The sequence below is a fragment of the Paenibacillus sp. FSL F4-0243 genome, assembly GCF_037963295.1.
In the GTDB taxonomy this organism is placed as follows: Bacteria; Bacillota; Bacilli; order Paenibacillales; family Paenibacillaceae; genus Paenibacillus_AQ.
Genome location: NZ_CP150151.1, coordinates 2,707,310 through 2,764,499, shown reverse-complemented (window position 1 = coordinate 2,764,499; position 57,190 = coordinate 2,707,310). Strand labels below are relative to the sequence as shown.

Below are 57,190 nucleotides of genomic sequence, written 5' to 3'. Positions count from 1 at the left end.
CCGGAATTACGTACAAGCTCGCTCCTTCTCTTACGCTCGAGATCATACATACGCCGCATATTCCTGGCAAAGATAGCTATTCCCTTCTAATAAATAATGAGATTTTCTACAGCGCGGATATGACTTTTCAGCCGGATCTACTTATAAGCCTTGTCCGTGAACGCGGCATCCGAATGATTCTGCATGACTGTCAGCTTGGTGGATCAGGTGTTGTTCACACCACACTGGAGGAGTTAATGTCTTTACCTGAAGATGTTCGACGTATCATCAAGCTCATGCATTATAGCGATGAACAACCTCAATTCGTCGGGCTTACTGGAGAGATGGAGTTTATTGAGCAGCATGTAATTTATAAACTCTGATTTGATTAAAAAAAGACCGTACATTGACGTCTGATGACGTATGTACGGTCTTTGCCTTTAGAACTATGAGAAACTCGGAAGATTATCCAAATTGTTGGTTGGATCCCCATCCGCGTCGCCGCGAATATAAGTTCCTCCGTCTTTACCTTTAAAAGCATTCACTCCGGCAATATTTCCGGCCTGTACTTCTTGAAGCGCTTGGTCATACGCCAGGACACGTCCTGTAGAGGTCTGGAAACTGGTTAAATCTCCGTCTCCATTTTTCTGTACAGCTACGAAACTTTCGCGTTCGTTATTTGGCACTTCAGCTCGCCCCTTGCGCTTGGATTTGCCATCATATGGCACATCCTAGCTTGCTTCATGGAACGGTAAATTATGTGCACTATTTTTAAAGAGTTTTCTGCATCCGTACATGTAGAATACCTGCGTCATAAAAAGGTTCCGTTGAAATCACTTCATATCCTAGCTTCTTGTAGAAATTCTCAGCTTGGCACTGTGCATCAAGAATCGAAGCTTCCAGTCCAAGCTCCCGAGCAAGCTCTTCCATAGCTAGCAACAGAACACGTCCGTATCCTTTGACTCGATAATCTTTCAGTACGGCGATACGCTGCATTTTGGCTGTACCTGCTTTGTAATAAATCAATCTTCCCGTAGCCACAGGTACACCTTCATCTATAATTAGAATATGGTGCACATTCGGACCGATAACATCGTATTCATCAATTTCTTCCTCAGCCGGTACCATTTGTTCCTCTACAAATACTTTAGTACGAATATCCAGCCCCATCTGAAGCTGTTCCTCTGTAGTTACCCGTAAGATTTCTGCCGCCATGTTAGTCCCAAACTCCTCTCTCTATGTATCCAACGATAGTTGTCTATTATATAAAAATTCGACTAGAAAGAAAAGCCTGAGCATGAGAAATCATCTTCTACGCTGCTCTAATCTGCAGAATATACTTCTTCAGGAATTGAACGATTGTATGTGTCTTGCATCACTGGTGACAATGGAGGGTACTGACCTTTTGGCTTTCCATCTAGGTTAGTCATTTCTTTGATTTCCATGACTTTTGTTGGCTTCGCCTCGGAACATCCTCCCAAAACCATCAGTAACAGCAGACAAACGCCGACTTCCCATTTCAAAAATTTAGGCATGGTTTTACTCCTTTCACCGTTCAACTGTGGTTATTCTCATTACAGCTTTGACGGTTCATGAGTTTTATAAACCATTGGATCACTTCATTCCCCGATTCTAGCCCTTATAGATTCACATTTCCAACGACATGGACCATGTACATCATTCCTGCCAGAAAGCCAGCTAATACAAAATAAGCGATACCGTATTTCCAGCGTGAGCTAGCCGGCACATCGTAATACTTATCGTTCTCGTAGACCGAATAGCTAATATCACAATTCATCTTAAGATGAAGCCCATTCTCTAAGGTCACAGGCTCTAGCTGCGAGATACGTACCTTTTCAATGATGCATTGCTGCGGAAGCGCAGCTCTACCAATGTAGTTCAGTTGATCCCATCTCACCCCTACATACTGCTGTCTTTCCAAATCACTGTAAGTAGTAAAAGGTAAATCTCTTCTATGCTCTGGTCCTGGAATCATGTAGCCTGCATCTCTAAGTGGCTCTACTGGAATTAAGAAACTCTTCGTTACAGAATAAAGGCGATTGTTAGTGCGTTTCTTGACATATTTGTTATACAGATCGTAAGCAAATAACGCCCAAATAATAAAGAACAAGATCGAACGCATATAGATGATGATGGCTAAACCACCCACGAGCCCCACAAGCCACAGCCAGCGCGTCACCGCGGTTGCAATACGGCCACCGTCAAGCGGGTGAATCGGCAGCAGATTGATCAAATTAAGTAAAAAACCTATATAAGCCAAGGAATAGAGAAGTGGACTATCCATGTAATAAGCCGCCCCAAAAACGGCTGTAGCCCCAATGGTTCCTAAGATCGGACCTCCAAAAGCAATATAAGCTTCCGTCTGGGCATCCAGCGGTTGTTTTTTCATTGTAATTAAAGCTCCCAAAAACGGTATAAACAGCGGAGCGCTGACTGGAAGCCCGATCCGTTTCGCTGCTATTACATGTCCTAATTCATGGACTAGCAAGAGCAGGACAAAGCCCACGGCAAACCCCCACGGGTAAATCAAAGCATAAGCCCATATTGAAATCATCATTGATATTAACGGCCCGGCAATTTTACCTATTTTCAGAAGAGACAAAATCGCCTTTCCTTTAATCAGGAGCATCGCCGCCCCGCCCCCCAACCATTTCCATGGCGTGGAAGAATTCTTTTTCTGCTCATTTTGCGGCAAGATCTCAAGCTCCTTTTTCTTTCAATTTTTATCTAACTGCTGTACATTACCCTCCATTTTATCATAAGTGCTTAAGGAGTATTTCCATAAAAAAGCACTCGGCTAAGTATACGACGCAACTTTTAGAATCGTTTCAAGGTCAAACAAACAGATAATGGATAATTTTCACTATTATTCAAGGGAAGAAAGTGATTCCGCTCCAATACACAACCACCACCTCACACAAAATAACCCAAATTTTATGGTTACCCTATAGGCTAACGCCGTGAACGTTATAGGCTACGAACCATAGACTGTTATCAGGGTTATTCAATTGAGGAGGTTATTTATGGATACAAATGCAAATTTACATCAACAGGTTAGTTGGAATTGTATGAACAAATACGTTGGTATTACAACGACTGACGGTCAGTCCTTTGATGGCTTTATTGCCCATGTAGATCAAAACTATGTTACTCTTGCGGTTCCTAGCAACGAAATGGTAGAACGTTTAAACGGAATGCCTACACACGAATCGGCGTATAGACAATTTGGATTCCGGCCTGGCTTTTTCCCAAGACGTCGCTTCTTTCCACGACGCATCCCTTTTTTCGGTATAAGCGATATATTTCTACTCCCGTTCTTTATCTGACGTGGCTCATGGGGATGGAGCGGCATCCCCTTTTCTTATTATTTTAAAGACTATGTAAACTATCATCCCTATAGATTGTAAAAAAAGAATTGCCATCCTACTCTATCGTATGGTATTATGAAATTCGTCGCAGGACGGTAGCTCAGCGGGAGAGCACTATCTTGACAGGGTAGGGGTCATGGGTTCGAACCCCATCCGTCCTATATGTGAAAGCCTTGATATTCAAGGCTTTTTTTGTTTTCTATTCACTTATCATTCTATTAAAAACCCCTGTGATACGAATTTGATACGAATCGCGATTACTTTTCGTATCAGTTCATGTGATCCTCTGGGAAAATATCATCGATTCTATCCTCCAACCAATTCCTAAATTCCGCTTTACTGATATATAATTTCCTTCCCACTTTTGCAACATGAAATACGTGGAAGCCTGTTTACAATCCTTTCAATTCTATCGCAGTACTCCCCTTTATCACTTAATTATTTGGAATTATACAAACGAACAGATCATGCTATAATCCCAAAAAGGAGCGATATCAATCAGTTTTGTAATCGTTGTTTTAATTTTTGCGGTGTTGTTTGGAGTATTCAAAAAAAACAAAAAGCAGTAATTCATTGAACTTTTCGGTGCGCGGTATGCGTCTACTTCGTCATAACCTTTGGGAGAGAAGGGACACTCCTACTCCCTTAATGATCTGTATCTTCGTACTGTTCATTACTACTTTTTAATAATGAAACCTATATTTGGGATAAATCGTATTAATTAATAAATATTTTTTTTGAGGATGGTTATTATGAATCAAGAAAACTTAACTTGTAAAGCTTGTGGAAGTACTACCTTTGCTAAAGGTGAAGTAAACGCTGTGGATGCTAGAGTAATGCCCATCGGTAAATCTTTTACTTTTGGCTCCCCGGTTATATATACATTTTGTAAAAAGTGCGGAGAAGTAGCCTCAATTAAAATTACAAAACCCGAGAAATTTTGAGCCTACGTAACGGCCTCTTTTTAGAATTCTCTAATGAGCAGTTTGGGTCTACTGCGACACTGTTCTACTCACACTCAGTCGTAATTCTACTTGATACACCAAGCATTGGGGTTGCATGATAGCAGAAGATAAGTCCAAGAAGAGAAATTTAAAAACCGCGAAAAGCCTTGTATAATCAAGGATCTTCGCGGTTTTTTTGTTTTTTCAAAAGCCTCGTAAGAGCTCGCGGCAAAACCCAAAAAGAAGGCTTTTTTATACGTTGGAAAGAACTCCGATATTTATTTTGAACGCATCAATAAATATAGGAAGTAAGGCACACTCAGCATTGTTACAATAATCCCTGCGGGAATATCCGACTTAAAGCTAACCGTCCGAGCAATCGTATCCGCTACAAGCAGTAATAGCGCACCAATAAGTGCTGAAGTTGGTAGAAGTACTTTGTAGTCGTGACCTACCAACTTGCGCGCCACATGCGGACTAATCAATCCAATAAAGAAGATCGAGCCCCCGAGCGCTACACAGCCAGAAGCAATGCCTACAGCCGCAATCGCCAGACGCAAAAATTTCTTCTTTACAGCGACTCCTAATCCTATCGAAATTTCGTTACCTAGCACTAAGATGTTCAATGTCCTGAAATTGGAAAGAATATATGCGAATAGCAGCAATACCCAAGGTGCCAGCAAGCTGATATAAGACCACTTGTCCCCCCATAAATATCCTGCTTGCCAACGCTGCGCAAACTCATACTTCTGGTCATCAAGCTTTAAAGTTAGGAATAACGACAGCGCACTAAACCCCATATTGATCGCAACACCAGTCAAGACAAGTCGTGTAGAAGAAATCATACGACGTTTTCTATAGGCTAGAATATAGATCAGAGCTGCTGCCAGCAGACCACCTAAGAATGCCATAGACGGCAGTAATAATGTTATAGCGGTGCCTTGAATGCTTACCGTTGAGATAATCAGCAACACCATAAGACCTGAACCTGAGCTAATACCAAGCATGCCGGGATCAGCCAGATCATTGCGCAGCAACGCCTGCATAACTGCACCTGCCAGTGCCATCCCAAATCCAACAAGTATCGCTAATACGATCCGAGGAAGACGAAACTTATAAACAACGAGATTATGTTCCTCTGGACCTTGTCCAAGCAATACTTGAAATACTTCAAGTGGATTGAGGGACACCTTTCCCATATTAAGACTAAGAATAGCTCCTGCAATAAGCAGTATTATGAGAGATAGAATCCATATTGTAGCCTTATGCGATTTAACAACATTCATTTAAAGGCTCTCCTCTCTTTGCTCGCAATTAGCAAGAAGAAAGGAACACCAATCATTGCAAAAATAATGCCCAGTGCTGTCTCTGCCGGACGATTAATCACCCTTCCTGCGATATCCGCTGCAACCATAAGTGCGCCGCCGTAAATGGCTGATGCTGGAATAATATAACGATAATCTACACCTACAAAAAAACGCATAATATGCGGAATAATCAACCCTACAAAGCCGATTGGCCCTACAAGTGCAACAGCTACACCCGCTAGTAAAAGGACCGCAAGCGTAGCTATCATCTTAACGAGAACGATCCGTTGCCCGAAGCCTTTCGCGATCTCTTCCCCCAAGTTTAAAACAGTGATAGAGCGTGCAATGAATAATGATAAAGCCAGCCCACCTAAGAACCAAGGAATAACTAGCTTAATTTCCATCCATGTTGCTCCAGCCACACTTCCCGAAGTCCAATAAGCAAGGGCACGACCAATTCCATAGTTTAATGAGATAAATGACCCCACAGCTCCAAAAAGCATTGTAATTGATATTCCAGCTAGCACCAGTCGTTGAGGTGTCATTCCTGAACGATTCAATGAAGCGGCAAGATACGTTAATCCTGCTCCAAGTCCTGCGCCAATAAAGCTAACCAGCAAGGTTGTTGTCTGCAGTTGCCCTGGAAGAAAAACCAGTGTAACGGCCATTGCAAGAGCTGCTCCTGCATTTACTCCCATTAATCCGGAATCTGCTAAGGGATTTCGCGTATAACCTTGCATAACCGCTCCTGCTACCGCGAGACACATCCCCGCAATAATATCAGCTGCTGTACGCGGAATTCGAAGGGCATGAATAATCTGATGCTCGGTCAGTTCAGAATCAAAATTAAAAATCGCTGTCCATGCCATCTTCAGGCTCATGGAAGCAGAGCCAAAAGAGATAGAAGCCGCTACTGAAAGCAGCAGCAGCAATATCCCTAGGAGTAAAAACAGACCGAAATACGATTTCCCTCTTAAATTAGGGATAACAGCTGTTCTATCATCTAGCTTTCTATTTTTTTTCATACGCTGACACTAGCTTCTCAACTACAAAATCTAGCTGCTTATCAAGAGAGTAGATATCGGAATAATATGAAAAATCAAACCCAATTTCGATCAATCTACCTTCTTTGATTGCTGGAATGCTGTTCCAAATAGGGTTGTCCGACAAATCATCAGCCCCATCCCATACAGAGCGGAACACGAAGTCTCCTATATACTCAGGTAACACTTCTAAGGAAACAAACCCTCCAGTAGCCTTCTCCCTGCCATCAATCTTCTTCTGAAGAATCTCTGGTGCTTTTAGTCCTAAATATTCATAAATGATCTGAGAGCCTCTTCCGTAAAGCTTGCTATCGATCACCGCCATCTCTTTTTTGCCGCCCTCGATAATGGTTACCGTCTTATCTAAAATTCCAAGTTCATCAAGCTTCTGCTTACTTCTCTCCAACTTCTCGTGGAAATTATCTAATAAAGCTTGTGCCTCCTGCTCCTTGCCAAATACCTCGCCAATCTTCATTATACGTTCGTCCGTCGCCATTTTTTCATAAGGAATTGGAATGGTCGGTGCAATATCCTTAAGGATTTCGTAAGTTTCTTCAGAAGCAGCTATGATCAAGTCCGGCTTTACTGCCATAATAGCCTCTGGATTAGGCTCATACCATGAACCAAGATCTTCAATACCTCCCAGCTCTTCTGCAAAGGCCGCTCCTTCAAAGACACTCGAAGTACCTACTGGCTTAATGCCGAGGGCAACAAGATCCCCTTGAAGGTATAACACCACAACCCTCTCTGGATTAGCTGGAACGACAATATCTCCCTTTACCGTAGAGATAGCTCTTGTCTGAGCCTCTTTATTGTTATTGTCAGTTGCAATTGAATTATTGGCTGATGATGATGTAACTTCAGAAGCTTTGGATCCCTTAGAATTCGTGGCAGTAGAACCAACGTTTGCAGATCCGCATGCACTTAAAAGCAAGGTAAAGCTAAGCAGCATCGCTACAATAAAACTTGATGTCTTTGTTATTCGCATAGGTGAAGACCCTCCGGTTATTTTATTATGATAACAATATTGATAATGATTATCATATTCAACAACATTATATCGGGAGGATATGTTCTCGCCAATGGAGAATCTGGCGGTGGTAAATGGACGATTCTCCGATGAGTTCATCTGCCTGCTTTCCTTGCGGAATCGGATGGGAGATTGACCATTATATTTACTAAACATACGACTGAAGTAATATACATCGCTATATCCAACTTCTTCTGCAATATCGCGGAGTGGAGCATCGGTACATCGTAATAGCTCTTCTGCATGTTCAAGCCGGTATCGTATCAAATATTCGATCAAGCTGAACCCCGTCTCCCCTTTAAAACGCGTTGATAAATGACGAGGGCTATAATTAAATTGCTCCGCTATAGATTCTAGTGATAAATTGTGACGATAATGCACCTCAATATAACGGACAACCTGCCCAATGACATCCGGTTGCCTGAGGTTTATTCCATTCTTTGTAAACTGCTTTAATAATTCATGTATAAACTGATAGAACAAGCCTTTAACTTGAATTCTTTCCAATAAGCCTCCTTGTGCCCAGAGTTGCTCCATTGCCATTAGTTGATAGTGCAGTGGCAATGGCTCTAAAGACTCGAAGCCATACTGCATCCGAAATGGATTGCTTCGTTCCAAAAGTCTTGCTAAATCCTTTCTTCCTGGTAAGGAGGCTCTATAAAATAATAAATAGTATTCAAAGATCTTCCCTGCCTCTATGCTTAGTCTCATCCCCTTGCCACCATGCACAATAAAATGACGGTCTGCGTCGTAATCTATACCGTTGAGATTCAAGCTGGCCGCACCCCGCACACAGTAGATAAATCCACATGCAGGTAATATATAGCCTTGCAGCTTGTTCCCAGGCTCCATCACAGTATGTCGAATATCCAGCACTTTAACGGCTGCATAATTCCATGCGGCAATATGATCTTCCAACTTCATCTTGCATTTCACTCCGATCCGTAACACAATCTATTTAAGTTAATTACATCTTAAACATTGATAATGATTATCAATTAGTATTAGGCAGCTCTTCTATTTTGTCAATCGCTGGTTTGTATCGTGCTCACTGATAGCTTCGCATGAACTTCGAAAAGTCAAAAATAACATCGCCATGGATCTATAACCAAACACTAAAACCACTGGTCTAAGGTGCCCCCAACCTTTCCAATAACCTTCTTTAATGACCTCAAATTCGCACAGCTTTGATTTCCATTCTTCTGGAACCGTTTATCTCTCCTTATGGGGTCTCATCCCTATGATTCCTTATCTAAACGTTATTTGAACTAAACAGGAATAATCTCTCAATATTGCATCACCTATAATTTAGCATTAATATAAAATAATGAGACTTACTGAAAATCGTTAATGAGTATCGTTTTGAGGATTATTGCATTTTCGCAAACTCACTAAGGAGTAGGAGTGTTTTTTATATGTTATAGGGGAAAACGAATATTGGGACCAATGACTGAAGCTGATGCTCTACGTGAATGGTTTACTCTTTCCGGTACAGTGAAGGACATTTATATTATTGAGGTTGATGAGAACAATAAAGTAAGGCGCCAGATTGGACCTACAAAGAAGAAAAAGAAATAAGCATAGCCTGCAGCAACCTACTATAACTTGATTGAAAAAGAGATAAAACGTAAAAAAGCCCCACCGACCTTTATAGGTTGATGGGGTATTTTATTAAAATGGAAATTTAGTAAACGAGAATATTAAGAGTACCATCCCAACAATCGAAGATAGAGCAGCCATTTTATCTTTAGTTTTAAAATAGGTAGCTCCTCCATTAAAAATCAGAGCTCCACACATCCCCATCATTGTCCAAGACATGATCGCTTGATCCTGATCGCGGAAAAATAGTATTGCCAGAATGATTGTTGCTGCACTAAATAGAATACCGAACAGCCTTAGTGCTTTCAGCAAAAAATCCCCTCCCGAAATATAATGGGCTAATGAATTTGCAGCTTACTCGATATTACAAGAAAAAATGTAGCCAATGGGCCACAAAGCAAAGAAATTAAAAACCAGTTTAATCCACTCCTATTTTTACCTTGTGCTAACCCAGCATTTATTAATGCTAATGTACCCCATCCAACAAAATACCCATTATCCATCACGCACACGACCTTTCAACATCATTTTATAGGAATACGAATATCCAATATAATGGTTTCATCATAAGCAAATGTTGCAGGGATTTGTTATACATGCTGAGATTTCAACAACTACTTTATTCTTGTGGCGATAAGCTGGATCGTTTCATCAGAGTCTTTTACAAGACATTTCAAAGTAATGCCCAGGACAAGTGAAAATAAAGAGATCATAAAACAAATGACTGTAATCATTGCTCCTCTTAAGTCATTTGTGAAATTATAACGCAAGATTTCTGAGAAGCTGCTAGTAGAAAAGAAAATTATAGTCAAAATAAAAAACAATCCAAAAACACAAAATAAAATGTTTGATATTTTATTAACTCTTTCAAAATAGCTCATGTATTCAACTCCTCTGATCAAGATAATAATCCACCAAGACATAAATGGAACCGGCAATACCAAAAAGGATAATGGCTATACTACTATTCAAATGATATTCCTGTATAAAGCGTTCATCGTATGCCTTGTAAAAGAAAACATATCCCCCGATACCGCTCAGAAGCAATATCATTATGCGGCTAATCAAAGGATTTGCAATCATTCGAACAACCCAAGAGAAAGGAAAAATTATAATTGGGTAAAGAACGGCTGAAAAAAGAAATGCTAAGAAAATAAAAACAAATCCTATATTTTGAAACCCATAGTATTCAGTCGTACTGATCTTATTTCCTTCCCATAGCTCTAATCCAAAAGTGGCCAAGGTGAATAAAATCGTCGAAACAAACCATAACATGATATGCTTTACTACACGCAAAGTAATCCCACCAATTTTATGCTTTATATATCAGCCATTTTATTCATAAGTTCTATTGTTAAATCTGCTTCCAATAATCATTTAGCACTTGGTTCTATTGAAGTTAAAAAAGGTTTTTGCCCTATTCTACTATTATAGGAAACAAAGTACTCCTCATTTATATTAATCAACTTAAATATTCCTTTTGGGATTGTGACTGTAGTTTGATCACCGCTCATATTTTGTACTACTATTTCTCTTTTATCTACTGACACTACATTAACAACAGCAGATGTACTTGCCATCAAAAGGTACCATATTATAAATAAAAAAATGATCAAAGGAAGAAATGAGAAGATTTTACGATTATTCATATCTATCACCTCAGAGTAAGGATCATCTAATGGGCATGGTAGTTACCTCCTATCCATTGCCGAACAATTCTTGTATGTATTTTTCCGATATATATTCTCTAAATTCTTTATCTAATAAGTATATTTCATCTTGTTTTATCCACTGGTAGTTAAAAACAGTTCCACAGTCCTCTCCTTCACCCTCTCCAGTGAATCTCCACTTTTCAGGTAATCTTGTTTCTGGAATCAGAAGGTAGTCATGTCTTTCAACATTTGCATCTATATAATCCTTATAATAATATTGTGTTCCTATTTTCTTTACTAATTTAAATTGTTTAAGTCCACTTTCTTCTTGAATTTCCCTGAATAAGGCTTCTTCTTCTGTTTCCCCGGCATCGACATTACCACCTACTAATCTAAAGGGTACTTCTGGTACATTAAGATAAACTAATAAGGTCTTTTCTCCAACTTCATTGTCTTGCAAAATAAATCCGTATACCTTCTTTCTAATCGGTTTCCCTATCTTCATCGTGTCCCCCTATTTAGCTTCTTATAAACGAAAATAAAAAAGTATTTGATCATTGATCAAATACTTGCTCAGTCGTACGGTGTTATGAATATATGCTCCCTTGTGGTCATCTACGTTTACGCTATTCGAACATCCATAAATTTACTTTATTGTATTCTGAAAACCTAAATTAAACAAGTGTAACTCTTTAATTCCCACCGCTGATCAAAATAGCACTCCGCTTCTGTATAGCACATTACAATCTATTGTGCATTTTATATAGAGAAGCTTAATAGAAAGGGGTGGATCAGAATGGCAACTCGTCAACCTGATTTGGTATTGATCACTTGGAGCAGAAATCCTTTGGTTCGTGGCTCTGCACGTAGGATTATTTCTGTCCGCATCATTGGAAATGCTGAGCCTTGTCGACCTAGCTTAAGACCCAACGGGCTACTTGACACCGCCTTAGCTTGTTTATTAGATAATGACATAGGTTTTAAAGTGGTGTTTCGTAAAAAAACTTCAAGGATTAGCGGCTATTTGCTGTTACAACGCCATTAATATTTTCAGAGGGCAGCTAAGTTGCTGCTCTTTTTTAACGTTGAATAGAACCTGAATCTGATCGAAATTAGGTGAGTCCATGAACTTACAAGATGTAAAGAAGAGCTATGATTTAATCGTAAGCTTAGGTATGTCTTGTGCTCCTGCTATAAATATGCAAAGAAATAACTTGAGAACATTCTCCATGCCTCTCGACTGGATGATTTCTTATTCATTAACTGATGTAAACAGACTTTATAAAAATAGATTTCAGAATTTTATGGAGTTAACAAATCTGCAAATGCTCGAAGAGACACATTTTTTTCTAGAGGATGGAGTGCCCGCTTATCCTAATGGAAACAAGAATACGTTAGTGAAATCGTATTTTATTCAGGATACCTTTTATAACATTATCTCGGTACATGATTTTCCTATCACCTTAGGTAAACATTGGTCTACGACCTATCCATCTTATAAAGCAAAGCTGGATTTACGAATTAAGAGATTTTGGGACAAATTACTAAGCAGTAAAAAAATTCTATTCATTAGATGGTTCGCCACATACGAACAGGCTGTAGAGCTACAAGCGATTTTGTCTGATATATTAAAGCCGAACGAATTCACTGTCCTTATCCTTTATCCCGTTCGTGAATTAACATCAGTACGAGAAATCCATTGGAATATTAATCATATTTGTGTGTTAGAATTTCCTGATGATATGAACGATTATGATAGCTGGGATTATATTTTGAAAGATATACAAATAACGAGCGATTAATTTATCTCTTATTAAAAAATGACCCTCTCATGGGTCATTAATGTGGACGGCTTCGGTCAATCAAATGATTAATCATTTCTTGCGCAGCAAAAACATATGGATTCAGATATAACCTACTGATACCTACAAATATAGCAATAGGGTTACTGACTCCAAAATCGCTTTGGCTCCAAAGTGATTTTGGATTTGTAAGTTCAGGCTCTACAAGATCATACTTTTCCATCAGCCTTTCCTTTGTTCCACTATCCATTACAGCTCCGTTTCCTTTATCCGCGAAGACTGCTCCTGATGAAAAACACGCCATGATCAGAACAAAGGAAAAAATGAGTATTGCTAGTTTCTTTTTACACATAATACAGCTCCTAATTCTTTCTATGGTCTACACTAAACTCTAAACCTTGTACCAACTCAAATATTTCTCGGGTAATCGCAGGAAATCTATGTATTCGACAATCTTGATCAGTTCTAGATCATATTCTATAAAATAATGGGATAAAAAGTATTAAATTCTATAATACACCTTTCTTCATATAAAAACAAAAGCACCCCACAGTTAAAATTAGTAGGGTGCTTTAGAATAATTCGCCGTATTTACAATACCAACATCCCACTAAATATTCTATGGGGTTGGAGTTCCGCCATTGGCATTTAGCGTTTCGCCACTTATATAGCTCGATTCCTGGCTAGCAAGAAATACATATGCCGGAGCCATCTCTGCAGGCTGTCCCGGACGGCCTAGTGGTGTGCTCGCGCCGAACTCCTTCAGCACTTCCTCTGGTTGCCCACCCACCACCTGAAGAGGTGTCCATACGGGACCTGGTGCCACTACATTAACTCGAATGCCCTTATCAGCGACTTGCTGAGCGAGAGATTTACTGAATGTATTGATCGCAGCCTTGGTCGTCGCGTAGTCCAATAGGATCGGCGAAGGGTTATAGGCTTGAATGGAAGAAGTGTTGATGATGGTGCTACCCGGCTGCATATGTTTCACTGCCGCTTTACACAGCCAGAACATGGCATACACATTCGTCTTAAATGTATCGTCAAAATGCTTCGTAGTAAGATCAGCAATATCGGGGACGAATTGCTGTTTGCCCGCTACATTGGCTAAAATATCAATCCCACCCAGTTGCTTGACCGCAGTATCGACGAGCTGTTCACAGTACTCCTCATCCTTAAGATCACCTGGGATGGCGATTGCGGTTCGTCCTGCTTCCTGCACCAGCTTGAGAACCTGCTTTGCATCCTCTTCTTCCTCCGGCATATAGGATAAGACAACATCTGCGCCTTCACGAGCAAAAGCAATCGCAACAGCTCGGCCTATCCCGCTGTCTGCCCCTGTAACAATCGCTTTTCGTCCAGTCAGACGTCCGGTGCCTTGATAGGTATCTTCACCTGTATCAGGCACGGGATTCATCTTCTTCTGAAGCCCCGGCTCTTGTTGCTGCTGTTGAAATTCAGGTCCTGCCTTGGTATACTGAGTGGTAGGATCTTGCATCGTATATTGGTTAGACATCGATCAATTCCTCCTTTATTTTTAGAAAACCATTTTTTATTTAACGAACTCTTTTTTTATGTAAACACAACAGTACACCGCTAAACATACCTCATCGATAGCATAGTCCTGAATATTTCCACAAAAAATACCCCAACTACCTGTTAAGGTAGCTAGGGTATCTGATACTTTAAGTATCATTAATCATTTAATGGCCTTAAATTTCCTCTGACCTGTCTGGAACCGACTCATAACGAGTACGTATTTCACGATTTTTAGCGTAGATGTATAAATCTAAAGCCACTATTCCTCTACGTGCCAATTTTACTAGCAGAACGAAGAAGTAGATTCCCAAGCCAATTGATATCAACCAAATTAAAAAGAACAAAACACCTACTCCCCCTCCGAAAAAAAGACCTGTGTGTTCCATACGATTTATCCGCTCCTTAAGCAATTTTCATTTTTTATCAGTCTATATTGCATAAGCTTAAATAAATATATGGAAACTCACACATGAATCGGGACACCCTCCATACAGTTTCGCGTATACATTACATAAAGGAGTGATAAATCATGGGCTTTTTTATTTTCCTCTTTGTTCTGTTAGCGCTACTTAACATCTTTTTCCCACGATTCGGATGGTACATGAGATACGGATGGATGGTCAAAGGTGACGTTGAGCCAAGTGAGGCTTATTTATTAATGACCCGCGTCAGCAGTATAGTGGCACTTATTGTCCTCTTTTTTATCTGGTCTAGTTTCTGACTTATCCTAACGCTCTTAATACATCCTCAATCTTACGCTGATGCGACAATACGCCGTAATTCATCCAGGCCATGAAATCCACCTCATATACGCTGCCGTTACGTACAGCAGGCAAGTTGCGCCAGAGTTGTGTATCCAGCAGTTCCCGTCCTCCCCCTTCAAGCTGATCAAAGGTAATGAACAAATGATCCGCAGTCAGATTGGCAAGCTCTTCTTTTGTCAGGTTTACCCGATTCTTTCCACGGGTCAACTTCCGAACCAAACTATGGGGTTGCAAGCCCAAATCATGATGAAGCACGCTTCCTGTATACCCCAAATGCTCACATCCATAGAGAGTGATTCCGTAGACTGAGATTCTTAAACAAGCTATGGTCTGACTATGGACGGAACGGGTAAGCAGCTGCTTGGCTTGCTGTGCCTGAAGCTCATAATTGTCGATCACTTCCTGGACACGCTCCGTTCTGCCAAAGACTGCTGCTGCGGAATACAATGTGGCACGCCAATCCTCTTGATGAACAGGCAGCTTGAACAACGGAGCGATCCGGCTGCACTCCTCCAGGTGCCAACGATGAAAGCCATTATCCAGCAAGATCAATTCGGGCGTATACCGGGAGAGCTCCTGCCAATTACGAGTCGAAATATCTACCTCAGGCACATTGTGGAGAGCCAAGTACTCTTGTTTCCCCCACTCGGCGTGACAATATTGCGCCACAGGCGTAATATCCAGAGCCAATAGATAATCTTCCAAAAAAGGAGCAAACACCCTCAACCCATCCTGATGGAAGCTTCTGTATTGGCCTGGAGTAACACCCACCGATCTTTTAAAACGCCGATTAAAATAATACTCATTACTATATCCGACGGATACCGCGATATCATGCATACGGTCATTCGTCAGCAGTAGCTGCTGCTGCGCTCTTTCGATACGAAGCCCGTTCAAATGCTCCAAGGGAACCCTCCCTGTCACCTCTTTAAATGTTTGTGTGTAACGCGCACGTGTAATACCTGCAACTTCAGCCAACTGATCAACGGTTACGGCTTGGTTATAATGCTCCTCCATATAGTGAATGGAACGCTGTATTGCCTCATGATCACCCGTGACCTGAACGAAAGAGGAATTTGCACGCATGATTAGCAGAAGCAGCTCCTGAAAGCGCGTATGGCCTGCGAACCATTCGATCTCATCTGTGCTTCTACGGCTATGGTAGATAGCCTCTAGCAGTAATTTACATTGTGAAAAGGGTCTACAGCTTAACAAACCAGATCGAAGGATGTCCTCTTTAGTCCTTCCTTCTATTTCACTCTGCCTGTTTTCCCCGGTTTCGATGATTTCAAAAGTAAGCCGATAAAAGCTAAGCCCCCGCTCCTCGGCATTGATTTTGCTTAATAACCCTGGTTCGAACAAGAACCCAGTACCTTTTTCCAGTGGAAACTGCCTCAACTCAGCCTCAACATACCCCTGTCCTTCCGATACAATGAGTAGTGTATGATCCTGAAACACCTCACTCTGTCCGCTTCCTGACAGGGATTGGGTTTCTATATTTATCAAGCTATAGAATAGCTTCCTTCTATGGCTGTCTTGCAAATCTTTTGCCATTCTCCCGCCCCCAATTGAGAACCATTTTCATTCACTTCAGTGTAAAACAAAAAATAAGGTCTATCAAGGGTGCTGATAGACCTTATTTTTGCTATTCCTTCAAGGCGGCTGCCATTTATTTCACCATAGCTTCCAGCAGGTCATCAAGCTTCATCGAATTGGCCGTGATGGCACCAGTCTGCCAGTGGGAACGTTCCATTCTATAAACATTCCCGTTCTTCACTGCGGGCAGGCTCTTCCACAGCGGCCCATCAAGAATTTGGATCGCTTCCTGATTACCTTCAGTATCCCAGCCCCCGTTGTCAGGGAATACGATGATATGATCCGCTTCAAGCTGAGGAATAAGTTCTTCGGAAATAATAGATTGATATTCGGTCATTTCTGCAGCCATAGGCACGGGTGTCAGGCCAAATTGAGAATAAATCACACCGATAAAACGGTTTTTAACACCGAACAAAGCAAAGGTCTTATCCGCTACGTTGAGCCGGATCACTGCTACTTTTTCTTGCCCCAGAGCCTGTTGCAGTTTAGCTTTTCCATCTGCCACTTTCTGATCATACTCGGCGAGCACAGCCTCAGCCTTCTCCGGAATACCGAGCGCATCTGCAATCGCTGTAAGCACTTGTCTTGAGTCCTGCAGCGCCGCCTCAGGGAGACGATACGTTGGTGCTATCTTGGAATATTGTTCATACCTCGCCGCATCCGCGCCTCCGTCCGCAATAATCAAGTCAGGGTCTTTCTCCAACAACGCTTCCAAGCTTCCGGTGATATCAAATTCTGGCACATCGAGATTTAAGTAATCCTGTTTGCCCCAGCTTGGATGATACCACTGAACCACCGGGGTAATCCCCAATGCCTTCAAATAATCTTCAAGGTAAATCCCGGCCACCCGTTTAGGGTTGACTGGAATCTCAACATCTCCGAATTCCCCTGTAATCGTCCGAGTTGCAACCTCTTCCGAAGCATTTCCACTTCCTTCGCTCGGTGTGCTGCTAGCTGAGGTTGATTCCTCTGCATTCTCTGTTTTAGCAACATTATCTTTCGTAGTATTGCTATTCGTTCCGCATGCCGCCAGCGCGGTCAATGCCATAATAAGTACTGCTGACCATAAAAACTTCCGACCCCATCTTACCATTATCCCTTCACTCCAGTGCTATATTTTCATTGATTATCATTCTCAATAATCATTATCACAATAGTAGCATGACTTTTATAGCTTTCAATGCACTTTCTCTGCAAAAATCTTATACAAACTATTAACTAGTTTCTTCCCTTCTTCACAAATTTCTTATTATTTACGATTGATTTATACAATGCTTTCGCTTACAATAAACTCATAAACGCGCGTTTATGAAAAGAGGGGAAACATGCGCAGCGAAGATATAGCTAAGTTGGCCGGGGTTTCCCGAAGTACGGTATCCCGCGTGATCAACAATTATTCCAACGTCCCTGAAGAGACCCGGGCCAAAGTGCTGCGGGTGATTGAGCAACATCAGTACGAACCGAACAGCTTTGCAAGGGCTTTAGCCGGTAAGAAGACCGATACGATCGGACTCTTCGCCATCAGTATGAACGAGAAGGAGAATACTACCCGAATTTATCAGAACAATTACTTTGCTCCATTCGTTGATGCCGTAGTCGACACCTCGAATGCCCGCGGATGTTATGTACTGATTCATACAGTTTACTCTCCCGACGATTTCATCAAGGTAAAGCAAGCTTTTCTTCAAAAACGGATTGACGGCGGTATCATTGTCGGCACTCAGAAGGATATTAATATCGTCCGAGAAATGGTAGGGCTTGACTCTCCTCTCGTATTAATTGATTATGATATTTCTGAGATTATGTCGGAGCATCTTGACCGCAATCATCTGGCCATTGTGAACTCCAAAGATTACGAGGGCACCACAGAAGCGATTGAATATTTGATCTCTCTGGGTCATCAAGAGATTGGCATCATCTGTGGGCAAATGAATACGTACTCTGGACGAGAGCGTTATACGGCTTATGAAGATACGCTGAAGAAACATGGCCTGCCTGTAAATGAGAGATTTATTCTGAAAGGTGATTTTCTGAAAGAGACTGCTTACGAAGAGGTTAAGAAGCTCCTTGCTTCTGGTGAACCTTTGCCAACGGCCTTCTTCTCCTCCAACGATGATATGGCTATATCAGCGATGGAAGCGTTCTCCGAGCACGGAATCATTGTCCCTGAAGATCTCTCCATGGTTGGATTTGATGACATTCAGCTAGCATCCCGTATTCAGCCTAAGCTGACCTCTGTACGCTTGCCGATCTATGAAATGTCTAAGGCTGCAGTTGAAAAAGTAATCGAGCTGTGTGATTCACAGCAGCCGACGTTTAGCACGATCAGCTTTCCAGCTCGTTTAGTGGAGAGAGATTCCTGTCAACCGCCGAAGAAATAGCTTAAGATCAATCCTTCGCTGAAGAAATCTACATATTTTTCCGTGAAGCTGCTATTTGATTCGGTATCGAAACTACTGCTTTAATTGTCTTGCTTAAAAGCATTGAAAAAACTCCCTTCCCTCGAGGGAATTTTTTCTGAAACTTATAAACGCGCGTTCACAATCGAAAGGAGACTTTCTCACATGAAATTCGGAACCTTTGACGACACTCGAAAAGAGTATGTAATTAACACACCTAAAACCCCTTACCCTTGGATTAACTATCTTGGTAATGAGCAATTTTTCGGACTTATTTCCAATACAGCTGGTGGCTACACCTTCTATAGGGACGCTCGTCTCAGAAGATTGACCCGTTACCGTTATAACAATATCCCACTGGATACCGGCGGCCGCTACTACTATCTTTATGACGATGGTGATTTCTGGACCCCAGGCTGGATGCCAGTAAAACGTGATCTCGACTTCTATGAATGCCGTCACGGTCTTGGCTACACTTCCATTACTGGCGAACGGAACGGAATTTCTGTGAACCAGCTTGCTTTTGTCCCTATGGGTCATAATGCTGAAGTACATCGTCTTGTAGTGAAGAACACGAGCTCTGCTAAAAAATCCGTGAAACTGTTCTCTTTTGCAGAGTTCTGTCTCTGGAATGCACAAGATGATATGACTAACTTCCAACGCAATCTCAGCACCGGTGAGGTTGAAGTGAAGGATTCCGTTATCTATCACAAAACTGAATATCGTGAGCGCAGAAATCACTATGCTTTCTACTCCGTAAATAAAGAAATCGCTGGTTTCGATACTGATCGTGAAGCTTTCGTAGGGATGTACAACGGTCTGGAAAGCCCACAAGCTGTAGTTGCAGGCGAACCTACTAACTCCGTAGCTAGCGGTTGGTCCCCTATCGGATCACACGCACTTAACATTACGCTTGAACCAGGTGAAGAACAAAGCTTCATCTTTGTACTCGGCTACATCGAGAACCCTGAAGAAGATAAATGGGAATCCTTGAATGTAATCAACAAAAAACCAGCAGAAGCTATGCTCGCACAATTTGCTACAGATGCTCAAGTAGATGCTGCACTCGCTGCACTTGCTGCTCACTGGGATAACCTGCTGTCTAAATATCAAATCCAAAGCGGCGACGAGAAACTGGATCGCATGGTTAACATCTGGAATCCATATCAATGTATGGTTACCTTCAACATGTCCCGTTCTGCTTCCTACTTTGAATCCGGTATTGGCCGTGGTATGGGCTTCCGTGATTCTAACCAAGACTTGCTCGGATTTGTTCATCAAATTCCTGAACGTGCTAAAGAACGTATTCTCGATATTGCGGCTACACAATTTGAAGATGGCAGTGCCTATCACCAATACCAACCGCTCACTAAAAAAGGGAACAACGAAGTCGGCACCGGCTTTAACGATGATCCGCTTTGGTTGATCCTAGGAACGGCTGCTTACATTAAAGAAACTGGTGATACCTCGATTCTTGATGAGCAGGTTCCTTTTGACAGTGATCCGAATAACACCGCTACGCTGTTTGAGCACTTGAAACGTTCCTTCGAGCATGTAACTAACAATCTCGGACCTCACGGCTTGCCGCTGATCGGGCGCGCAGACTGGAATGACTGCTTGAACCTCAACTGCTTCTCTACTGAGCCAGGTGAATCTTTCCAAACTACTGCCAACATCGAAGGTCGCGTTGCGGAATCTGTATTTATCGCGGGTCTGTTCGTCTTCGTTGGACCGGACTATGCTGAAATCTGCCGGATGCGCGAACTTAACGATGTAGCTGTGGATGCTGAAGCTAAGATTGACAACATGAAAGAAATCACATTGACGCACGGCTTCGATGGCGATTGGTTCCTTCGTGCTTATGATCACTATGGCGACAAGATCGGTTCCAAAGAAAATGAAGAAGGTAAAATCTTCATCGAACCACAAGGGATCTGCGTAATGGCCGGTATCGGTGTGGAAAATGGTCAAGCTGAAAAAGCTCTATCATCCGTACAAGAGCATTTGGATACTAAATACGGTATCGTATTGCAACAGCCACCGTATTCCAAGTACTATCTGAACCTGGGTGAAATTTCTACGTACCCTCCGGGCTACAAAGAAAATGCCGGTATTTTCTGCCATAATAACCCTTGGATCATGATCGCTGAAACTGTACTTGGACATGGCGACAGAGCGTTTGAAATTTACGCAAAAATTGCTCCTGCTTACCTGGAGGATATCAGCGAAATTCACCGCACAGAGCCTTATGTCTACTCCCAAATGATCGCAGGTAAAGATGCCGTTCGTCACGGGGAAGCTAAAAACTCCTGGTTGACTGGTACTGCTGCATGGAACTATGTAGCCATCACTCAATCGATCCTTGGCATCCAAGCGGATTTCAATGGTCTGAAGATCGATCCTTGTATTCCTACTGAATGGGATAGCTTTGAAATCACACGTGTCTTCCGTGGAGATACTTATGTGATTCAAATCAAGAACCCGAACCATGTATCCAAAGGTGTAGTTAGTCTTACCCTGGATGGCACAGCTGTCGAAGGTAACATCATTGCTCCAGTTGGAGACGGTGCAGTACACCACGTAGTTGTAGAACTGGGTTAAAAAAATCCGCTCAACCGTTCACTTGAACGATTGGGCGGATCTATAATTAACGCTGGATGACTCCTGAACTCTTCAGGGGTCTTTTTTTTACCCTTCCACAACATCTGCTCTTAAATCACTCGCAACCTCAAGCATTCTCGGGATCACAGCTTCATTATTTCCAGAAACGTAAATATCCCCTTGATAATGCCTAAATGGGATTGTAGTATCACCAAAGCTCCACATAAAGAAATCTCCCTCAATGGACATCGTAGTGGCGCCTGCTACTGTATAAACTGATGTATAGGTGAAATCAGGTTTGGATGCGAAATACTGCTTGCACTCTTCTAAAGATATCGTTTGTGTTGAACCTCCATCATTTTGCATAGCTCGTGTAATTCGATAACGTTTGCTCATTGTGATGCCTCCAATATTTTCTGTAAAATGATCAGCTACCTTGTCCCGATCAAATATAGCATACAATAAAGCGTAAATCCCTGCTATCCTAAACCTTAAATTACTTTGCCTGTCCCATAACTCACATACTACCTTCCGGAATCCATACCTTCATTTCACCACTGCCACGATTGCCCCACAAGTAATAGGGAACAGCTTTGACCTTAACGGCTTGAAGGGATGCTTTCTCTCTGCTGTAAAGTCCACCACTCCAGCTCTCTTGATCAACACGCAGTCCATCTGCCTCGACAACAACAGCGCCACCAAGCAAAGTCTCATCAAAACTCGCCGTGAGTTCACCGTCTTCTTTTAAAGAAATAGAGCTTAAAGGCTCACCATTATCGATACTTTCAAGGCAATACACAAGCGGTCCGCGTTGAATCGTTACTTTTTGAGCATCTGCTCTCAAATTGGGATGAGCGTAAATGCGATGTGCCTCCATTGGGTCATTCACTTCGATTATGTCTCCTGCTCTCCACATTCTCCGAATAACGAGGTATCCCTGCTCGATGTTCTCAGCAGTGTTCAGCGCTTCACCATTGACTCTGAACTCCATTCCTAGACTCCACGATGGAATCCGTAAAGCAATTCCGAACTCCGCTTCCTCTGCCGGATTGATCTTCATCGAGACTGTACCTTTCCATGGATAGTTGCACTCTTGCTGAATCGTAACATCCGTTCCACTCAGCTTAGTGTTCAGATTACTTCCAATATACAAATTCGTATAGAGTGTATCGCCATGAACCGTGTAAATATATTGATTGAGCGAAGTAAGTAGACGCGCGACATTCGGAGGGCAGCAGGCGCAGCCAAACCAGCCTTGACGTTCAGACTTCACATGATGTTTCTCCGGGTTGCAACTGCATGCCTGAGGCCATACTTCCAGTGGGTTCACATAAAAATAGTGCTTGCCATCCTGTGCCATCGAGCCCAGTACATTGTTGTAAAGCGCCCGCTCCATGACATCGGCATAACGTGCATCCGGTGATATTCTCAGCATACGCTGTGCAAAAAAGATCAACCCAATAGAGGCACAAGTCTCTGCGTACACCGAATCGTTAGGCAGATCATAATCGAAGGTGAACGCCTCCCCTCTATGTGTAGAGCCGATCCCGCCTGTAATGTACATTTGCTTGTTCGTAATGTTATTCCACAGTCTCTCGCATGCTTCACGAAGTGATTCATCTCCAGTAATAGCGGCAAGATCAGCCATAGCAGTATACATATAAACCGCACGTACAGCATGGCCTACAGCCACCTTCTGCTCTCTTACTGGAAGATGACTCTGGTAATATTTTAAATCAAGATCCTCCTTCCGACCTGTGAAAAAATTGATCTTCCCCAGATTATCCCATTGTTTCTTTAAGAAATTCGGCTGTTGACCTCGCTCATTAATAAAAAAGCTGCTGAGCTTCAAATATCGTTCCTCACCTGTCAATCGATACAGCTTAACGAGCGCGAGTTCAATCTCCTGATGCCCATCATAGCCCTGCATTTTGCCTTCTTCCGGTCCAAACACAGAATCGATATGATCAACCATTCGGCACATGATGTCGAGCAGTTTTCTTTTGCCAGTAGCTTCATAATAAGAAACGGCAGCTTCTATGAAATGTCCAGCACAGTACAGCTCATGACAATCGTTCAAATTGGTCCAGCGCTTACCCGGTTCTTTTATCGTAAAATAAGTATTTAAGTATCCATCTTCCTGCTGCGCCTCGCCAACGAGGTCAATCACTTCATCCGCTTGACGCTCTAGCTCAGGATCACGTGTAATGCTTAAGGAATAACCAACAGCCTCCAGCCACTTAGCCACATCACTATCTTGAAATACCCAGCCGTAAAACTCGCCAGTCTTCCGGCCCGCAGCAATCTCAAAATTAGCAATGGCATGACTGGGTTCAGCTCCCAGTGCTCTATCGTGCAATGCCTCATATTGATAGGGGATAACAACGTTCTGGACCAGCCTAATGTATCCGCCCCAGAAATCATCTTGAATGGTAACAGTTTGATCTTTTACAACTTCTTGATCCTGTATAATTTTGTTCATCTTCATCTTCCCCTCAGTCTTATTTCATACTCGCTAATAATAATTATAGGGGGTAGAATAGATTAAAAATACGATCAGAAGCAACCCCTTTTTTGTACTATTTCACACTTTAGAAAGGAGGGATAATTACAAAATGGGCCTTTCATTTATACATTTCGCTGCGCCGCCATTTCCTTATTTTCTAGAATGCAATCGCACGGTTTATCAACCCGGGGATCAGCATCCAAATAGAAGCCATATTGGGGTGTTTGATCTACTTATTGTAGAACAAGGCTGTCTATTTATCGGGGAGGACCATAATCAATGGGAGGTTTCGGCGGGACATACACTGCTATTGCTGCCCGATCGCTATCATTACTCCGTTAAGCCATGTGATGAGACCACTTCATTTATATGGATTCATTTTCATACCCTTGCAGATTGGTCTAGCTCTGAGGGTGGACCCGTGTATATCAACCGTGAAACACATTTTCGGCAGTTTCTTACTCATCCGTATACCATTCGAGTGCCACAGTTCGGTCCCCTCCCTGACCCTTTTGAACGGAGTGGACAAGCCGAGATGCTATTACAGCTGTCTACGGGCCGGCGTTCCAGCGCAGTTTGGCAGCAGCAACGGATATTTGAAGAAATACTGCGGATGATGGATCTGGCACAGCATGATACTTCAGAAAGTCACGCGGTGGAAATCGCAGAGCAGACGGAGACTTATATCCGTAATCATTATGCGGAGCCTCTCTCCAATGCCTCACTAGCGGACGCACTGCATTTTCACTATAACTACCTTACTCGCTGCATGAAACGAGTATATGGGCTGACTCCGATGGAGTATTTGACGGATTACCGTTTGGAACAGGCTAAGCTATTGCTGCTTAAGACTGAGCTTTCTATAGCCGGAATCGCAGAACGTACCGGCTTCGAGAGCGCCGCCTACTTCTCGCGTCGATTTGCTCAGCAGATCGGAATCTCTCCGCTTCGCTTTCGTAAGCGTTACTCCCGTTAAAAACACAAGCAGCACGTCTCCGATTATTGGACACGTGCTAATTCCTCCATACAGTAACATTCATACTTTCATTTCTGAATTGTTTACGCTTAGTTACTTGGTGTCTTTTGAGCGTTAGGAACCGGCTATCCCTCACACACTATGTAATATAAGACTTTTTAACCCTGATTCATAATCAGGTTTTTTTGTTCAACTGCAATTTTTTGGAAGTGACAAGCATATTTATAGACATGCCTTTAATGTGGAGATGTTAAATATGCGGCCATTAAGATACCTTATCATTCTTTTAGGAAGCTTACTCGTTGCTACGGGAACTAATTTTTTTCTCGTACCATATAAAATCCTGGATGGGGGAATAATAGGGATAGCCCTCATTATTAATTATTTATCCGACGCTAAAATTGGCGTAGCTATAATTCTCTGCAGCTTTCCTATCTTTCTGCTCGCTTGGTTAAAGGAACGCGATATCTTTTACAACAGTGTACTCGGCCTATTGATCTCATCATTTCTGATCGAGCTTCTCGGTCCTTTCCAATATCACTTTCTATATTATTTTGAGTTTGGTTCCATTTCTAGCGCCATTATTGGCGGTTTTTTGATGGGAACGGGACTTGGGATTATGCTGCGGTTTAAAGCAAGTACGGGGGGCACCGATCTGCTCGCTCAATTTATAAAAAGGTATGTCCCGCTGAACCTTGGATTCATCATTTTTTTGACCGACTTTATGATTATCGGCGCGGGAGGACTCCTGATTTCCAAGGAAACCTTCTTCCACTCCATCCTCACGATTATCTCTGGGGGCGTGGCTACGGGTCTATGCACACTTGAGACGAAATAAATGGAAATAAATAAGAATACACACGATCATACGTTCGTATTATAATAAGGAGAAAAAATATAAGGTATCTCTACCTCACCTGGAGCGTGTGAACCTATGAATAAAGAGCGTGTCATTATGCTATCTGATTGCCAAAGCTTCTATGCCTCTGTGGAAAAAGCCTCTAATCCGCAGTACAGCAATAAGCCGCTGATCGTTGCTGGAGACCCAGCTAGACGGAGCGGTATTGTGCTGGCTGCCTGCCCTATAGCCAAATCCTATGGCATTACTACCGCTGAGACGTTGAAGGAAGCGCTGGCAAAATGCCCCGAAGTCATCGTAGTCAGACCACATATGCAGCAATATATCGATGTCTCCTCTCAAATCACAGATATTCTACGTAAGTTTAGCGACCAGGTAGAGCCCTATTCTATCGATGAACAATTTATTGATGTCAGCGGTAGCCTCAGCTTATTTGGCAGTCCAAGGGAGATCGCTACCGCCATTCAGGATCTAATTCGTAGAAACACAGGTGTGCGTGCGCGCATCGGCATTGGATATTCCAAGGTTACCGCCAAAATGGCTTGCGACCTGTGGGCCAAGAAGAACGCGGATGGTATATTCACCCTCGCTAACGAGGAGCTTCCGAATGTGCTCTGGCCTCTCCCCATTAGCGAGCTGTTCATGGTAGGTCGCCGCATGTCCGCCCATTTCCAAAGCATGGGTATTACGACAATTGGACATTTGGCACAGATGCCGCTAAGCGAGCTGAAATGGCGCATGCGGGAGAAATTTCACAAAAAATGTGATATCGACGCCGAGCTATATTGGCGGATAGCCAATGGCATCGATGACAGCCCCGTGAGCCCAAGCACCTATGAAGTCGCACCCAAGAGTGTCGGGCACCAAATGACGCTTCCAAGGGATTACTATAAGCTGCAAGATATTAAGACCATCATTCTTGAGCTATCTGAGCTTGTATGTAGACGTTGCCGCAAATTGAAAGTACATGGTGCAGTCGTGTCTATCGGCTGCCAAGGTGCCAGCTTTGATGACCCCACAGGCTTCTTAAGACAAACTACAATGAGCGATCCTACAAATGCCACCCTGCTGGTATATGAGGCAGCTCTTTCTCTCTTCAAGCTCCACTGGGACGGTCAGCCTGTGCGTAGAATCCACTTAAGCCTGTCCAATCTATCTGACGAAAGCCAGTACCAGCTAACCCTATTTGAGTCTCGCCCTCGCTATCGTGAACTCGAACGTGCGACCGATGCCCTCAAGAATAAATATGGGGAGACGATCATTGGGCGAGCAGCTTCTTTTACAGATGCCGGGCAGCTTAAGGACAGATCTGGAAAGATCGGCGGACACTATAAATAAAAACTATATTAAAATACACACCATATCGTTTATAATGCTATATTGGGGTTGTTATTTTCACGTAGATGAAGCGACAATCGAAATATGTAAACATAGATAATCACATTCCAGAGGAGGACCGGAGAAGTTGGATAGCACGAGCAACACTAACACTACGTATTATGAAATCGTTGATCTCTGTCTTCTTGCTGGCAAGATCATGCTGCAGAATGGTGCAGAAACATCCAGAGTTGAAGATACGATGACACGAATGGCAGGATCCCTCGGGTTCCCAGGAGCACATAGCTATGTGACGCCAACCGTTATTATGTTCACCACAAATAGAATAGAACCTGTTAAGTTATACAGAATTGCGGAGCGAACAACAGATCTGCAGAAGGTATCGGAGGTCAATGACATTTCTCGGCGTCTAAGCGAACGTCAGATTACAGCCGAGGAAGCTCGTGCAAAATTAGGAGAAGTCGATGAAGCCTCACCTGTCTATCCCGTATGGCTGCAGATCTTAGCAGCCGCCCTTACTGGTGCTTGCTTCACCGTTATGTTTAAAGGCAGTTTGTGGGATGCTCTCCCCGCCTTGCCGATTTCCGGACTGGGCTTCGCTGCGGTCATTTATCTGCATCGTTTAGTGCAGACTAAATTCTTCGCAGAGTTTTCTGCTTCCTTCCTGATCGGACTTCTAGCCTTCTGTTCTGTAAAGCTGGGGATTGGTCAAGAGATGGACAAAATCATTATCGGCTCCGTTATGCCTCTAGTACCCGGACTACTCATTACTAATGCCGTTCGTGATCTGATGGCCGGTCATCTGGTCTCAGGCATATCCAAGGGAGCCGATGCCTTTCTAACTGCATTTGCGATCGGTACAGGTATCGGGCTTGTACTATCACTATTTTAATATCCATGTGAAAGAGGTTAGCCCTTCATGATTTTGCAACTTATAACCAGTTTTATCGCCGCGGCAACCTTCTGTATTCTATTTAATGCGCCTAAGCGCTCACTACTACAATGTGGTTTTGCCGGAATGGTGGGCTGGATGGTGTATGTGCTTCTTAATGTAGAGTTCGGACCTGTTGTAGCTACGTTTGCAGCTAGTGTAATAGTGGGCATCGTCAGCCAATTTTTTGCGCGATCCTTCAAAATGCCGGTTATTATTTTTAGTGTAGGTGGTATTATCCCGCTTGTTCCGGGTGGTCTCGCTTACGATGCTATGCGTAAATTTGTGGAAGAGGACTATACTCTGGCTGTAGAAATCGCTGTTCGGGCATTAATGCTCTCTGGAGCCATTGCAGCTGGACTCGTGCTAAGTGATGTAATTGGACAAATGTTCCGTCGTCGTGCAATCAAATAACAGCATACTTCTTCAAAAAAAAAAAAAGAAATCGCCTGTTGGTACAATGGTGGTCACCCATCCATCTCCCAAGGAGCGATTTCTTTGTTCATCTCTATGCAAATAACGCTTCAGGGAAGACTAAAGGCGCAGCACCCGGATGAATACTATTGATGCTAGTGTTCTTGATCCAGGACAGCCCTACAGTACCCTCACCCGCATGAACAGCCACAGCAGGAATATAGGTCATAATCTCAGTTCGTATGTCAGGCGCCATTGCTTTGATGTCCTCTTCTAGCTTGAGTGCCATCTCTAAATTATTCGAATGCATGATACATACATCACTAACAAGCCCTACATCCTGTTTAAATATCTCCAAAAGCGCTTGTTGCGTCTTCTTCATTGTACGGATTTTCTCCACAACAACGACCTTCCCTTCGTCAAAACGAAGCAGCAAGTTTATACGCAGCAATTGGCTAAGTACAAATTGTGATCCAGAAACACGTCCACTGCGATGAAGCTGTGTCAAGCTTGCAGGAATTAAGTAAAAAGACATATTCTCAATAATATTTTCAATCTTCGCTTTAATTTCCAGTCCAGAAAGACCCTTCTTCTGCCAATGTATACCGCGCATGATCATTTCTCGGATTGGATAAGCGCCAACCTTGGCATCAATTCCAATTACATTGGCCTCCGCTATTTCGGCGCCTTGCATCGAAGCATTGTAAGTGCCACTGAGCTCTGAAGAAAGATGTACAGCAATAATTTCATCGTATTCTTCCTTCAACCGTTCGTATAGCTCAATAAACTCACCGATTGGAGGCTGTGAGCTGCCTACCTTTTCATGCTGGCGCATTTTCTCATAGAAGTCATCGATCGTAATATCTATATTCTCTTTATAACATTCGTTGTTAATAATAATCCGTAACGGAATAATATATACATGATTATTCTTAGCGAACTCCGGATCTATGATACTTGTACTGTCGGTTACCCAGGCAATTGATTTCATGGTCATTTGTCACTTCTCTCTCTCATAAAAAGGAATAGTAGAATGAATGAGGAGACAAGGGCCAAGAATTCCAGACCAGTGAATCACACGCTCATCCTGAATAATCAACTTAAGAATTGAACAGCGGTTAAGTAATCCGCGTATTCGTAAATTATACAGGATAACAAGCGTTAATATAGGCAAAACAGGTCTTTCATGCAAATTTCAATCCATTTAATTCAACATTATTCGACATTTTTTCACATTATATATGACGAATATACCTATCCTAATAGAGCCACTTCATGTTATGAAAAAGCTAAACCACAGCAAAAATATCCCCGTTCCCGGCATCTGTCAGTTTTCCAACTTCAACTCATCCATCTGCTTCTGAATCTGAGCGACATCTACCGTTCTTTTAAAACGAACCTCCGAGCGACTGTAACGATCCTGAGTAATGGAAGTCTGTTCAAGCAAATCGCTAAACAGCATGCGTAGCTGTAGCATTTTGTCCCGTTCCGCTAGCGCATCGGCGATCGATTGATCACTCGGATCAAAATCGTCTGCTCATTCACAGCTCTTTCTAACTCCTGCAAAAGAGCTTCAGGTTGCTCAGCCGGCTCCTCACCCTCTTGAACTTTAACGACTCGCTCCAGCCGCTGCTTTAGCTGCGCGATTTTACGGGTTAGATCACTTCGATTCACTAACGCTTCCGCAAGTTTCAGATCTGGATTCCCCCTAAAATTTTCTGATAGCTAGCGAATAAAGCTCGTGTGAAGAGATGCCGTGGTGTTCAGTACAGCTAATCCTCCCAAATCGATGTCTCTAAATGATCTACGAACTTGCGTAATTTACCGGCTAGCTTGCGGTTAATGGTTCCATCCTGATACATTTGCTGCACCTTATCCCGCTGCTCTTGAATGGCTTTCAGCTTCATTTCAAGTTTTTGATCATCAACAAGCCCATCCTTTGTCCAGCCTTTCCCTTGCTCCAGACGAGAAATTAACTGCTCATAACTGCATGCAACCTTCTCGGCTGCACTTCGGTTGTTCTCGTTCTTACAGACATTAATAGCAGCTATAGCAGCATGGGCCATGGCAATTTTCGCTTCTCTAGCACACTCAGCCTGTTGCAGCATTTGTTGGCTAGCTTCCCCTTCATTCTGACCTGAGAACATTCCCGCAAACAGTCGTCTGATCTCGGTAATCGATATTCTGATTTGTGAATTTAGACTTCTGGCTAGAAAGACCTCACTATGATCCAAGAATTCTCCCAGCTTCTGAGCCACTGAGGCGGGAATCTCATTGTTCTCTAGCAATCGGTTCAGTTCTTTACGTTCAGCTTGCAGACCCACAATCCTCGCTTCAACACCCAGTCGGCGGAAGTTCTCGAGTGCTGGATCATTCGATTGGTCCTCACGGTTTAGACTATAAACCTTTTCTCTAAATTCACTCAAAGCCGGTTGTGCGGATTCCTTACTTTCTTCTGTCATCATACTTTGCAGCATGGTTAAACCGGCAGCAATAACTTTAGACTTGGCCGCCTGCTCGGCTCCTGTCTCACCTGATTCGGCAACTGGCTCTTCTTTACCTGCTAGAATTGGCAAAAAGATACTAGCGATCAGCAGCGACATTAGAATAACACCTGCGGCGATAAAGATGATTAAATCACGCTCAGGAAATGGCGATCCATCCCCAAGAAAAAAGGGAATCGAGAACGCACCGGCTAAGGTAACCGCTCCACGCACTCCTGAAATCGTGAGGATTAATAGTGACTTAACAGATGATTTCTCCATTTTCCGCAGACGAGATCCTACTAAAGAGAACACATACACCCATACAAACCGTAGTACAAACAGCAGCAAAGTAATGGCTAATACATAACCTACAACTATAAGATTATCCACGGCCGTATCACGGTAGATCACTTCAATAACATCTGGAATAGATAAGCCAAGAATAAGAAAGACCAGGCCATTCAATATATAGAGCAGAACAGACCATGTACTAGCGGATACCAGTTGTAGCTTATACTGCGGAGATACGGCACGGTCCTTCTCAACCGCATGAATAATTCCCCCTGCAACCACTGCCAAAATGCCAGATACCCCTATCTCTTCACTGATCAAATAAATAATAAAAGGAGTTAGGATTTGCAGCAGCACATGCACTGTGATATCCTCCATCCCCAGTCTGCGAATAATTACGCTTAGCCGAATCAGAAGAAAAGCCAATAATGCCCCAACGATCAACCCACCTGCAGCTATAATTACAAAGCTAATGGAGGCTTTCGGTAAAGAAAACATACCCGTAACTGCTGCAGCAATGGCAAAGTTAAAGGCAACAAGCCCGGAAGCATCATTCATTAATGATTCGCCCTCTAGAATGCGGTGAATACTCTTAGGAAGATGCACTCTTCCAGCGATTGCGCTGACCGCGACCGCATCTGTAGGTGACAAGATCGCTGCCAGAGCAAATGCAGCTGCTAGCGGGATCGTTGGAATCATCCAGTTGATCGAATATCCAGCAATAAGCACCGTAGCAAAAACCAATCCCAGCGCCAGCATTAATATCGGACCCCGTAAGTTCCATAATTCATTTCTTGGCGTCCGTTTCCCATCATTGAACAAAAGCGGTGCAATAAACAATACGAAAAACAGCTCTGGTTCCAATGTCATATGTATTCCCAAAGGCATTAACACAACCATTACACCCAGACCAATTTGAATTAACGGTATTGGCACAAAGGGAATAAATCGGTTTATGATGTTGGAAATTGCGATAAGGCCCAGTAGGACGAGTACAACTAGAAAAGTCTCCAAACCACATCAACTCCCTTTTTTATTTGGTTATTATATCGTAAAGCTTCGGGTAAGGGAAAAATATAGAAATAGAAGTTCTCAACAATAATGTCCCCTAGAAATCACACAAAAAATACACCAGATATATATTGACAAAAATATTTATTTATGTTATAATAATAAATTACGCTATTGAAATTACATTTTATTTTAAGTATTATATGCATTAGCCTAACGGCATCGCTCTTATCATCAATCATGGAGGGATCTTATGCATATTGCTAGTGGAATAGAAATGTTAGAGATTACAGCACAGGTTATGGGCGGGAGTGATACGATTTACCCCACGTTGCTCTGGGATCAAAATTCTGCTGTACTCGTAGACACTGGATTTCCGGGCCTGCTCCCAAAATTCAAAGAAGCTCTAAAAGAAACCCATGTGCCTTGGGAACAACTGCGCACCGTAATCATCACACATCAAGATCTAGATCACATCGGGAGCTTACCTGATTTACTGTCAGAAGAATGTCTAGAACTGACAGTTCTGGCTCACGAAATCGAGCAGCCTTATATTGAAGGAGAGCGAATGCTCCTTAAACACACCCCCGAAGCTTTAGCTGCGGCAGAAGCCATGATCCCCCCTCATGTACCAGAGGAATGGCGCCGCGCTTTCCTATCCGTGTTATCTCATCCCCCTAAAGGAAGAGTAGATCAAACCATAGTGGATGGGGAAATACTGCCTCTTGCCGGTGGAATTACGATTATCCATACACCAGGACATAGCCCTGGACATCTGAGTCTATACCATCATGATAGCCGTACGCTAATTGCCGCGGATGCTCTTACCGTTCAAGGCGGTGAACTGCACGGCCCCACTCCTTCGGCAACGCCTGACATGAAGCAAGCTTTAATCTCTCTGACAAAGTTCGCCGAGTATGAGATTGAAACGGTCATTTGCTATCATGGCGGAATTTATCGCGGACACGCAAACAAACGGATTGCTGAAATTGCGGAAGCAAGAGAATAGACTGATGCAAGAAAGCAGAGCCCTTATCTGGCTCTGCTTTCTTTTTATATATAGTCCCTACTCGTTATACTCACTTATGATTCCGAAACAACTGTAAACCGTTCACGAATATGCTGCGGCTGTTCAATTTCATCTACAATAGCAATCGCATAATCTTCATAGCTGACATAGCTCTCACCTTTGGAATTCACAAGCAGATGATCTTTGCCTTTCACATAAGAACCCGTTCTTGTCCCAATTGCAAAATTAGCGGATGGACTAACGAAGGTCCAAGACAGCGAGTCTGTACCTTGCAGGATCTCCAGGTTCTTCCCTTGATTCGTAGCCGTTGGCTTGATAAAGTCAGGGAAATCAGGGGTATCTACCACTTTAAGCGTCTTAGCTTCATCTACATATAAACTTCCCGCACCTCCAACTACAATCAATCTTGTATTAGGGGCATCCTTTAATGCTTCAATAAGCACATTTCCGGCATCCACATGCAGATGCTCTTGTCCAAATGGTGCTCCAAAAGCATTCACAACAACATCAAAACCCTTCAAATCTTCAGCGGTAAGTGCAAATACATCCTTTTCGATGACCTTTGCCTTACGATTTGCAACTTTCGATGCATCCCGTACAATGGCTGTAACTTCATGGCCTCTATCTAGCGCTTCCTGAGTGATTCGGCTTCCGGCTTTTCCACTTGCTCCTACAACTGCGATTTTCATATTATTTCCTCCTGTATATGTTTACGATGTTTTTACTTTAGTATTTATATCAAGGAGATCCTGAACGATGCTTCTGTCGATATCGAGATCAAACTTTCTCCCCCAAAAGCATTCTGTACCCGTACTAGTGATCCGGTCATAATCTTCTATCGTTAGTGTTCTTGGATAATCCGGTCCTGTTTCCCAGTCTGTATACCTCTTAATTTCACTCCGTACATTGTTCTTAAACCCACTATTCAAAATAATCGTATGGAAGAAGATTTCATCTCCACATAATGTGTTCTTAAAAAATCTAACATACTCTGGAGAAGTAGAAGTAAACTCCATGATGTATTCCATACATTCACCTGTAATAGACATCCAGTTAGAGCCTTTATACAGCGATTTTGGCAGAACACCCAACCTTCTATGCAAGAATGGAACGTTCATTACTGCTTTAATATACCTCATTCTAATGGCAGCCATACGCCTGGTTCTTGAGATCAGGAATCTAGGATAATAAACCGACACCCGCTCATAACATCCCCACGTTTCAGAAGTATTCGGTAATTGCTGATGCTTCACAAATTCGTTCCCCTGATTCTTCTTAAAGAAATCAAGAATAACTTCGTTGGAAGCTAAGGGCAGATCCTGACCACTTATGATGTGGATATAATTGAATTTCCCATGTTCTTTGATCAGCGCAAAACACTTCAAAACACATTCAATCTGACTGTAATGTCCCCACCTTACATCAATAGGCTCTTTCACAAAATGAATATCGTTACGATGAGTAATATCACCTTCAATACCACTCTTCTGATCGACATGTAGGAAAAACTCGACGGAGTCATTAGTTAAACTATCGATTAGCATATTGATCTGCTCAGGATTTTTGTGACAAAGGATCACATACGCCATTTTGAATGATTCCAACAACCTTCACCCTTCCGCCCATCTTTTTCCAAATATTATAAAATAAATGGACAAAAATGGATAGTTCTATCTATTCAGAAAAAGGTGAATTCGATTGGTGATTAGTTATTTCGTATGACTTTTCACTATAAGTCTGATTCCAATGTTCCATGGATCTTTGAATGTAGGGGCTCCATTCTCTTCAACAACGGTGTAACCCGCCTGCTTAACACGCTCCACTACAGACGTACGCTCCTCTTCATTCGGAAGAAGTAAGGTGAAATAATCAATTCCTACTGCATCAGCAGGTGCCACAGGTGCGCCTTGCCCTGCCCATATATTCAATCCAATGTGGTGATGATACCCACCTGCTGAGATAAACATTGCCGCACTGCCATAATTAGCTACTAGATCAAAACCAAGCAAACCAACGTAGAACTCCTTCGCCTTAGTTAAATTACCCACATGAAAGTGTACATGTCCGATCACCGTTCCAGCTGGCAGCCCGTTCCATTGTAAACCTTCAGAAGCCGCCAACAAACCATCTACATCCACTGGGTCCGTTGTCATCATTACATGCCCTTCCGCATCATACTTCCATGTATCCCTAGGACGATCTCTATAAATTTCGATTCCGTTGTTATCCGGGTCCTGAATATACAGTGCTTCACTCACCAAATGATCTCCCTGACCCACTTCAATTCCCAACGCGATCAAATTGCGTACAACGAGTCCCAAGCTAGGACGATCCGGAACAAGGATAGCAAAATGATACAATCCAGCCACTGAGTTCGGACGAAGAACCTTTGCATTCTCAATCTCCCGCAGAATCAATAACACATTCTGACCGTCAGCAGTCATTTCCACCTCACGGCCAGATTGCCGCAAGACACTTAACCCCACCACGTCCTGATAAAAGGTGAGCGAACGCTCTAAATTACTTACTCTAATTTGTACCAGACCAATCTCTACATCCGGATGAAGTGTTGTTTTAGTTGTCATTATATTTCCTCCCACTATTCCTGTAACTTAATCAGTTACAAATTAACTATCTTTAGTATAGTTACCTTCTATATGTTTGTCAATTACCAACAAAAAAATCATGCTGACTGATTCACAGCCAAACATGATTCATAAGAACACCTCATCCTTAGGAGTGCCATTCCTGTAAATATTCAGATACACTGGATTCAAGAAGTCCAATTAAGTCTTCATCCATATACTTATAATCATCTGATATATTCAAACAAATTATTCTTTTGCCGATTACACCGTCTCTGAATTTATCTTGAATTCTTCGAACATGCTTCTTCTCCATCACAAAAATAACATCCGCCCAGCCCACATGTCCTTCAGAAAGTTTGATTCTGGCATGATCCTCTGTTCCAGCAGATCTCACTTCATGACCATCAATTCCTTGAAATATCTTCTCCGCAGTTAAACTCCGCCAGCGATTCTGGCTGCAGACAAACAGTAGTTTAATAGAGAGCACCTTCCTTATCCGATTAATACCTTATTTCGTTTGTCGGTTTAGATAAACCCTCCTATTTAAGGAGGCATCCGAAACCCATGTTGTTAATAAGTCTTTGTTAAAAAGATATTCATTACCAACTCTGATATAAGGGAACATAGTCCCTTCAAAAATGCCCGATCTACTTAAATTCTCATGCTCCGTTTTAATAATATTCATCACTTGATCTTCAGTCAGATTTAAGTATAAGGCCGTCTCTTTAATATCCATCAAAAGCTTATCTGCCGTCACTATGGATGGAGTCTGGTCTTGATCAACTTCCAACTCTTTATCGCCATTAGTTATTGAACATCCAATAATAAATGAAATCCCTAGAATAAGACTCGCCACGATAATTGAGATTTGATTAGACTTCATTGATCACCTCCACCGTACACTTCATGAAGAGGTCTGTAGCTTGGGTGTTCTTCGATTTGCGTAACGGCAACACCTTGCTCAGAGTCCATCACACGGTAGGCTTTAGATTCTTCTCTTGTCGACATCACCTTATATTCATTATCCTTGTAGATGATGGCACAGTTATTATCCACTGCGATTCCGAGCAAACCTCCGTCTTTTACCATACGCGAAAAATCCTCAACCCGAATATCCTCATTATAATGCGGACAATGAATACCTGGCAGAATCCCCATCGCTTCAAGCTTAATATACTGCCAGTTCCCTTGGTCGTCGAACGCTTCAGAGTCACTATGCCCATATTCAAACCAGCAAATGGAACCTGCACTCAGCCCTGCCAAAATAGTCCCCGAGTTGTACGCTTCTTTTAGAAGAGCATCTACGCCGGTATTTTTCCAAATCTCCAGCATCTTTCGGGTATTACCACCACCAACATAAATCAGATCAGCGGATATAATTAACTCTGCGATTTCTTCATGGGTATAGGTTTGGCTCACAAGCAATAAATGACTTGTTTCACATCCTAGAATCTCGCCGTACACTTTGTTGAACGTATCACAATAACCTGGTGCATCACTACTAACTGTTGGAATAAATAACGCTTTCGGATTAGCTTTCTGGGTTAACTTCACAACTTCACGATCCATTTCAAGCGTTTCTAAATCGATTAGCTCTCCCCCACCGATTACCACGATAGTCCCCATAATCTCCCCTACTTTCACTAGGATCTGTTTTCTCCCTTTCTGTATTCCTCTGCAAGAATGCTGTAAATCTCCAAATCAATGAGCCCTTTACCTGACCATACATGGGCTTGTCTTAACGTCCCCTCTTTCAGAAAGCCACTTTTCAAAAGGACCCGCTTGGACCGCTCATTAAAAGGCATGACTTCAGCTTGGATTCGATTGACCTCTGCCGTCTCAAATAAATATTTTTTCACCATTTCAACGGCCTGAGTTGCAATCCCTTTCCCCCAATAAGACTCCGCCAAAAAATAACCAATCGTGACCATATCCACTTTTTGATTAAAATCCATAGCTTCGATGATACCTAGCAGTATGTACGGATTATTTTTACGGAAAATTCCCCACTTCACTCTTAACCCTTTATTAAAATCACGTTCGAAATGTCCGATCATATTCTTTACTGTATCTTTATTATGTTTCGGAATAATTCCGCAGTACTCAAACACTTGATCATTGCTATAAATTCCAAATACCTCTTCAAGGTTACTAACTTCAATTTTTTTCAGTGTTAGTTGTTCGGTTTCTAAAGTAGGGAATTGCTCAAATACATGACTAAGCTTCAATTCGTTCCCTCCGTTACTTTTTGATGTTGCGAATCAAGGTTACCGCTCGAAAGCTCATCTTCTATCCCCGCGCATTCCCTCTATACTGCGCAGTTCTAAGCTCTCGAATATAGGGCTCTGTAGCTGGCATAACTGCATCTATGGCTTGTTGAATGGCTAACTCAATATCATAAGGAACTCTTACAAATTGTATATTAAAAGATGCTGTTGTCAGGCCTCCATACTCCCCCTCCAAAATCACATAAGATGCCTGAGTGACATCTAGAGGATTCCCCACACTGCCAACATTAAATAAAGTCTTCCCTTCTAAATGTTGTATAAAAGCATTGTGAATGTCCCCATAACCTACGATATCCGCTTGTCGCTGCTCCTGGCAGAGATCAGAACAACCAAACATAGATAACCGCTTCTCATAATCGTCCCAAGGCTGAATCCGTTCATAGTAGCTTCGCGGTGAAGCATGAAATAATCGGATAAACTTACCACTCATCATAAACTCAATCGAGAACGGTAATGTACCTAAATAAGCGAGGCGGTCTTTACCTAACAAATTCCGACTCCACCGGGCCATTTCAAAGTCAACATCCTGATTCATTAAATCATCCCAGTTTCCCATAACACTGATTTCACAATTGTTCTTAATGATATCAACGGCTAGATCTGAATTTGGTCCTTTACCAACAATATCACCTAGGCAAAATATCCTGCTAATTCCACGCTGCTTAATATCCTCTAATACGGCTGTCAAAGCCGGGATATTTCCATGAATATCTGAAATTAATGCGATTTGTTCCACTGTAAATCCTCCGTTCATTTTCCACTTCAGCATATTAGAGTTTCCCTATATGAAGTATTATCTGTTTTTTGCCTTCTAAATACAGATTCTATGATTACGCCCTACTTCCCTTCTTTAAGTCACTACTCTCCTGACCCGAGCCATTCGGAGCCTCTTGATATATTTCCAATAAAAAAAGACCACAATCACGTTAGCACATGTTGTGGTCTTCATTCTACGTTGCGATATGGAGTGGTTATATTTCAGGCATTTCATTCACAATCTGCTCCAAAGTAACCTCCTGAAGGACATTCTCCATCGCCTTTTGCGCGAGCGAGAATACCGGCACAATGGCGCTGGCTATATTTTTGCCGACTGGGCAATCGGGGTTAGGGTGCTCATGAACCGAGAACAACGAATCCTCCTCCACCGCGTTTACTGCCTTGTAAATCTGAAGTAGTGTAATCTCAGCGCTACTACGTGAAAGTGAGGCTCCTGCGACTCCGGGGCGGGCTGTTACCAGTCCTGCTTTTTGCAGCATACTCGTTAGCCGGCGGATAACTACAGGGTTGGTGTTCACACTACCAGCTATCCACTCCGAGGTACTCTTCCCCTCTTTATTACTGTCTATTAACGTTAATATATGAATGGCTACCGCAAATCGGGTGCTGATGTTCACTATAAATCTCTCCTTTTGCCATACTACCGGGCTAGCAACAAGTGCATTAATCAGATGCAACAATAATAGTTACATTTTATGCATTTGTCAAACACTTAAGGAGATGCACTTCAGGATCTTAATTAGTGAATATTATGCTTTTTGAAATTACCACCCTTAACTTCTGCTACATCATATACTACAACAAAAGCGTTAGGGTCAATTTCATGAATGATTTCCTTGATTTTGCTTTCTTCCAGACGGTTAATTACACAGGTAATTTCTTTGAATTGTTCATTGGAGTAACCACCGTATGCATCAGTATAGGTTGCCCCACGTCCCAATCGGTCACGAATCGTTTCCACCATAATTTCCGGTTGAACGGTGATGATTTTGAAAGTTTTAGATCCGCTCAAACCTTCCTCAACGATATGAATCACTTTAGAAGCAATAAAATAAGCAAGTGCGGATAGAATCGCCCCTTGTAGACCAAATGCAGTTGAAACAACAATAAAGACAAACATGTTTAGGAATAAGATTAGATCACTTGTCCCAAAAGGTATTTTTCGTGAAAGCAATACAGCCAACATGTCGATCCCATCTAACGCTCCACCATTACGTAACGCTAAGCCCATACCAAAACCGATAATAATCCCGCCTACAACAGTAATTAATAATGTATCTCCTTCAATAATCGTTGGCACATGGTGCATAAGGCTTGTACCAATGGCTAATGAGGCAATACCGATAATGGAATAAATAGCAAAGCTTTTACCAATTTGCTTATACCCTAACCAAACAAATGGGATGTTAATTATAACAATTAGCAGCCCTAACGGTAATCCAAACAGCTGTGAGCCAACGATACTTAGGCCTGTTACACCACCATCTGAAACGTTGTTAGGTATTAATACGGATTCCAGGCCATATGAAGTTATAAGTGCCCCTATAATAATTAATATGACTTTTGAAAATATCTTCAGCTTATTTGATTTTTGATGCTGTCTTATTCCATGCATTCCATTTCCCCACTTCAAATTAGTTTTTTATATCACTGCAAGTGAAAAACATCCACTGGACAAAAGCCGACAAAAAACAGTCTATAATAAATGTCACCACTTTGGCAAATCAGACGCCGCTAGTATGATATCTATTATTTTACCCATATGACTTAAAATAATCTTATCGTTCCATAAAAAATGAAAAAACCAGACTACGAAAATTCGTAATCTGGTAATCTTCTCTATCACACCTTCATGTATTCGTTATATAATTCCTCAAAAGTATCATATCGTTCAACTTTCCTTCCCACCTTATTATATTCTTCCAGATATTCATCCATGACCTGCAGGAACTGCTCTTTAAATAAATGCAGATGATCTGAATCAAAATACTGCATAATATCAAACTTTTTTGTTCCTCTTGATTCTGTCATTTCATCAAGAAAATTTTGTATGCCCATGGCTGCATAATAAGCATAAGATTTATCATTTAATTCCACACTTGCTATAACCTTATTGCGGCAGTTACACCATAATTCCTCAAAGGTGCCACCAAGATTATCATAGGTTGGGACAGGCTGAATCACAAAATCCTTATACATTTTATTATATAAATCATTGACGCTTTCTAAAAATCTATATGATGCACTTCTGATTTCAACGATAGTCTTCGCATCGATCACAGCCATATATATATTTTCAAAATCATCAGGAACATAACGATACGTAGCTATTTCCTCCAGATATCTCTTAAGTCCCCTTTTAAAATAGGTATTGTTCAAATGTGTTAGAGCATTTACCAAATTGTATACAACTTCGCATGAAGCATACCTCACTGCTCCGATATCTTCAGAAAGTAATGTATTCGTATATTCTTGTTTTGCTATGTCTATATTCTTTTTCGCTCTACTAATACATTCACTCCCTATAGGCTTAGCCAAAGCATCGAGAGCTCTTTGTTTATATAAGTTTAGCTTTTCCAGATATTCGGGTTTCGCACAATATAACAGCTCTAAATCTATCAGACACGAAATCATTGGGCTCTCAAGATTCGCTTGATCTTCTATCCTTGTTTCCCATGGCGTACAATAGATGTCGTATCCAACATCCTCCAGAATAAAACACGAAGATATTCCCCAGCCTTGGGCCGTGTTATTAATTATAATTAGATCAAGATCGCTTTTTTCATGAAAATCTCCGGTACTGAAAGAACCTGTAAGCCCAATGATTGCAATGTCATCAGGAAAATCTCTCTTAGCACGTTCAATAACCATACTAATAAGTCTGTCATTTTTATTTAGAATCTTTTGTCTAATATCAGCATCCATATCCAATTCTCCTCTTACTCCATTTTAATTCCATTGTATATGGATATAGCTCCAGTAAGTATTCCGACTTTATATATATTCAATCTATACCAAGAAAATTTCATCTAAAGGTCTTCCGTCACAAGGATTAAAATCAATCCCTAAAATCTTTGCCATCGTAGGAGCTATATCTACCATTTTGAGATCCCCTATAGGAAAATCACTTTTCACCTTATTCCCTGAGATCACCAAGTTGCATCTATAATCCTCTTTATCGGGAGAGTAGCCATGCGTAGCATATTTAATCCCTTGTTTGTCCAAATCAACAATCGTAGGTTCATCCATGCTCTCATCGAAACAATAGCCTCTTCTAGCTTCAAGCATATATTTAGTAGATGGGCCCACATGAAGTTGATTCAGCCGCTCTCTAGTATACATTTCCTCTATACCTGAAGCGTCATCATCCATATATTCCTGAATAACAGCTAACGCTAATTGTTCAGCTTCTTCATCACCTTCTTTAATATGCAGATAAGCGGATCCGCCCCCACACTGAAAGTACGCTCTCCACTTCATTTCGCCGTTCTCTTCATAGATCAACCCTTTTTCCTGCAAAAGGTTGTTCAAATGCACTTTGTACCGAACATTGAACTGGCCATGGTCACCCAAAACTAAAAAAACCGTGTCATCCTTTATCCCGGCTTCATCCACTGCTTGCATTATATCACCTAATCTCTTATCCATACGTGTGATTACCCGCTTCACTTCACCGCTGTCAGTACCGTAGACATGCTTGGCGTCATCCAGATCAATCAAATGCATCATAAGAAGATTAGGCTTTTTACGCTTAATCGTTTCCATCGCACACTTTGTCGTGAAGTCATCCAGATAAGGCTGTTCAATTCCTTTTCGAAGCCGTCCATATTTCAGCTCCATTTTAATGCAATATAACGGGCTCCCGCTTTTTAACACCTTCAGTGCCTGATTTTCGTTGTTGATGGCTCTGATTTCAGGGATATTATATTGGATTGAGGATTTCCCTGATACCGGCCAGAGGATCCCTGCGGTACTCATGTTATGCTCGCGCGCAGCATCATATATCGTGGGCACCTTTATCGCATTTCTGAACCAGAACCAGCTTTGCTCCTTTTCCTTCACAAACGGCTGAAATGGATTGTTATGGTGGATACCATGCTTATCTGGATATACACCGGTTGCTATCGTAGTGTGTACCACATAAGTGAGCGTGGGATATACACTTTTTAATTGATTACTATGCGCTCCGTTCTTAATCAATTTCGATAGGTTTGGAAGACGGCTGGCCATTTCCCATTGGTCTTCTGAAAAGGCATCGTAAGAGATGACAATCAGATGTTTGGCCATTGCCGTTTGTTCTTTGCTTGACTTCATAGGATAAGTCCCTTCGGTTCATCTTGTTCAAGCTTCTCTTTTGGTAAAGTTATAAATACGAAGAATCCAATAATGAATAGTGGGATAATCGCTAAAATACTAAATTTAGCGTTGCCTGTTAGGGTAGTTGTTAATGACATTACAGCAGGACCCACAATCGCCGCAAACTTGCCAAAGATATTGTAAAAGCCAAAGAATTCATTGGATTTTTCCTTAGGAATAATCTTCGCATAATAAGATCTGCTAAGCGCTTGAATCCCTCCCTGGGCAGATCCAATTAGCGCTCCCAGAATAAATATATGCCACACTGAAGTAATAAAGTAAGCAGCGATACAAGAAATGATATATGTAAAAATCCCCACGATGATCATCGTTCTAGCTGAGTATTTTTTGGCAAGATTACCGTACAGGATAGCACACGGAAATGCGATGATCTGGATAACTAATAAGATCCCCAGTAAAGTAAAGGTATCAAAAGCATCCGCACCCAGTACCGATGTGGCATATGGCACTACCATTTTAATAATCGTATCTACCCCATCAATATAGAGAAAGTAGGCGATCAAGAATACAAATACTACTTTATGCTGTCTGACATTTTTAAACGTGTCTCCCAGTCTTATAAAGCTATTAATGACCGGTTTGGGTTCAGGTTCTATGTAATATCTTTGCTGCACATCCTTGATCATAGGCATGGTCAGCAGTCCCCACCAAAGGGCAGTGATTATAAATCCAATCTGATAGCCGATTGATTTATCCATCCCCATAAACAGAATCAGCAGTAGGCTGATACCGAATGGAATAACGCTGGCGATATATCCAAAAGCAAACCCTTTTGAGGATACTTTATCCATCCTTTCATCCGTGGTTACATCCACCAGAAAAGAATCATAAAAAATATTGGCCCCGGCAAATCCTATGACTGACAAAATATAAAATACAATCAATAACTGCCACTGCCCACTCGCAGGTGCAACGAAAGCCAGCGAAGCAGTAGCTATCACGCCGATCAATGAGAAAAATATGAAGAAGCGTTTTTTCTTATCCTTATAATCTGCCATCGTTCCTAAAATCGGGCTAAGGATGGCCACCAGAATACTCGCTATGGAATTAAAATACCCCAAATCCATGCTGTTGTTAACATTCGAAAACATCCCAAATACAATAGGCAGTAAAGCCGTTGTAACCGCCATCGAATAAGCCGAATTTCCACAGTCATATAAAATCCATGATTTTTCCTCTTTACTTAGTTTCATCTAACAGCCACCTTTTCACCTAGTTCCTTCTGTTATATCACTTAAGCATATGTGGCATGTTAAATGCATGTAAAACTACACTTCATAATTCCACTGGAGAGCTGATCCTCATGTCCTCTCCTGTATTGTCAAACTTTTAAGGACCTCAGCAACCTGTAGAGCATACTTTTTACTCAAACGTGACTTACCAAGATTACTCTTCACAATCTTAATCATTCGGGTATCTCGGCTCTTAGCGAATTTCTCCAGCATGGCAAAGCCCGCTTCAGGTTCACTCGCCACAAATACACTTAAGCTGTATTCAAGCCCCTTAGATAATACACGAAAATGCTCAGCGTCCTCATATTGCACTTCCCCACTACCCATATTTTCCATGATTCGAGTAGCCAACTGAAGACAATAAAGCGTATTCTCTTTCTCTTTTAAAAGAGGAGGATGCGCTAACGCTGCTACAAAAGCTCTTTGTTCAAGCCCGTTCGCACCCTCCTCCCACATGTCGATCAACTGCCTGATAAGGGCAAAACCATCCTCCCCTATACTTTGCAGCGCCATAGCAGACGCTTCACGCATCCTCCATCTGGAGTCGTTCATGGCTGTCTTAATGATGCTCTGAATCATAATTCGTTGCTCTTCTTCAGCGTAGCTGTAATAAGCGCCCAGCGCTCTAACCGCACAAAACGGCAGAAACTCACGGGGATCATTCACCCCAGCTTCTGCCTCTGTAAGATTAGCCCAGGAATTAAGAAACTCCCAGTCTGTCTCTGTTAGTTTAGGATGGGCAAAATGTTTGGCAAATTTGCCTGATAGCTCCAAATTCACTCGTGGTCCGGGAAGATTGCTCTCCTTCATCAGCAAATCTCTAAGCTGTACCCACTGCTCCTTATCGCTTACCCATTGCTGAAACAGCATATCAATCATTTTTTGTCCAGCCATCTCTGGTCCCTCCGGTATTTACCTTTAGATTTGAACAATCCCCTGCATCTCGTATGGATAATCAATCTGCTTTTTTACCGAATTCATCGCTGCTTCTCCAGCCAAGCGTGAAATCAGATATAACCCCAGATCAATGGAAGTGGACACTCCACCACCTGTAATCACATTACCATCATGCACAATACGGGTCTCCACAACTTCTTCACAGTAAGGTTTTAGTAATTCATAGGCAGATGGATGGGTAGTAGCTTTCTTCCCTCCTAGCAGCCCCGCAGCCCCAAGCAGCAGTGAGCCTGTGCAGACAGATACCTTATAAGGAACATTGTGAGCACCAGCAATCCACGAGACAAAACCTTCATCATAACGAAGTTTCCGTGTCCCCATCCCTCCAGGTACAAATACCATGTCATACTCCGAAAGCTCTGGCAGCACTTTTCCAGCCTTAACTGTGAAACCTAACTCATCCGTCACTTCCTCCGACGCTGCACATATATCCCAAGACAAATTTTTGCCGATTTCAAATTGCCCCAATCGATAAATAACATCATAGAACCCCGCAAAATCTAAGAACGTAATCCCATCAAAAAGTATAAAGGCGATTTTCAATTTCGCACTCTCCTCTTATGGCTTGGTTAGGATAATAGGCTCACCTTTAGTCACAATAATCGTATGTTCAAACTGTGCTACCCGGCCATTGTCTACGACACTCAGTGTCCATCCATCCGACTGCTGCTCCACGTAATCTGCTCCAGTAGAAAGGAAGGGCTCAACCGTAATCACCTGTCCCTCTTTTAACACTGTAGTCACTCTTGGATTGTAGAAAGGTAAGATTTCAAAAGGCTTCTCATGCAGTGATTTGCCAATCCCGTGGCTGCACAGATTACGTACCACTCTATAGCCGCGTTTCCGAGCTTCGAGTTCCATCATTCTGCCAATCTCATTGACCTTCATCCCTGCTCTCAGATGATTGATCACGCTCATCATAGTTTCCTCTGCACTCTGGCATAGTCGAAGAATGTCATCATTATAAGGTGGTAGTTGAAACGAAACTCCGGCGTCCCCATAATAACCATTCAGTTCAGCAGATACATCAATATTGATCAAATCACCAGCATTAATCACTCTAGGACCAGGAATCCCATGAGCAACCTCTTCATTCACACTGATGCAGGTGCTGCCTGGAAAATTATACGTTATCATTGGGGCTGAAGATGCTCCGAATTCCGCTAGAATTTCAGCTCCAATCTTATCAAGCTCCGCTGTTGTCATACCTGGAGTTACTTTCTTTTTCATCTCGGCGATGGTATGTCCTACTACTTTCCCTATGGCTTTAAGCCCTTCTAAATCTTGTATGGTATCACTCGTCATCTATCACACATTCCTCTCACTTCTGGTATGAATCACTTGTCTAACTTCTGAAATGCACTTCCATTCCACTGGAAAATATCTTCCATCTGTTTACCGGCTACAGTATCGTAATAACTTCTCTTGAAGCTATGATCATCCACTTTATCAAGCTTTATCGAATACCCCTTTGGACTGCTGATAAATAAATCAGAGCCGAGTTTGATCCCTAATTCCTCTATAACGTTATTTTTTCTAAGCGTAAATAGCTTGTAGAAGTAACCGTTACTGGATCCGTACTGACCAATCGTAAAATCCGGATCGCCGTCGCCATTATAGTCCTCAAACTGAATTTGAAAAAAATCATTAAATATTATGGGATCCTCAAAATGTTCACTGAGTGGAAAGCTATTCAAAGTTCTCCCTTGATTATCGATAAGAACAAGCCCAAATCTGCCACTCCAATTCCTTCCCATCAACGGACCTGGTATTGTCCAATCCTCACTGTAGGTTCCATCTAAAAGCTGCAGATTCAAGAATCCAGTTCTATTAGTTAAGGGATAGAGATCATTATGTGATATCGTTACTGGCCCTGTAACCTTAACAGAAGACTCCAGCGACTCCGTCTGTTCTATGTTCGCCTGATCTGCTGTTCCATAGATGAGTTGTCTTATTTGATCTGCGTTTTTCACCGGAATAGAGTAGCCCTGACCACCATTCTCAGCTGTAGTAAATACTCCTTTATAACCGGGTTCATCACCTATTGCTATGTAATAATCCTTCGAGTAGCCATCACCATAAACAAGTTCCATTTTAAATTCAGGGGCCCAATCCAGCTCCCCCGATAATTTATTGCTCTTGTTCATAGCCTCCGAAAGCGCCTTAATCAGAGCGGAGTCCTTCAGTATTAGGGTCTCAAAATGTTCGGGTCGATCAACTTGGTTCTGATCACTAGTTGTTACAGGAGTTAAAGACACTCCGGCGATCCACCTTGCATTGATGAAGCCCACCTCATTCTTACACCCGCTTAAAAGAGCAACCAAGAACAAGGGTACAACCCATAGTAATTTCCTAATGCGAACCACCTCCAAGAAAAGAAACATAACCTAATTATAACAGCGTCCATAAATATAAAGAAATCGACTTTCCGAACCATTACAAGCATAAACGCCTTCGGCTTCCCTATAAGGACGGCAAGTGTTTAAGCGAGAAATATAAGGATAATTTATAGCATGGAGCATATAAATTCTTATATTTTTAAAAAAAGACTATAACCTGCTCCTTTAATGAGTGGTTCTAGTCTTATAAAATCAAGTAAATATGTAGTGATATGATCAGACGATTAAGCTTGAATTGCGCTAACCGTCTTAAGCCAAGCCTCTGCAATAAGTGCATGGCCCGCAGGTGATGGATGTACTCCATCCGGAGCCCAATAAGCAGGCTCTGCTTTCACGGATGCCGCAGCAAACAGGCCATCCAACGGAACAAGTAATGCACCATATTCACGTGCCAATTCACGAACAATGTGAATTTTAGGGTCCAAATCCTGGCGCCAAGTTCTACGATCTTCTGGGACAGGCAACACAAATGGCTCGATTAAGACTAAATTAGCAGCCAGCGAATGCTGCGTGCGTTCGATCAGGTCACGATATGCAGCTTCAAATTGTTCAGGCGTTGTTTCTTGACCAGAATCAAAGCGGCGCCAAGTGTCATTTATCCCAATATATATGGACACCCAAGTCGGCTTCAGATTCAGGCAATCCTTCTCCCAGCGTTCCTGCAAATCTACTGCACGGTTGCCGCTAATTCCACGATTATAGAACGTAAGATTCTTCTCAGGATATAAATGCCCCAGACGAGCGGCGACCATCAATGCATAACCTACACCAAGCGATGAAGCATCATCATAATTACGACCCCAATCCGTTATACTGTCGCCTTGAAACAGAATGACATCGTTTTGTCGGAATAACATCACGTAATCCTCCCCTATTTTCCCCTGTTAATATTAGCCAATATAGTATATCAAAAATGAATACTACGTACTAGGACAATCATTAACAATTCATGGTAGAAACCACTAGAGATCAACAAAAAAACCTGCTCAAATTAGAGCAGGTTTTCCAATAATACAATTAATAAGCTAAGCTAAACAATCCTTTAATGTGGGACAAGTAACGAATATTACTTGCTTCCTTCATCAAGGTTGCAGGCAATCCTTTTAGCGGAGTTGAGCTAGCACCAACGATGGCTACACCGTCTTTACGACCTAAGCTCGCAAGCGTACCTGAGTTGATCGGACTAAAGGATTCAAATGATTTATCCTTCAAGTATGCATAAAGATTGTACCCGATCAATTCGCCCATTTGCCAAGCGATTTGTGCAGTTGGTGGATATGGACGACCATCTTCGGCAAAGACAACGGCGCTGTCACCAGCAACGAATACGTCTTTGTGTGATGTGGATTGCAAGAATTCATTTACCGTTGCACGACCACGGTTCACTTCAAGACCGGACTCACCAATCAGTGGATTTCCTTGTACGCCGCCAGTCCATACGAAGGTGTTAGCAATAATTTTTTGACCATCTTTCAAGTCAATGACATTATCCGCTACATTCGTAACAGGTAGTCCTGTCAAGAATTGAACACCACGTTTTTCTAAGCTTGCCACTGCGCGTTCGATCAATGCATCTGGCAATACTGGTAAAATCTTAGGGCCTGCTTCAACCAGCATCAGTTTAATTTCTTTAGGATCCACGCCATATTTCTTAGTGAGTGTTGGCAACACATCAGCGATTTCACCAACAAGTTCAACACCTGTTAAGCCACCGCCACCGATTAGGATGCTTGCATCCGCTGGATTTTTAGACTTCGCATATTCACGGATACGCTCATCAATATGACGATGAATTCTGTTAGCATCTGCTGCCGATTTCAAAACCATACTGTATTGCTCAAGACCTGGAATGCCAAAATAAGCCGTAGTGCTTCCAAGACCCACAACTAAAGCATCGTAGGACAATGTCACACCATCAGATAGTGTAATTTGTTTGTTTTCAACAGAAAAAGAATTCACCTTTGCAATTTTCAGGTCGATATCTTTACCTGCAAAAAGCTTAGCTAATGGCATAGCAACAGCACCTTCTGCAACACTACCCGCTGCAAGACGATGCAATTCTGTAATAATTTGATGTGTAGGATATTGATTAACGACTGTAATTTTAGCTTCGTCCTTCTTCAGGTACTTGCGTACAGTTAAGGCGCTTAGTAGACCACCATAACCTGCTCCTAGAATGACAATATGTTTAGACATGATGTTTCCTCCGTCCTTACGAATGAGATATAAAAAATATTATTTCTGTTGACTGCGTTCGCCGGCAACTTGAAGATAAGCATTTACGAAACGGAAAAGCTTCTGTGCTTGTGGATCTTTCATCATCTTCATAAGACCAAATACACCGATCACATCGCTATTTTCATTCGCACGATCTTGCGCTTCGATCACTGTAGCTGCCATATTCTTCGCCGAATGCACCACTGGTTCAGCAAGTTCTTTAATTGCACTTACCGTATCACTTTTCAAGACTTCATCCGCAGCAACAGTTTGAACAAAGTCATATGACTTTGTGAGCACGCCGACAAGCTCTGTTAATTTTGGCAACTGTTCCACTAAGACAGTTAACGACTCCTGAACTTCAGGCTTCAATAGCTGCTCTAGAACATTCATTTGTTCTTGAGTGACAGCTAATTTTGGTGATTCTTGCTCAGGTTGTGTTTGAGTGATTGTTTCTGACATATCCGAATCTCCTCTGCAAATAAGCTTTGCTGCTTAATAGTAATAAAAAAATAAAAACTTATAACGCCATATTTCTATTATAGCACTTATCAAGTTATAAATGTCACAAAGTTTTTGATTTTTTCTAAAGTTTTGTGATTTTTATTACATTAAAATAAATTAGTCATAATTTTCGATATTTTTTATACATGCATAGATGATTAAATGCTTATTGTGTAAATTTATTCAAATTCATCTCCGCTTTCAATAAAACCTCGACCATTGCTGGATTGTTCTTTAATGGTAGCAATCTAAAATACAGAGAACGAACGAAATTTTTGGTGTTCACACGAGCAACGTACTGGCCACGGCTTCTCGGCCACCCCCCACATTGCTCCAAGTTGCGAATCCAGTCGACAATGGATTGTTGTGGAAGTAAATGATGATCTATCATTGTAGCTACAATCGTAGCGATCCGTTCATCTTCTTCGTCTCTAAATATGTGCTGATCGTTGTAAAGCATCCTTTGGATGACTGCCAAAACCTCTTCCCTTATTGCAGCATCACTCTCCGAGCAGAGTACCAGTTCATCCAAGGCATCTGCGCCATGGGCTGCAGCATGAGCCCAGCCTTCTTCTGGCATAAATCCTCGTAAATCCTGTTCTTCCTCATAATATCTAATCAGCGCTTCCTTCACATTTGTAAACTCTGCGCTAGCTAAAAAAGCCTGTTCCCTATGCCGCTGAAGAATCAGCGCAACGATCAGTACCGAAAACGTTCTTGTGAACACAGCCTGATCTTCTTTGCTGCCAATGTGATAGAACAAATGCTGCTCGTCAAGGAGAATCAAAAGTAGTTCACGAAGCTCCGCATCACTAAACCATTGTTTCTCGTTAATCCATTTGTAGAAGGTGGAATAAATCAAGTCGTCTCGTAGCTTCGGCTGCGGATCTCCTATGTACTCAAGCATCAATTTCACATAATCCCTTAATTGTTCTCCACTTCTAAGCTCGTAATCGTTCTCTTCAATTCTTTGCAAGTCTTTTATCAACTGCTCTCTAGTATCGTTCAACATTCCCACCCTTTCATTAATAAAAGCAATTTAAATTTTTCGTATCCTAATATCCTAATTTACATCCCAATATTTTACAACATAGTAATTATTCTTCGACATTCCAAAGTACTTAGAGAGCTGAATGTAAATGAAGTGAATTTAATCATTGACGAATATAATTAACTGTGCTATTTTGAGTTAGTAACTAATAGTTAGTTCATTTATAAATATCACTTATTTATAATTAACAAGCAAATACATAATATATGGAGGAATAACTCATGAGCGCTTTTACAGATTTGATTGAATCCCGCAGGTCTGCTATGAATTTTGTTGAAGGGGTGAAGATCCCTCAGAATGAACTAGAGGAAATGTTCTCTTACGCCAGATTGGCTCCATCTGCATATAATCTTCAACATGCCAATTATAAAGTGGTTGCTAATGAGAATTTAAAAGAAGAGATTCGTAAAGCGGCTTACGGTCAATATAAAATCCACTCCGCCTCAGCGGTAATAGTGGTGCTCGGGGATAAGAATGCTTATCTAAAAGCCCCAGAAATCTTCGGAGGACTTAAAGCTTTAGGGGCTATGAGTCAAGAGGATTATGATGCAGAGATAGAAACGATTAACAATGCATACAAAGGAAATGATGCTTTCCAAAGAGATGAGGCTATTCGGAATGCTTCACTCTCTGCCATGCACTTCATGCTGATTGCCAAAGATAAAGGCTGGGATACCTGCCCGATGATCGGCTTTGATCCGGAAGCGATTCAATCCACTTTAAATCTACCCGATCATATGGTACCGGTTATGCTGATCACTATCGGAAAAGACAAGAAACATAAAATCAGACCACGTGGCTATCGTAAACCGGTCAATGAATTCGTTGAATTTATCTGAGGGTTATTGGAAGATATCGATAGATATAACAAAAGCGTTTCATCCGATATTTGAAGTTCGGATGGAACGCTTTTTTACTAAGGATGTGGAACTTAAATCTTTCTTCACTACTTAGCATACTGAAGAATTGCAATTGCTGCTCGTTCCCGTCGTTCGGCGTTCTCACTAACAAGAGCTTCCTTCAAAATATCGAGCGCCATTGATAATGTCTCTTCATCCACATGCATTCGATTACTCACCGCTTGCTCTGAAACAGAAGAACCTGTAATCCACAGATCCACACGAGCACTAGGCATCGGCCCCTTATACTGTTTGACCACTCCACTATCGCTAAGAAACTCTTTTATCCCTGCGTTTAGATCGGTTATAGGAAGACTTTTCAGCCAAGTTACACCACGTCGATGGCATGTACCGATGTCTGGCGCGTCAAATAATTCATTGTAAAAATAATCGCCAAGATCTCCTAGATGTACCCAATCGCCATCACACACCAACACATAATCGCCATCCTGCATCGTATGTACAAAGAGTTGAATGGCTTGTATATGTTCTGTAAGCTCCAACTCACTGTATTGGTATGTATGAATCATCCGATCACGGAGCTCCACTTTACTGATGTTCTCCAAATCCCCTATTCCGGGATATCCGATACTCACATAATTATCCTCTAAAAATGCTGTGATTCGTTCGGTCCCATGCGGTTTTGATCCCATCTGAAACAGATTCATAGATCATTCCTCCAAGTAATTAATATAATATTTTTCCAGCAAAGAGAACTCTTCTTAGCAAGCTCATATGCCTATCCTCCATCCTGCGTCCTCATTGGTGTAATTAAAAAAAGTGTGGATGAAGTCATGTCTACAGGCTGTATCACCAGTGGTCTTTCTTTTCCAGCAAATTTTATTCTAAGCGTCTCACTATCGATCGCCCGAAGGATGTCTCTGAAATATTTCCCGTTAAAAGCTACTCGAAAATATTCACCTTCTAGATACTCCAATGGAATCTCCTCTTTTGCCTCACCTACATCGGCGGTCCTGGATATTAAATGAAGTATACCGGAGGGATATACACCGAGCGTTACACTTTCACCAGCCAATATAGCAATACGTTCAACCACACGCAACAAACGCTCTGTCTTAACGATCACTTCGGATATATATACTTGTGGAATTAAATTATCGACATAGGGATAAGTGCCCTCAAGTAGCGCAGACTGAACCCTCAAGCCATCAGAAATAAATCTGATTTGTTTCTGACCTATCTCGATTTGGATGCTGCTGCCCTCATCATCGTTTATTATTTTTAAAAGATCCTCAAGGGTGCTGCCCGGTATAATGACATTTAAAGGACTTGCTCCGTAATCTTCTACGTGTTCAACAATATGCTGAGCGAGGCGGATGCCATCAGTGGCGACTACGCGAATAATTTGATTATCTATTTGAAGTGAAACACCTGTGAGCACAGGTCTAGTCTCCAACGAAGAGACCGCAAAAACCACATGTTTAAATATTTGCTTCAACAGTGTGTTCTTCATACGTATCTTTTGAGTATTTGGATGATCCATGTAATGGATTCTTGGAAATTCTGCAGTGTCCATCCCGCATAAACGAAACTGAGTATTGCCCGATTGGATATTTAGAATCAATGTCTCTGCGATTTCCAGCCTAATTAATCCAGGGTCAAGCTTGCGGATGATCTCATAAAAATAACGTGCGGGCACTACGATCTCACCTGGTTTGTGTACAATCATCGAATCAATCTTCACAGGAAGCTTATATTCAATGGTCATTCTTATATTGCTGGCTGTTAAAGTCAGACCCTCCGCTTGCGCCTGAAAATGTATTCCGGAAAGAACACGGGAGGAACTATTCGCGGATATAGCTTTTAAGACTGCTTGTAGTGCAGTGCTAAGAGAATCTTTTGACACATGGATTAGCAAAGACCTCACCTAACTCTCCTTAGATTCCTTTGCAAAATGTGCCTCAATAATGTTCCGAAATACCTGGGAGCGAGATACGTTCTGTTCCTCACAGGCCTGCTCTATCTCCTGCCAGATGTTTTCTGGTAACGTCAAAGATACCTTTTTAGTTATACCGGTGCTTTTTCTGCCAGCCCCTTCCCGAAGACCTCCCCTCGTAAAAAGAAATCCTAACTGCCCATCTTTAGTAGCTACGCCTACCTTAACTTTATCCTTAGATCTGCTTGTGATATCGCTTGTGATTTTAGAATTGAATTCACTTAAAATTTCATCTCTGTGTTCGTCTTCGAATTTATGATCACTCAATCCTCACACCTCATAATTTGAATTTAGTAACTAAAATCAATAAATCCACTATTTTCATAATACCATACATGCCAATAATCCACCACCATTCTAGACACAAAAAAAACACCCCATAGATCGGAGTGTGTGGTTAGCTGGGTAAGCGTTCGAAATTGTGATTGTAAGAGTAAATTACCACACTATCTCAAGATATTCTGGTAATTTGGTGTAAGGTCAGACTTTCGTGGGTCTCTCAAATGCTTGAATGATTCTAACTTCACCTTAGGACCAGGAGTGATTCTAAAAGTCATAGTATCCTCTCCAACGGAAAGATGTGGACCCACTGTAGGGTGTATATTGAGTGTAATTAAGAAATCAAACCGACGAAATCCATTCACTCGCTTTATATCTGTAACATCTACTAAATAAGGATACACTGTAGGAGTTATCGTCAGAAGTGGCGCATAAATCTCAGCCATTTTTTTCTCAATATGGGGTAAAAGAAAGAGCATTAGTGTGTCTTTGTACATGAGCTCGCGGGAATCCTGATCTGGAAGTTTCGGTTCCGAATCAGATCTGGACGGAGCCTCGGCTTGCGGTTGAACTAACCCATTAGCGGAGCAAGGTTGTTGCCCCAGCAAGAACATAACTGCGATAAGAAGAGGAGCAATCCAGCTTTTTTTCATCAAAATAGCCTCCTTAGGGAACTTTTTATAAATTCCCCAATGAGGCCCTATTTTTATACGCTAAATCTCAATTGTGTTAAAAAGAAAGGGATCTCCCCTAAGATAATTCCTTAGAATCGCTTGCGCATAAGGCTGTTCTGCTTTCAGTCCCGCGGTTTCTCTAGGGTCGGGTGCGTGATGGCAATAATTTTCGATCATAACCATGACCGTAAAATTCTCTAAAGTCTGAAACCACTCCCCATCAAGCTTGGCCACACTTTCGTAACCCTTAATGACCAGTTCTCTTTGTAAAGGATACAACCCTAGAATGGTATGTGCCACATCATAAAGATAATATCCCCAGCCACATCTTCCGAAATCAATCGGTCGAGGTTCACCCTCTTTAAATATGATGTTCCCTTGATGTAAATCACCATGGATAATCCCATAAGTCCTTCTGTTCTTATTTTTATGCTGCTTGCTTAACCAGCCGTATGATTTCTCAGCCGCAGACTGATACAGCACGAACTCATCATCCGAAAGAAAACTATGGTAGTGCAGCTTTAATCGGAGCATTGCTTTTCTAAAGCTATGTTCATCCCACACAGGACGATTAAAGCCTGGAGGTAACTCAAGCTCCTGTGCCGCTTTATGTAGCTTGGCTAATAGAACGCCTTCTTTGTAAATTTGATCTTCGGTAAGTCTTTCGTTCGCATGTTCGCCTTCAACCCAGCGCATTAACGATGCATATATACCATCCTCATTACCTTGCTCCACTTTGAACGTAACAGAACCCGTTCGATCATGAACGCCTTTCGGCAGAGGGACATCGATTTTGCTCTTCAAAAGCTCCAGCCAAGCGATTTCGGAGTTAATTTCTTCTTTAGATCTCCCCGAGTGAAGACGCAGCAAAAAAGTCCCCTCTTTATTAGTCTCTATTACAAAAGTGCAGGTGTCCGATCGTTGGATAAAACGAATCTGTGTCCAATCGAGGTCAAAGTGCCGGAGCGCCATTAAAGCTGCTTGCTTATAATTATTTCTCATCGCAATGGAATGTACACATCAACCTCATCAGGCCACGTAGGATTAGCAAACTGATAAACTTCAATAGCCAGTGCATGATCATACTGCTCTCTCTTCATCGCTTCTACTCTTTCCGTCTCGTGCCCTACAAAGGAAGAAGTAATACTCAAGCCTATTAGCTTCATTTCCGGTAATTCGAGCACTTGGACTACACCTTCATCCATCATGAATAATTCATCCCTTCTATGATTATTTAAAATGAAAATATCTGAAATAAATATTTCTCTTGAAAATAATTTCAGAAAACTAAATAATATAAAGCAGTACTACTTGTCGGATCTATCATCTTAATAAGGGTGGAGCTTCATTACAGACAGAAGAAAGGTTGAACATCGGCACCATGAACGCAATTCCAAACCTCAACAAGGAACCAGCCCGTGTGGAAAAAACACGCAAAGAACCTTTCCCCATCTCTATTCTTTCGCTTACGGTAGGCGCTTTTGCCATTGGAATGACTGAATTTG

At 42.0% G+C, this 57,190-nt stretch carries 65 protein-coding genes and 1 tRNA gene (2 of these 66 cut by a window edge); 18 read left to right on the top strand and 48 right to left on the bottom strand.

The genetic code is table 11. The features are described from left to right. Window positions 1–362 carry the 3' portion of an MBL fold metallo-hydrolase gene (locus NSS87_RS12115; protein ID WP_339247365.1) on the top strand. 376 nt of this gene lie to the left of the window's left edge, so the window shows 362 of its 738 coding nt (coding positions 377–738); its start codon lies beyond the left edge, outside the window; its stop codon occupies window positions 360–362. Window positions 363–425: 63 nt separating this feature from the next. Here the strand turns inward: NSS87_RS12115 and NSS87_RS12110 are convergent, their stop codons facing one another. The 4 genes from NSS87_RS12110 to NSS87_RS12095 all read right to left on the bottom strand — a co-directional run bounded on the left by NSS87_RS12110 (window position 426) and on the right by NSS87_RS12095 (window position 2,695). Continuing rightward, window positions 426–665, bottom strand: a complete 240-nt coding sequence (locus tag NSS87_RS12110) for a DUF3892 domain-containing protein (protein ID WP_042187294.1) — start codon at window positions 663–665, stop codon at window positions 426–428. Between the two features lie 85 nt (window positions 666–750). Further along, window positions 751–1,194 (bottom strand): GNAT family N-acetyltransferase, encoded by a 444-nt coding sequence (locus NSS87_RS12105; protein ID WP_339247363.1) that lies wholly within the window; start codon window positions 1,192–1,194, stop codon window positions 751–753. Between the two features lie 107 nt (window positions 1,195–1,301). Further along, window positions 1,302–1,514, bottom strand: a complete 213-nt coding sequence (locus NSS87_RS12100; protein WP_076282950.1) for a hypothetical protein — start codon at window positions 1,512–1,514, stop codon at window positions 1,302–1,304. A gap of 104 nt (window positions 1,515–1,618) precedes the next feature. Beyond that, entirely contained in the window at window positions 1,619–2,695 is a 1,077-nt protein-coding gene (locus NSS87_RS12095; protein ID WP_339247360.1) for a site-2 protease family protein, read from the bottom strand. Between the two features lie 328 nt (window positions 2,696–3,023). Here NSS87_RS12095 and NSS87_RS12090 point away from each other — a divergent pair, with 328 nt between their 5' ends. The 3 genes from NSS87_RS12090 (at window position 3,024) to NSS87_RS12080 (ending at window position 4,312) form a co-directional block, all read left to right on the top strand. Next, window positions 3,024–3,326, top strand: a complete 303-nt coding sequence (locus tag NSS87_RS12090) for a hypothetical protein (protein ID WP_042187286.1) — start codon at window positions 3,024–3,026, stop codon at window positions 3,324–3,326. A gap of 131 nt (window positions 3,327–3,457) precedes the next feature. Next, window positions 3,458–3,529: transfer RNA gene (locus NSS87_RS12085), tRNA-Val, on the top strand. Between the two features lie 591 nt (window positions 3,530–4,120). Then, window positions 4,121–4,312, top strand: a complete 192-nt coding sequence (locus NSS87_RS12080) for a hypothetical protein (RefSeq protein WP_111505197.1) — start codon at window positions 4,121–4,123, stop codon at window positions 4,310–4,312. Between the two features lie 278 nt (window positions 4,313–4,590). On the opposite strand, the gene NSS87_RS12075 is transcribed toward NSS87_RS12080, so the two are convergent. Genes NSS87_RS12075 through NSS87_RS12065 form a run of 3 tightly spaced genes read right to left on the bottom strand, consistent with a single transcriptional unit; the run spans window position 4,591 to window position 8,616 of the window. Further along, a complete protein-coding gene (locus tag NSS87_RS12075; RefSeq protein ID WP_339247354.1) occupies window positions 4,591–5,598 on the bottom strand; it encodes an iron ABC transporter permease in 1,008 nt (335 codons plus the stop codon). Further along, entirely contained in the window at window positions 5,595–6,644 is a 1,050-nt protein-coding gene (locus NSS87_RS12070; RefSeq protein WP_339247351.1) for an iron ABC transporter permease, read from the bottom strand. The genes NSS87_RS12075 and NSS87_RS12070 overlap by 4 nt, the downstream gene beginning before the upstream one ends. Further along, window positions 6,631–8,616, bottom strand: coding sequence for an AraC family transcriptional regulator (locus NSS87_RS12065; RefSeq protein ID WP_339247349.1), 1,986 nt, complete (start codon window positions 8,614–8,616; stop codon window positions 6,631–6,633). Before NSS87_RS12065 ends, NSS87_RS12070 begins: the two co-directional genes overlap by 14 nt. Window positions 8,617–9,129: 513 nt before the next feature. On the opposite strand from NSS87_RS12065, the gene NSS87_RS12060 reads away from it, so the two are divergent. Beyond that, window positions 9,130–9,270 carry a hypothetical protein gene (locus NSS87_RS12060; protein ID WP_156113100.1) on the top strand — a complete coding sequence of 47 codons (141 nt, stop codon included), beginning with the start codon at window positions 9,130–9,132 and terminating at the stop codon, window positions 9,268–9,270. A 93-nt stretch (window positions 9,271–9,363) separates the two neighbouring features. Here the strand turns inward: NSS87_RS12060 and NSS87_RS12055 are convergent, their stop codons facing one another. The 4 genes from NSS87_RS12055 to NSS87_RS12040 form a co-directional block, all read right to left on the bottom strand. Continuing rightward, window positions 9,364–9,603: a hypothetical protein gene (locus NSS87_RS12055; protein ID WP_339247346.1), complete on the bottom strand. Its 240-nt coding sequence runs from the start codon at window positions 9,601–9,603 to the stop codon at window positions 9,364–9,366. A 573-nt stretch (window positions 9,604–10,176) separates the two neighbouring features. After that, a complete protein-coding gene (locus NSS87_RS12050; RefSeq protein WP_339247343.1) occupies window positions 10,177–10,587 on the bottom strand; it encodes a hypothetical protein in 411 nt (136 codons plus the stop codon). Between the two features lie 77 nt (window positions 10,588–10,664). Further along, window positions 10,665–10,940, bottom strand: a complete 276-nt coding sequence (locus NSS87_RS12045; protein WP_143763994.1) for a hypothetical protein — start codon at window positions 10,938–10,940, stop codon at window positions 10,665–10,667. 49 nt (window positions 10,941–10,989) lie between these two features. Continuing rightward, window positions 10,990–11,448, bottom strand: coding sequence for an NUDIX domain-containing protein (locus NSS87_RS12040; RefSeq protein WP_339247340.1), 459 nt, complete (start codon window positions 11,446–11,448; stop codon window positions 10,990–10,992). A gap of 291 nt (window positions 11,449–11,739) precedes the next feature. Between NSS87_RS12040 and NSS87_RS12035 the strand changes: the two genes are divergently transcribed. After that, on the top strand, window positions 11,740–11,988 hold the full coding sequence (locus NSS87_RS12035) for a hypothetical protein (protein WP_076299475.1): 249 nt from the start codon (window positions 11,740–11,742) through the stop codon (window positions 11,986–11,988). A 79-nt stretch (window positions 11,989–12,067) separates the two neighbouring features. Then, window positions 12,068–12,745 (top strand): DUF1796 family putative cysteine peptidase, encoded by a 678-nt coding sequence (locus NSS87_RS12030; RefSeq protein WP_042187278.1) that lies wholly within the window; start codon window positions 12,068–12,070, stop codon window positions 12,743–12,745. Window positions 12,746–12,782: 37 nt separating this feature from the next. Here the strand turns inward: NSS87_RS12030 and NSS87_RS12025 are convergent, their stop codons facing one another. Then, window positions 12,783–13,097, bottom strand: coding sequence for a hypothetical protein (locus NSS87_RS12025; RefSeq protein WP_339247337.1), 315 nt, complete (start codon window positions 13,095–13,097; stop codon window positions 12,783–12,785). Window positions 13,098–13,364: 267 nt separating this feature from the next. Continuing rightward, complete coding sequence (locus NSS87_RS12020) at window positions 13,365–14,261, bottom strand: SDR family oxidoreductase (RefSeq protein WP_042187274.1); 897 nt, start codon at window positions 14,259–14,261, stop codon at window positions 13,365–13,367. A gap of 552 nt (window positions 14,262–14,813) precedes the next feature. Here NSS87_RS12020 and NSS87_RS12015 point away from each other — a divergent pair. Next, a complete protein-coding gene (locus tag NSS87_RS12015) occupies window positions 14,814–15,005 on the top strand; it encodes a DUF6199 family natural product biosynthesis protein (protein WP_042187270.1) in 192 nt (63 codons plus the stop codon). A gap of 1 nt (window position 15,006) precedes the next feature. Here NSS87_RS12015 and NSS87_RS12010 read toward each other — a convergent pair whose 3' ends face one another. Together NSS87_RS12010 and NSS87_RS12005 are read right to left on the bottom strand one after the other, a co-directional pair. Beyond that, window positions 15,007–16,602, bottom strand: a complete 1,596-nt coding sequence (locus NSS87_RS12010) for a helix-turn-helix domain-containing protein (protein ID WP_339247333.1) — start codon at window positions 16,600–16,602, stop codon at window positions 15,007–15,009. A gap of 115 nt (window positions 16,603–16,717) precedes the next feature. Continuing rightward, window positions 16,718–17,737 carry an ABC transporter substrate-binding protein gene (locus NSS87_RS12005; protein ID WP_256989875.1) on the bottom strand — a complete coding sequence of 340 codons (1,020 nt, stop codon included), beginning with the start codon at window positions 17,735–17,737 and terminating at the stop codon, window positions 16,718–16,720. Window positions 17,738–17,969: 232 nt separating this feature from the next. Between NSS87_RS12005 and NSS87_RS12000 the strand changes: the two genes are divergently transcribed. Together NSS87_RS12000 and NSS87_RS11995 are read left to right on the top strand one after the other, a co-directional pair. Further along, a complete protein-coding gene (locus tag NSS87_RS12000; protein ID WP_042187264.1) occupies window positions 17,970–19,025 on the top strand; it encodes a LacI family DNA-binding transcriptional regulator in 1,056 nt (351 codons plus the stop codon). Between the two features lie 183 nt (window positions 19,026–19,208). Further along, on the top strand, window positions 19,209–21,644 hold the full coding sequence (locus NSS87_RS11995) for a glycosyl transferase (protein WP_339247327.1): 2,436 nt from the start codon (window positions 19,209–19,211) through the stop codon (window positions 21,642–21,644). Between the two features lie 87 nt (window positions 21,645–21,731). Here NSS87_RS11995 and NSS87_RS11990 read toward each other — a convergent pair whose 3' ends face one another. Next, window positions 21,732–22,040 carry a hypothetical protein gene (locus NSS87_RS11990; RefSeq protein WP_042187261.1) on the bottom strand — a complete coding sequence of 103 codons (309 nt, stop codon included), beginning with the start codon at window positions 22,038–22,040 and terminating at the stop codon, window positions 21,732–21,734. Window positions 22,041–22,161: 121 nt separating this feature from the next. Beyond that, complete coding sequence (locus NSS87_RS11985) at window positions 22,162–24,126, bottom strand: beta-L-arabinofuranosidase domain-containing protein (RefSeq protein WP_339247325.1); 1,965 nt, start codon at window positions 24,124–24,126, stop codon at window positions 22,162–22,164. 133 nt (window positions 24,127–24,259) lie between these two features. Between NSS87_RS11985 and NSS87_RS11980 the strand changes: the two genes are divergently transcribed. The 5 genes from NSS87_RS11980 to NSS87_RS11960 all read left to right on the top strand — a co-directional run bounded on the left by NSS87_RS11980 (window position 24,260) and on the right by NSS87_RS11960 (window position 28,668). Further along, window positions 24,260–25,126, top strand: coding sequence for an AraC family transcriptional regulator (locus tag NSS87_RS11980; protein WP_042187259.1), 867 nt, complete (start codon window positions 24,260–24,262; stop codon window positions 25,124–25,126). 247 nt (window positions 25,127–25,373) lie between these two features. Next, the gene (locus NSS87_RS11975; RefSeq protein ID WP_339247323.1) at window positions 25,374–25,964 is read left to right on the top strand and encodes a YitT family protein; all 591 of its coding nucleotides are present in this window, start codon (window positions 25,374–25,376) and stop codon (window positions 25,962–25,964) included. 96 nt (window positions 25,965–26,060) lie between these two features. After that, window positions 26,061–27,323, top strand: a complete 1,263-nt coding sequence (locus NSS87_RS11970) for a DNA polymerase IV (protein ID WP_339247321.1) — start codon at window positions 26,061–26,063, stop codon at window positions 27,321–27,323. Window positions 27,324–27,450: 127 nt separating this feature from the next. Beyond that, window positions 27,451–28,215 (top strand): threonine/serine exporter family protein, encoded by a 765-nt coding sequence (locus NSS87_RS11965; RefSeq protein WP_042187254.1) that lies wholly within the window; start codon window positions 27,451–27,453, stop codon window positions 28,213–28,215. Window positions 28,216–28,242: 27 nt separating this feature from the next. Beyond that, window positions 28,243–28,668 (top strand): threonine/serine exporter family protein, encoded by a 426-nt coding sequence (locus NSS87_RS11960; protein WP_042126727.1) that lies wholly within the window; start codon window positions 28,243–28,245, stop codon window positions 28,666–28,668. 94 nt (window positions 28,669–28,762) lie between these two features. Here NSS87_RS11960 and NSS87_RS11955 read toward each other — a convergent pair whose 3' ends face one another. From NSS87_RS11955 to NSS87_RS11940, 4 genes are all read right to left on the bottom strand, one after another. Next, window positions 28,763–29,665 (bottom strand): DegV family protein, encoded by a 903-nt coding sequence (locus NSS87_RS11955; RefSeq protein ID WP_331281430.1) that lies wholly within the window; start codon window positions 29,663–29,665, stop codon window positions 28,763–28,765. Window positions 29,666–29,995: 330 nt separating this feature from the next. Continuing rightward, the gene (locus NSS87_RS11950) at window positions 29,996–30,145 is read right to left on the bottom strand and encodes a hypothetical protein (RefSeq protein ID WP_339247319.1); all 150 of its coding nucleotides are present in this window, start codon (window positions 30,143–30,145) and stop codon (window positions 29,996–29,998) included. A gap of 14 nt (window positions 30,146–30,159) precedes the next feature. Next, entirely contained in the window at window positions 30,160–30,363 is a 204-nt protein-coding gene (locus NSS87_RS11945) for a DIP1984 family protein (RefSeq protein ID WP_339248536.1), read from the bottom strand. Window positions 30,364–30,440: 77 nt separating this feature from the next. Further along, complete coding sequence (locus tag NSS87_RS11940) at window positions 30,441–32,459, bottom strand: Na+/H+ antiporter (protein ID WP_339247318.1); 2,019 nt, start codon at window positions 32,457–32,459, stop codon at window positions 30,441–30,443. Window positions 32,460–32,709: 250 nt separating this feature from the next. Here NSS87_RS11940 and NSS87_RS11935 point away from each other — a divergent pair, with 250 nt between their 5' ends. Then, window positions 32,710–33,465 (top strand): MBL fold metallo-hydrolase, encoded by a 756-nt coding sequence (locus tag NSS87_RS11935; RefSeq protein WP_339247317.1) that lies wholly within the window; start codon window positions 32,710–32,712, stop codon window positions 33,463–33,465. Window positions 33,466–33,539: 74 nt separating this feature from the next. Here the strand turns inward: NSS87_RS11935 and NSS87_RS11930 are convergent, their stop codons facing one another. The 21 genes from NSS87_RS11930 to NSS87_RS11830 form a co-directional block, all read right to left on the bottom strand. Further along, the gene (locus NSS87_RS11930) at window positions 33,540–34,175 is read right to left on the bottom strand and encodes an NAD(P)-dependent oxidoreductase (RefSeq protein ID WP_042187246.1); all 636 of its coding nucleotides are present in this window, start codon (window positions 34,173–34,175) and stop codon (window positions 33,540–33,542) included. Window positions 34,176–34,196: 21 nt separating this feature from the next. Continuing rightward, window positions 34,197–35,090: a beta-1,6-N-acetylglucosaminyltransferase gene (locus tag NSS87_RS11925; protein WP_156113098.1), complete on the bottom strand. Its 894-nt coding sequence runs from the start codon at window positions 35,088–35,090 to the stop codon at window positions 34,197–34,199. Between the two features lie 105 nt (window positions 35,091–35,195). Further along, window positions 35,196–36,071, bottom strand: a complete 876-nt coding sequence (locus NSS87_RS11920) for a VOC family protein (RefSeq protein WP_339247312.1) — start codon at window positions 36,069–36,071, stop codon at window positions 35,196–35,198. A 148-nt stretch (window positions 36,072–36,219) separates the two neighbouring features. Next, entirely contained in the window at window positions 36,220–36,552 is a 333-nt protein-coding gene (locus NSS87_RS11915) for a protein tyrosine phosphatase (protein WP_179086694.1), read from the bottom strand. Between the two features lie 30 nt (window positions 36,553–36,582). After that, entirely contained in the window at window positions 36,583–36,957 is a 375-nt protein-coding gene (locus tag NSS87_RS11910) for a hypothetical protein (protein WP_076282983.1), read from the bottom strand. Beyond that, window positions 36,954–37,700 carry a peptidase E gene (locus NSS87_RS11905; protein WP_339247309.1) on the bottom strand — a complete coding sequence of 249 codons (747 nt, stop codon included), beginning with the start codon at window positions 37,698–37,700 and terminating at the stop codon, window positions 36,954–36,956. The genes NSS87_RS11910 and NSS87_RS11905 overlap by 4 nt, the downstream gene beginning before the upstream one ends. Before the next feature lie 17 nt (window positions 37,701–37,717). Beyond that, window positions 37,718–38,302, bottom strand: coding sequence for a GNAT family protein (locus NSS87_RS11900; RefSeq protein ID WP_339247307.1), 585 nt, complete (start codon window positions 38,300–38,302; stop codon window positions 37,718–37,720). A 61-nt stretch (window positions 38,303–38,363) separates the two neighbouring features. After that, the gene (locus NSS87_RS11895) at window positions 38,364–39,098 is read right to left on the bottom strand and encodes a metallophosphoesterase family protein (protein ID WP_339248534.1); all 735 of its coding nucleotides are present in this window, start codon (window positions 39,096–39,098) and stop codon (window positions 38,364–38,366) included. Window positions 39,099–39,333: 235 nt separating this feature from the next. Further along, the gene (locus NSS87_RS11890) at window positions 39,334–39,756 is read right to left on the bottom strand and encodes an Rrf2 family transcriptional regulator (protein ID WP_042187235.1); all 423 of its coding nucleotides are present in this window, start codon (window positions 39,754–39,756) and stop codon (window positions 39,334–39,336) included. Window positions 39,757–39,878: 122 nt separating this feature from the next. After that, complete coding sequence (locus NSS87_RS11885) at window positions 39,879–40,754, bottom strand: YitT family protein (protein ID WP_179085712.1); 876 nt, start codon at window positions 40,752–40,754, stop codon at window positions 39,879–39,881. 227 nt (window positions 40,755–40,981) lie between these two features. Next, on the bottom strand, window positions 40,982–42,064 hold the full coding sequence (locus NSS87_RS11880; RefSeq protein WP_149644121.1) for a nucleotidyltransferase domain-containing protein: 1,083 nt from the start codon (window positions 42,062–42,064) through the stop codon (window positions 40,982–40,984). 84 nt (window positions 42,065–42,148) lie between these two features. Continuing rightward, window positions 42,149–43,453 carry an ectonucleotide pyrophosphatase/phosphodiesterase gene (locus NSS87_RS11875; RefSeq protein ID WP_339247301.1) on the bottom strand — a complete coding sequence of 435 codons (1,305 nt, stop codon included), beginning with the start codon at window positions 43,451–43,453 and terminating at the stop codon, window positions 42,149–42,151. Next, a complete protein-coding gene (locus NSS87_RS11870; RefSeq protein WP_339247299.1) occupies window positions 43,450–44,709 on the bottom strand; it encodes an MFS transporter in 1,260 nt (419 codons plus the stop codon). The genes NSS87_RS11875 and NSS87_RS11870 overlap by 4 nt, the downstream gene beginning before the upstream one ends. Before the next feature lie 108 nt (window positions 44,710–44,817). After that, window positions 44,818–45,642: a hypothetical protein gene (locus NSS87_RS11865; protein WP_339247297.1), complete on the bottom strand. Its 825-nt coding sequence runs from the start codon at window positions 45,640–45,642 to the stop codon at window positions 44,818–44,820. A 24-nt stretch (window positions 45,643–45,666) separates the two neighbouring features. Then, window positions 45,667–46,248 (bottom strand): DJ-1/PfpI family protein, encoded by a 582-nt coding sequence (locus tag NSS87_RS11860; protein ID WP_339247294.1) that lies wholly within the window; start codon window positions 46,246–46,248, stop codon window positions 45,667–45,669. A gap of 15 nt (window positions 46,249–46,263) precedes the next feature. Beyond that, window positions 46,264–47,010, bottom strand: a complete 747-nt coding sequence (gene map / locus NSS87_RS11855; RefSeq protein ID WP_076299489.1) for a type I methionyl aminopeptidase — start codon at window positions 47,008–47,010, stop codon at window positions 46,264–46,266. 32 nt (window positions 47,011–47,042) lie between these two features. Then, on the bottom strand, window positions 47,043–47,963 hold the full coding sequence (locus tag NSS87_RS11850; protein WP_339247292.1) for a hypothetical protein: 921 nt from the start codon (window positions 47,961–47,963) through the stop codon (window positions 47,043–47,045). A 365-nt stretch (window positions 47,964–48,328) separates the two neighbouring features. After that, window positions 48,329–48,961, bottom strand: coding sequence for an SGNH/GDSL hydrolase family protein (locus tag NSS87_RS11845; protein WP_076282991.1), 633 nt, complete (start codon window positions 48,959–48,961; stop codon window positions 48,329–48,331). A gap of 160 nt (window positions 48,962–49,121) precedes the next feature. Further along, window positions 49,122–50,300 carry an NAD(P)/FAD-dependent oxidoreductase gene (locus tag NSS87_RS11840; protein ID WP_042187216.1) on the bottom strand — a complete coding sequence of 393 codons (1,179 nt, stop codon included), beginning with the start codon at window positions 50,298–50,300 and terminating at the stop codon, window positions 49,122–49,124. Window positions 50,301–50,339: 39 nt separating this feature from the next. Then, window positions 50,340–50,783, bottom strand: coding sequence for a DUF1641 domain-containing protein (locus NSS87_RS11835; RefSeq protein WP_042187214.1), 444 nt, complete (start codon window positions 50,781–50,783; stop codon window positions 50,340–50,342). Between the two features lie 208 nt (window positions 50,784–50,991). Then, window positions 50,992–51,837 carry a DUF2785 domain-containing protein gene (locus tag NSS87_RS11830; protein WP_339247286.1) on the bottom strand — a complete coding sequence of 282 codons (846 nt, stop codon included), beginning with the start codon at window positions 51,835–51,837 and terminating at the stop codon, window positions 50,992–50,994. Window positions 51,838–52,097: 260 nt separating this feature from the next. Between NSS87_RS11830 and NSS87_RS11825 the strand changes: the two genes are divergently transcribed. Further along, on the top strand, window positions 52,098–52,715 hold the full coding sequence (locus tag NSS87_RS11825; RefSeq protein ID WP_339247283.1) for a nitroreductase family protein: 618 nt from the start codon (window positions 52,098–52,100) through the stop codon (window positions 52,713–52,715). A gap of 107 nt (window positions 52,716–52,822) precedes the next feature. On the opposite strand, the gene NSS87_RS11820 is transcribed toward NSS87_RS11825, so the two are convergent. From NSS87_RS11820 to NSS87_RS11795, 6 genes are all read right to left on the bottom strand, one after another. Beyond that, a complete protein-coding gene (locus NSS87_RS11820) occupies window positions 52,823–53,443 on the bottom strand; it encodes a hypothetical protein (RefSeq protein WP_339247280.1) in 621 nt (206 codons plus the stop codon). A gap of 71 nt (window positions 53,444–53,514) precedes the next feature. Further along, window positions 53,515–54,663 (bottom strand): DNA polymerase III subunit beta, encoded by a 1,149-nt coding sequence (gene dnaN, locus NSS87_RS11815; RefSeq protein ID WP_339247278.1) that lies wholly within the window; start codon window positions 54,661–54,663, stop codon window positions 53,515–53,517. After that, complete coding sequence (locus NSS87_RS11810; protein ID WP_339247277.1) at window positions 54,664–54,999, bottom strand: hypothetical protein; 336 nt, start codon at window positions 54,997–54,999, stop codon at window positions 54,664–54,666. Window positions 55,000–55,178: 179 nt separating this feature from the next. Then, window positions 55,179–55,664, bottom strand: a complete 486-nt coding sequence (locus NSS87_RS11805) for a DUF3888 domain-containing protein (RefSeq protein ID WP_339247274.1) — start codon at window positions 55,662–55,664, stop codon at window positions 55,179–55,181. 60 nt (window positions 55,665–55,724) lie between these two features. Further along, window positions 55,725–56,687, bottom strand: a complete 963-nt coding sequence (locus NSS87_RS11800) for a phosphotransferase (protein WP_339247272.1) — start codon at window positions 56,685–56,687, stop codon at window positions 55,725–55,727. Further along, window positions 56,684–56,893, bottom strand: coding sequence for a hypothetical protein (locus NSS87_RS11795; protein ID WP_339247270.1), 210 nt, complete (start codon window positions 56,891–56,893; stop codon window positions 56,684–56,686). Before NSS87_RS11795 ends, NSS87_RS11800 begins: the two co-directional genes overlap by 4 nt. Window positions 56,894–57,066: 173 nt before the next feature. On the opposite strand from NSS87_RS11795, the gene NSS87_RS11790 reads away from it, so the two are divergent. Beyond that, window positions 57,067–57,190 carry the 5' portion of an MFS transporter gene (locus tag NSS87_RS11790; RefSeq protein ID WP_042193708.1) on the top strand. Its footprint extends 1,091 nt past the window's final position, so the window shows 124 of its 1,215 coding nt (coding positions 1–124); it begins with the start codon at window positions 57,067–57,069; its stop codon lies beyond the right edge, outside the window.

Excerpts from the sequence above, each read along its gene's own strand:
- NSS87_RS12105 (WP_339247363.1), bottom strand. The coding sequence starts at position 1,194 with ATGGCGGCAGAAATCTTACGGGTAACTACAGAGGAACAGCTTCAGATG.
- NSS87_RS12100 (WP_076282950.1), bottom strand. The coding sequence starts at position 1,514 with ATGCCTAAATTTTTGAAATGGGAAGTCGGCGTTTGTCTGCTGTTACTG.
- NSS87_RS12090 (WP_042187286.1), top strand. The coding sequence starts at position 3,024 with ATGGATACAAATGCAAATTTACATCAACAGGTTAGTTGGAATTGTATG.
- NSS87_RS12080 (WP_111505197.1), top strand. The coding sequence starts at position 4,121 with ATGAATCAAGAAAACTTAACTTGTAAAGCTTGTGGAAGTACTACCTTT.
- NSS87_RS12075 (WP_339247354.1), bottom strand. The coding sequence starts at position 5,598 with ATGAATGTTGTTAAATCGCATAAGGCTACAATATGGATTCTATCTCTC.
- NSS87_RS12070 (WP_339247351.1), bottom strand. The coding sequence starts at position 6,644 with ATGAAAAAAAATAGAAAGCTAGATGATAGAACAGCTGTTATCCCTAAT.
- NSS87_RS12065 (WP_339247349.1), bottom strand. The coding sequence starts at position 8,616 with ATGAAGTTGGAAGATCATATTGCCGCATGGAATTATGCAGCCGTTAAA.
- NSS87_RS12045 (WP_143763994.1), bottom strand. The coding sequence starts at position 10,940 with ATGAATAATCGTAAAATCTTCTCATTTCTTCCTTTGATCATTTTTTTA.
- NSS87_RS12040 (WP_339247340.1), bottom strand. The coding sequence starts at position 11,448 with ATGAAGATAGGGAAACCGATTAGAAAGAAGGTATACGGATTTATTTTG.
- NSS87_RS12035 (WP_076299475.1), top strand. The coding sequence starts at position 11,740 with ATGGCAACTCGTCAACCTGATTTGGTATTGATCACTTGGAGCAGAAAT.
- NSS87_RS12030 (WP_042187278.1), top strand. The coding sequence starts at position 12,068 with ATGAACTTACAAGATGTAAAGAAGAGCTATGATTTAATCGTAAGCTTA.
- NSS87_RS12025 (WP_339247337.1), bottom strand. The coding sequence starts at position 13,097 with ATGTGTAAAAAGAAACTAGCAATACTCATTTTTTCCTTTGTTCTGATC.
- NSS87_RS12020 (WP_042187274.1), bottom strand. The coding sequence starts at position 14,261 with ATGTCTAACCAATATACGATGCAAGATCCTACCACTCAGTATACCAAG.
- NSS87_RS12015 (WP_042187270.1), top strand. The coding sequence starts at position 14,814 with ATGGGCTTTTTTATTTTCCTCTTTGTTCTGTTAGCGCTACTTAACATC.
- NSS87_RS12010 (WP_339247333.1), bottom strand. The coding sequence starts at position 16,602 with ATGGCAAAAGATTTGCAAGACAGCCATAGAAGGAAGCTATTCTATAGC.
- NSS87_RS12005 (WP_256989875.1), bottom strand. The coding sequence starts at position 17,737 with ATGGTAAGATGGGGTCGGAAGTTTTTATGGTCAGCAGTACTTATTATG.
- NSS87_RS12000 (WP_042187264.1), top strand. The coding sequence starts at position 17,970 with ATGCGCAGCGAAGATATAGCTAAGTTGGCCGGGGTTTCCCGAAGTACG.
- NSS87_RS11995 (WP_339247327.1), top strand. The coding sequence starts at position 19,209 with ATGAAATTCGGAACCTTTGACGACACTCGAAAAGAGTATGTAATTAAC.
- NSS87_RS11990 (WP_042187261.1), bottom strand. The coding sequence starts at position 22,040 with ATGAGCAAACGTTATCGAATTACACGAGCTATGCAAAATGATGGAGGT.
- NSS87_RS11985 (WP_339247325.1), bottom strand. The coding sequence starts at position 24,126 with ATGAACAAAATTATACAGGATCAAGAAGTTGTAAAAGATCAAACTGTT.
- NSS87_RS11980 (WP_042187259.1), top strand. The coding sequence starts at position 24,260 with ATGGGCCTTTCATTTATACATTTCGCTGCGCCGCCATTTCCTTATTTT.
- NSS87_RS11975 (WP_339247323.1), top strand. The coding sequence starts at position 25,374 with ATGTTAAATATGCGGCCATTAAGATACCTTATCATTCTTTTAGGAAGC.
- NSS87_RS11970 (WP_339247321.1), top strand. The coding sequence starts at position 26,061 with ATGAATAAAGAGCGTGTCATTATGCTATCTGATTGCCAAAGCTTCTAT.
- NSS87_RS11960 (WP_042126727.1), top strand. The coding sequence starts at position 28,243 with ATGATTTTGCAACTTATAACCAGTTTTATCGCCGCGGCAACCTTCTGT.
- NSS87_RS11955 (WP_331281430.1), bottom strand. The coding sequence starts at position 29,665 with ATGACCATGAAATCAATTGCCTGGGTAACCGACAGTACAAGTATCATA.
- NSS87_RS11950 (WP_339247319.1), bottom strand. The coding sequence starts at position 30,145 with ATGCTACAGCTACGCATGCTGTTTAGCGATTTGCTTGAACAGACTTCC.
- NSS87_RS11935 (WP_339247317.1), top strand. The coding sequence starts at position 32,710 with ATGCATATTGCTAGTGGAATAGAAATGTTAGAGATTACAGCACAGGTT.
- NSS87_RS11930 (WP_042187246.1), bottom strand. The coding sequence starts at position 34,175 with ATGAAAATCGCAGTTGTAGGAGCAAGTGGAAAAGCCGGAAGCCGAATC.
- NSS87_RS11920 (WP_339247312.1), bottom strand. The coding sequence starts at position 36,071 with ATGACAACTAAAACAACACTTCATCCGGATGTAGAGATTGGTCTGGTA.
- NSS87_RS11910 (WP_076282983.1), bottom strand. The coding sequence starts at position 36,957 with ATGAAGTCTAATCAAATCTCAATTATCGTGGCGAGTCTTATTCTAGGG.
- NSS87_RS11905 (WP_339247309.1), bottom strand. The coding sequence starts at position 37,700 with ATGGGGACTATCGTGGTAATCGGTGGGGGAGAGCTAATCGATTTAGAA.
- NSS87_RS11885 (WP_179085712.1), bottom strand. The coding sequence starts at position 40,754 with ATGCATGGAATAAGACAGCATCAAAAATCAAATAAGCTGAAGATATTT.
- NSS87_RS11880 (WP_149644121.1), bottom strand. The coding sequence starts at position 42,064 with ATGGATGCTGATATTAGACAAAAGATTCTAAATAAAAATGACAGACTT.
- NSS87_RS11875 (WP_339247301.1), bottom strand. The coding sequence starts at position 43,453 with ATGAAGTCAAGCAAAGAACAAACGGCAATGGCCAAACATCTGATTGTC.
- NSS87_RS11870 (WP_339247299.1), bottom strand. The coding sequence starts at position 44,709 with ATGAAACTAAGTAAAGAGGAAAAATCATGGATTTTATATGACTGTGGA.
- NSS87_RS11865 (WP_339247297.1), bottom strand. The coding sequence starts at position 45,642 with ATGGCTGGACAAAAAATGATTGATATGCTGTTTCAGCAATGGGTAAGC.
- map (WP_076299489.1), bottom strand. The coding sequence starts at position 47,010 with ATGACGAGTGATACCATACAAGATTTAGAAGGGCTTAAAGCCATAGGG.
- NSS87_RS11845 (WP_076282991.1), bottom strand. The coding sequence starts at position 48,961 with ATGTTATTCCGACAAAACGATGTCATTCTGTTTCAAGGCGACAGTATA.
- NSS87_RS11840 (WP_042187216.1), bottom strand. The coding sequence starts at position 50,300 with ATGTCTAAACATATTGTCATTCTAGGAGCAGGTTATGGTGGTCTACTA.
- NSS87_RS11835 (WP_042187214.1), bottom strand. The coding sequence starts at position 50,783 with ATGTCAGAAACAATCACTCAAACACAACCTGAGCAAGAATCACCAAAA.
- NSS87_RS11830 (WP_339247286.1), bottom strand. The coding sequence starts at position 51,837 with ATGTTGAACGATACTAGAGAGCAGTTGATAAAAGACTTGCAAAGAATT.
- NSS87_RS11825 (WP_339247283.1), top strand. The coding sequence starts at position 52,098 with ATGAGCGCTTTTACAGATTTGATTGAATCCCGCAGGTCTGCTATGAAT.
- NSS87_RS11820 (WP_339247280.1), bottom strand. The coding sequence starts at position 53,443 with ATGAATCTGTTTCAGATGGGATCAAAACCGCATGGGACCGAACGAATC.
- NSS87_RS11805 (WP_339247274.1), bottom strand. The coding sequence starts at position 55,664 with ATGAAAAAAAGCTGGATTGCTCCTCTTCTTATCGCAGTTATGTTCTTG.
- NSS87_RS11800 (WP_339247272.1), bottom strand. The coding sequence starts at position 56,687 with ATGAGAAATAATTATAAGCAAGCAGCTTTAATGGCGCTCCGGCACTTT.
- NSS87_RS11795 (WP_339247270.1), bottom strand. The coding sequence starts at position 56,893 with ATGATGGATGAAGGTGTAGTCCAAGTGCTCGAATTACCGGAAATGAAG.